Here is a 57671-nt window from a genome sequence, read left to right as displayed (position 1 = left end):
CCATTGACGTTGCACGAGAAATCTTCGAAACGAATTACTTTGGCGTCGTGCATGTATCGCAAGCGTTTGCGCCCGTTTTGTTGCGCAATGGCGGCGGAGCGATTATCAACGTTCTATCCAGCGTAACGTGGTTCAGCATTCCACTTCTGGCGGCCTACGCCGCGTCAAAGTCGGCAGCGTGGAGCTTCACCAATGCGCTCAGGCTTTCGGTGAGTGGCAATGGTACGCAGGTCATTGGATTGCATGTGGGCTTCATGGACACGGACCTGACCAAAGGTCTGGATGTGCCGAAGTCCGATCCGTTACAAGTCGCGCATCTGGCGTTCGACGGTGTTGAAGCCGAAGTCAGCGAAGTATTGGCGGACGACGAGTCGCGAGAGGTAAAGCAGAGTTTGAGCACCGCGCATCCCGCATATTTTCATCCACCTTTACCGCAGTAAGCGTTAGCAGCTGGCGCATAGGGCGAGTGGTCAGCCTGCCGCCTTCTCGCTGGTCCATGTCTGTTTTGCACCAGCGAATCAAGCATTCAGCCGTGGCAGATCGGATTAAAGGAGTCAAAGATGTCGGGTGGTGACGTAAATAAGGGCATAGACGTAGCGCTGTTTGCACCGCGTCCGGGAACCCCGAATCAAGTTCTGGCGATCGTGTGTGCGGGGATGATTCTTGCAAACCTAGATTTGTTCATTGTAAATGTAGGATTGCCAAGTATATCGCAGGAACTTCACGAAGAAAAATTGGACAACCTGTCGTGGATCTTGAATGCTTATACGGTCACATATGCATCGCTCCTGGTGTTCTTCGGCCGTGCGGCTGAGCGATACCGACGAGATGTGACTTTCCTCTTAGGCGTTGGGCTCTTCACCGTTGCGTCCGCGGCGTGTGCGGCTGCGGGATCTGTCGAGACGCTGGCTGGTTTCAGAATCATCCAGGCGGCGGCCGCGGCCCTGATGACGCCAACGTCGTTGGGGCTCTTGCTGGCGACGTTTCCCCCGGAGAAGCGTGGCGCCGCCGTGCGGACATGGACCGCGATCGGTGGGGTTGCCGCTGCCTTGGGGCCGCTCGTTGGCGGACTTCTTGTTGTGATCAGCTGGCGTTGGATATTCCTGGTCAATGTCCCGATCGGCATAGTAGCGCTGGCGTTAGGATGGTGGAGATTGCCCCCTATACCAGGACATCATGCACGCAAGCCCGATGCGCTTTCTGCTTTCTTGGTGACGGTTGGAATCGCGTGCCTGACTTTCGCGATTGTCAAAGTCAACGACTGGGGATGGCGCGCTGTCTCGGTGCAAATCAACTTCTACTTATCCGTCCTGCTGTTAGGGGGATTCGTTTTCCGTTGTTTCACAACGAGCAACCCTTTGATCGAACCGGGTCTTTTCAAAAATCGCGCGTTCGCTGGCGCGTCTCTTGTCATGGCGCCTTTCTCAGCCGCTTTCGGCGCGCTTCTGCTGTCTGTCGTTTTATGGGAGCAACTGACGTGGAAGTGGTCTGCCTTGATGATCGGTGCGACCATGGCCCCGGGGCCGCTACTCGTCCCGGTGGTGTCATTGCTGTTTTCCAAGCACCTTATCCAGCGGTTTGGCGCTTCCAACGTCATCATCGCAGGAACGACAAGCTTCGCATTGGGGCTTATTTGGTGGTCGTGCGTACCTGGCACTCAGCCCGAGATATGGATCGCCGTTGCTGGAATGATTCCAATCGGCGTTGGCGTTGGGCTCACATTGCCGACACTGATGGGCGTGGGTACTTCCTCTTTGCCTGCAACGGCCTTCTCCACGGGTTCTGCGGCGATCAACATGATAAGGCAGGCAGCCATTGCCATCGGCGTTGCCGTGCTCGTCGCCTTGGTAGGCGCCCACGCGAACCCGATCGATTCGTTCAAGTTTGCTTGGCGAGTCATGGCTGTGATTACCATGATGGGTGTCATTCCCACGCTGCTGCTGATTCGCCGTAGTCGCACTCCTTGAGTGCGTAGGCCTCCGTCACGACGGCGCTCGCGTGTCACTATCGCCGACGCTATCTACGTTTTTGCAACGCAACGCAAGTCTCTTGATACGCATGGACGTCTAGTAAAATCCCTATCGGAACATAAGATGTTGATGAGCGGATGGTTCGGATATTGCGGAAAGCCGACAGCGTACCGATAGCCGAGCTGGCCGAGCGGCACAGGGTGCGCGAGGCGTCGATATACCGCTTGATGTAAGCGTTCTGGCGAGATGGTCAAGCGACGACCACGTGGTGCGCCGGCTTTCCGGCGAATATTTTCGATTTGGCTTGCGCCGAATTCGAACCATGCTTGGCCGCAAAGGTATTGTCGTGCGTAAGGAGCGCCGCGGTCGACTGCGACCGCAGACAGTACTGCATATTCCGCGACGGGTGTGTTGCGATGCAATAGTTCCGAAACCGTGTCGAAGTCGATACCGTGATTGACGACTGTTGCCAACATCACAACGAAGTTCGATCTTGCAGCACGTCACACGCGTATTGCCAGCCGTGCGAAGGCAATCCCAGCACCGCTGAGTGCCGCAGCGGCGGCGTGGCCTCAGGAAGCCGGGCAGAGGTCGGTCAGCGGATTAGCTGGTATCGCTTCTAGCCATGACCCTGCGCAGAGTTGCAGAAAACGCGAGATTACTACGTGGCGAGGCCGATTTATCAGGGTAAAAATCTATCGTCGGAACTATAAAGTTTGTGTCAATCGTGACGTTAGGTAAATATCATCGAATGTACTTAGGCCATTGTGTATCACTTGAAAGCCACTGCCGGGCTTGGGAATCATTTTGGTCGCATTCGTATGCGCGCGATGAACGTATCGGAATGTTTTTCCGGAATATCCTTTTTCTCCGGCAATCAGGCGACTACATCTCGTACCATCCGTGGTAAATCGGAATTTCCTACCGAAATAAAAATCGCCGATGTGGCACGGGCAATGCGCGATCTTAGATTGCTGGTGAACCTCACCGCATTGCATCCGAATGCCTTGCTTCTGAAGAATCCGCCAAGAGCAGACGATAATGTCAGTGGTGCAGTCGGCAAAATTGTTGCTTACTGGCCCGGCGCGATTGCATTCCTGGACCTGCTTTACGCTCACATCAATGGTGATGTTGCCACCGCGACATTTTCCTTGATTCAGACTCCCACCGTGCTCCTGCAGAGCATTTTCAGGAAAGCTATAACAATATCAAAAGGCGAGATGCGGCCTAAATGGATGGGGTCGCTGAAGCTTTGAAGCCGACTATCCCAAGGGATGGGAGATATATGATGCATCACCATAAAATGTCCAATACGCGTTCAAAGGCATCGATTTCTCAAGAGCAACTCTTGGTAGATCCCGAGATTCATGGGTTGATAATCCGTGATTCGCCTAGTGCACTCGTCATCGCCACCGAAGAGCGAAGAATCGTCTTTGCCAACCCTGCATGCTATGAAATGCTGGGATATTTTCAAGGCGAGTTATTGGAAAAATCCACCCTGGATATCACGCACCCCGATGATCAAAATATAAGTGATGGTGCTGTCAAAAAATTGCTGAATGGTGAAGTAAATAATATTTGTTACGAGAAGCGCTATCTGAGAAAAAATGGTACTGCTGTCTGGGTTCAAATGAGTTTGAGCCTGTTAAGAACATCCAGGCGATTCTCGGCCTACTTCATAGGGCAATGTATCGATATTTCAGAAAACAAAGCCCGGGAGAACATGCTCTTTGAAGAAAAGGAATTGGCTCAGGTAACGCTGAACTCGATAGCTGATGGTGTCATTCGCACCAATGCAGAAGGAACCATCACGTTGTGCAACAAAGCGGCACTTCAGGTTCTGCATGAGCAGGAAGAGTCAATCGTAGGAAAGAAGTTTAATGAAATTGTTTCTGTAACCACGCAGGTGGAAGATCCTACTTTTAAAGAAAAGAGATATATCAAAAAAATACCGAATCTTCATTATATAAGAGTTAATAAGAAAAAAACCTTGCCTGCTTTTCTTTCCATGTCCTCCATCCGTAATATGGATCAGGAGATAGTGGGTAATGTTCTGGTCTTTCAGGATGCACGCGGCATCGTATCGCTTTCGGAAGAACTTGCCATTCAGGCCACCCATGATCATTTGACGGGTTTACCAAATCGATTGGCGCTTGAAAGTGAAGTAAAAAAGATTCTGAAAACACTGGATTTTGAGAAAAACGGCAAAAGATATTTTGCCCTTTACATTGATCTTGATCGTTTCAAAAAAATAAATGATAGCTGCGGTCATTTGGCTGGAGATCGATTGTTAAAAAATATCAGTTTAATTCTTTTAAAGCTGGCGGAGCCGCAAGATTTCTTTTCTCGTATTGGTGGCGATGAGTTCTTGTTGATCACAAGTGGCATGGGGATTGATGAAATCAACGTGAAGGCGGAGAAAATATTGGCCGCTATTCGTTTATATAAATTCCATTATGAGGGCGGCATTTATTCGGTTGGTGCTAGTATCGGCATCACGGAGTTTTTTCAGTTCAAATCGATGCAAGATATATTTTTCGAATCTGATTCCGCGTGCTACATTGCAAAAAAGACTGGGCGTTCGAATTTCAAATATTTTAACCCGAATAATAATGTTATTCTGGAATATAAAAATGATTTACATTGGCGTGAACGCGTAACCTCGGCACTTTACGATTTTGAGTCAAAGCAAAAAGATGAGTTTGAGCTATTTTTTCAGCCCATTGTCGATGCTCATAAGTCGATCGTAGGATCCGAGGCATTGATACGGCTACGATCGGTAAATGGTGATGTTATTCCTCCACATGATTTTCTACCAACAGCCGCGCGCATGGGGATGATGCCAAGCATCGATCGTTGGGTCTTGATGAATGCAATTTCGATCATCAAGAAATTGAGAGATAAAGATATATTGAAAGATGTTCTCGGTGAGTTCGTGGCTGTAAATATAAGTGCTGACTCGGTTGCTTCGTCCTATTTCCGCGATACCTTTTTGGCATATATCTCTTCCTGTCCCGATGGATTGCACCGAATTCGTATTGAAATAACGGAAACAGAGCACGGTTCGTGGGGCGAGGATGAGATTTCTTTTTTGAGACTTCTGCGTGATAAAGGTGTGCAGATAATTTTGGATGATTTCGGAGTTGCGTATAACTCTTTTGGCTTATTAAAGCGGTTGCCCCTTGATGGAATCAAGCTTGATCGAATTTTTATTTCTAATTTAGGTGACGATGTAATCAATTACAATCTTGTCGTTGCGATTGTAAATATAGCGAACAATCTGGGCTTAAGTGTCGTGGCCGAAGGTATCGAAGATGAAGCAACCTTCGATGATCTTAAAAAAATAGGATTGAAGATGTTTCAAGGTTTTGTTTTTCAAGAACCACGCCCGTTGCGAATGTAATCAAGACGTTGGCTCGCGCTTTTACTTGCACTGGACTGTGAAAGGCGCCAACAAGCGCCTGCATGCGATTTGGTCATGATTGTCATTGATGCGGGTGGCACCGCGCCCGTGACGAGCGCGCGTGAGTCATGGCTGGCCGTCAGCAGGACTTTCCGACGTTGCTGCAGATAAGAGGACGGATGGTTTTTTGCGCGCCGTGTGTCCGGCCGCCACACGACGAAATCCTGGTGAATCTTACGCCGTCAAACGCACGGAGACGCTGGTGGCGGTATAGGTCGGTGTCGCCTGGAAACCGTCCACGGTTACCGATGTGAAATGGTTCAACGCACTTCCGGGGCCCGTGATCAGTGTGATGGTGTCACCCACTTTTGGCATATAGCCATTGACAAAAGTAACGTGCAACGCGCCGCCCACTACCGTCAACTGACCGCCCACTTGCAATTGACCACCACCGCTGCCGTCGATATCAAGTTCCAGCGTTGTATCTTGGAGTTGCGTATATTTCCCAGGAACAAGTACGGGCGTTTGAGATGCCGTAATTTTTACACCGCCGCCGCCGACATATACGTCGCCCGACCCAAACGCATTGGCAGCACTGGCGCCGAGAATGCCCCCCGTGACTTCCGCGCCGCCGGAAAACGTGTTGTTGCCGGCGAGCGTAAGCGAGCCTGTACCCGACAGCGTCAATTTGCCCGCTCCTGTAATATCATTTCGCCATGTATCGGCGGCGTTGAACCCTCCCGCGGTCGCGTCCATGGTCACCCCGACATCCCCATTGAAGGCACCGTAGCCATCCGCGGCCGCAAACATATTCAAACGTCCCCAGCCCTCGTCATCATCCATGACAGGGTAGCCGGACATGATCTCGGTTGTTTTCAAGACGACACGGCGCTGGTCCGCGCTTAGATAAGGAAAGCGTGTCTGCAAAAGGATTTCCGCGCCTTTGGGGACAATTGGTGCCCCATTCGTGGCGCCGATGGTCGCCAGGCCGTACGTCATCCTGCGTGCGGATACCGCTTTATTGGTCGCGTAATCGGCAAAGCGATCGTTGGCGGATGTTCCGGAGTGCGCGTACGCAGCGAAGGTTGTCGTTGTCGTATTCGTCAAACTCTCCAGGGTGGCATGCGCTTGTGCATACGCGGCCTGCTCGGCGGCACTATTGGTGGAGTCGTAAAGGTTCGCCGCGGCGGCCGCAAGGCCAAACATGCGCCCACCGATGACGTCAAGTGGCGAGTGCATCCCTGCAAAAATACGATTCTCACCGAGTTCCAGGCCTCGCGTGACCATTTCCTGGTAGCGTTCGGGAATGAGCCACGCCATCGTGATGGCATCACGCATCGCTTCTGCTTGGTGTCCGCTGAAAAACCCGCCGTCTGTCGCTGGTGTCGTACTCTCCGCCGGCACCAGGGTGGGTGCCACGATGACGCTGGAACTCCAACGGTAAGGCCGCGCGTATTTATAGAAACGTTTCGCTGGTTCGGTCGACGCGTTGTTCCCCATGGTATTGATCAAGTCCACCACCTTGCCGAAGCTCGCGTTCGTCGTGCTGCCCACACCGGTGTTATTGCCCGTATCATTGTAGAGAACGGTGGTGGCATCCGCGGGAATCGACGTAATGCTCGTGACTTGCTGCGCCGCTCGCCGCCATGCACTGGTCAGTGGGCCCATGCCGTCGGTTACGCTGAAGCCTTTGCCGCGACGGTCATCGTAGTACGCCGCATCCGCCTCGGCCTGTGTGCGATTAGTTGTTTCATCTACTACGAATTGAATGCTCGCCGCCAACACGGTGCTGTTTACGATGGTTCCGCAGAGCGTGCCGGAGGAAGGCAAACCACTGCAAGTCGAAGCAACTACGGCAGGAAAGCTGCCGTTCGCCGCCGCCGTTACTCCGGCATCCACTATCTCCGTGGTAGGTGTCCACAAATCGAGAAACCGCTCGCCAATCCGAACCCCGGCGTTCGTCGAGAAGGTGGCATAGCGTGCATCCCCACGCTGGTTGGTCGCGATATTGTCAACAAACGCAGCTACCGCAGGTATCGCCGCGCTGTCCGTGAAACCCACGCCGGTCGGGGCGGCGGGGACACGCTGGGTAATCGTCCCGATGCTCCCGTCGCCACACGCACTGAGTAATCCGGCAATAAAAAAAGGCGATGCAAATGTCGTTAGTGCACCAAAAACATTGTTGCGAAGCAACATACTGTATTTCCCTTGGGTAAATGAACGCTAAAAGAAGAAAGGGCGGGTTGAATTGATACGGATTACGTAACAATTTGTGTATGGAGACGCTTTGCTCTTATAGAGCGCGTGCAGGCGGCTGATCCGACAACGGGGAAATAGGAAGAGGCAGGTATAGCCGCACCGTTTCAAACGGATGGACGAAGTGTAGAGAAGACTAATTACACTTTTATTACAGTCTGCGTGGGTGCTGTGAATCAGTGCTTCATCTTTGCCAATCAAGCTTCTAAGCGGCACGACAACCGCGGTCGCTTAGAAATCAGGCATGCAAACCGATCTTGCCTTGCAATCAAGTTGCCTTTATCAAGATATGATTGCGCAGTCTGACGTTGCTGCGGCAGACGTGCATTCCATGTCATATCGTGCTAATCGAGATCGATGCGATCCCCTCGGGTGGTTGGACTGGACGTGACGAGAAAATGTACGTCTTCGGCGCTTTCATTTCGGGCCTGGTGGCGTGCGCCCGGGGGAATTTCAATTCCAGACATGGCGGTGATGGTGTGAAGTTCACCTTCTAGTTCCATCAAGAGCTCGCCAACGAGCACATAAAAAAACTGCCGCGCCCGCATATGGACATGTCTCTGCTCAGCGGTTCCGGCCGGCATCCTTTCCTGGATAACCATCATGTCCGGTGACGGTGAAAGTATCCATCCGTCGCAGCCTTCTCCCCAGCAATAATGGTCGGCATTATCAACGCTGCGCTTCATCTATTGCTCCTATTGACATTGTCCTCTTGTCCGGTTTAGCGGCATTGCCGATGCCTGCGTCGCCCCTACCAAGATTCGATGCAAACGATTGTGCTGCATTTTCTCGAAGTGCTCGAAAAACAGGCTGCCACCTCGCCTTCCTCGAGGCCCCGACCTGGATTCTGTCGGTGATCAACACAACAGCTCACGGTGCGCTTCTCCATTCTGAAGACCAGTGCAATTCACGCCTCCCCTTGCTGCCAAGCAGCGTGCCGTCCTCCTCTGCGATGTTATAAATGCCGGCGGCACCGTGCACGCATGCTAGCGCCGCCGCCTTTGCCGCGGCATCCACGTGCAGCGGTGCCGGACCTGCCGGGGCGTCGAAACCTGTTCCAGGACCGTAGAGGCGGCCATAACGGAGCACGATGCCGGTGAAGGGTGCAGTCAAGACCTGACGTTCCAGGCTTGCCACGCCGCGTGCTGAGATGCCGGCACGGCCATCCGCCTCCACGGCCAGCGGATCCTCTTCCCCGTGCGGTACCGGTCCTGCCGCGTAAGCGAAAGCGACGCTCTGTGCGACGAAGCGATCAACGCCGGCATGGACAGCCGCCGCGACAAGATTTCGCGTCCCTTCATCCCGGATTCTCGCATTCCGGGTCGTGGCCTCGGCCATCCGTGCGGGATCGAGTCCTGGCGGTAGATCGGTTAATTGATGAATGACCACCTGCGGTTTGGCTGCAACCACGGCGGCAATAAGCGCTTGCGCGTCGAATACGTCGACGATTACCGCTTCCACGCCATCGCGCTCCAGGCCGACGCCTTTGTCCCGCGAGCGGGTCGTGCCGACAATGCGCCACCCTTCACTGATGAGCAGCGGCGCCAGCCTTTTGCCGATGACGCCACCTGCACCCGCAAGAAAAAGTGTTTTGCTCATTATGTGGTCTCCCGTGCAAATGCAATAGCGCAATATAAGCAAGTGACATAATATCAGAGGACTGACAACATATCAGAGTGCTGATAATATGCGGAAACCGTCAAATATCATGGAAATCCCCAAGCAAGGCGAGGGCAAACGTGGTGAGGACGGGTATCTTGGATATCTTCTCCGTCAGGCCGCGGGTGCTTATCGGAACCGTATGGATCGCGGATTGGTGGATCTCGATATTACCCCGCCGCAATTCGCTGTCATGACGATGGTGAACAGTTACCCCGGTATCTCTAATGCCGATATAGCGAGGCTTGCGTTGCTCACGCCGCAGACGGTTAGCGTGATCGTCATGAATTTGGAACGTGGCGGGATTGTTCGGCGGCTACCGCATGATGTCCATGGCCGCATCCTGCAAATCGAACTCAGCAAGCGCGGCAAGGCCCTTTTGCAGCGATGCCGTGAACGCGTGCTGGCCTTGGAGCACCAACTTTCCGATAGCATCTCGACAGCGGAGTTGGCCGTGGTTCGCAAATGGCTCGTGGCCGTTGCGCGCGCCGATGCTCAAAATTTGTAGGACACGGTCACCTGTGCGGACAAGGGTGGGCTCGGCATGAGTGTGTAGTTGAAGGTTGCGGCCGAGCCTCCGGTGTAGTACTTGCGATTGAACACATTGAAGATGTTCAACTGCGTCTTCCATCGACCGTGCTGGTAGGATGCCATGGCGTCGGTGCGTACATAACCGGCAAGCTTGAAGGAATTCGGCAAGGTGGCCTCTCGCGAGCCTACGTAGTAAAGCCCGGCCCCAACCTGCATTCCCGGAATCGATTGCAGTCGGTAGGTCGTCCATACACTTGCGCTGTGTCGTGGGACATTGCTCAAGGTATCGCCCACGGGATACGTCGTATCGCTCATGACCTTGGCGACCGTGTACGCATACGTGACGATGGTTTTCCACCGAGGGGAGAGGTTGCCTGCTATGTCCAGTTCCACGCCCTGGCTTCGTTGCTTGCCCGTCAGTACTTGCAGCAACGGGTTGTCCGGGTCGGTGGTCAAGATGTGGTTGCGGTCCAGGTTGAACACCGCCAGGCTGGCATTGAGTCGGTCCTTGATCAGATCGTGTTTGACGCCTACCTCGAATTGCTCCGCGACTTCGGCATCGTAGGTAACGTTACTGCCGCTGTGACCGACGTTCGGCGAATAACTGCGGCTCCAGTCCGTGAAGAAGGATGTCCTGTCGGTGGGTTGCCAGACCAGGCCGATACGCGGCGAGAAAGCTGTTTGTTGACCATTGCCGGTGACTTCACCGCTTTCGATTGCGCGGTTGACGAACCGGTCCGCTCGCAATCCAACGAAGACCTTTATCTGATGCGTCAGCGTGATAAAGTCCTGCAGATACGCGCCATAATCCTTGCCTTGCCCCTGGTGGGATGACAAGGGATCGCTGGAAGTTAGTCCCGACACGTAACCAGGGTTGAAGAGGTCGAGTGTCATGGTGTACACCTTCGACCCATTGCTCCCTACTTCCTGATAGCCGTAATCGATCCCCGCAAGTACGGCATGCTTCACATTGCCGGTGAAAACATTGCCCACCAATTCCGCCCGCGCCGAGTACTGGCGCGATACCTCGTCGGCCCCGCTATAGACGGAGTATTCGAGCAAATTGTCCGTGGCGGTCGTGCTGTTGGGAAAGCTCTGCGTCGAGCGCTGATGTGCCTCTGTGAACTGCCCGGCTAACCGCAATTTCCAATTCGCTGAAAGGGCATGCTCGAATAGCAACGTTTCCGATTGGGTGTCGTTCTTGCCGTAGTCGCCTGCAACGCCCGGGTACACGCCATTGAGAAGCCCGTAGTATCGTGTCCGGGAAAGGGCCTGATAGTTGGCGACCGCTGGAACGCCGAAGTCGAAACCATCCCGGCGCAAGTGGTTGAACTCGGTCAAAAGCGTCAACGTCGTGCCGTGATGGTTATCCCACGTGATTGCTGGCGCGATGGACCAGGAGTGATACGCCGCGTTGTCGCGGAACGTCCCGTTGTTCTCGACCGCGGCATTGAGTCGAATGCTCAGGTTGTCGTTCAGCACGCGGTTCATGTCCATGGTCGTGCGCACCAGGCCATCGGTTCCCGCGGTCACGGCGACTTCGCCGAAGTTCTCCTGTCCAGGATGCTTGGATACGGTGTTGATGTAGCCACCGACTGCCCCGATGCCGCCGTATAGCGCACCAGCGGGACCTTTGAATACCTCGACACTTTCGATGTTCTGCACGTCGCGGAAAGCGTAATAGCCATAGTTGCGGAAGCCGTCGCGCAAACCATTGCTCTCACTGAATCCGCGAATGTTGAAGAAGGTCGCTTCGTTACCGCCATAGTTAGCCTCGGCATGTACGCCACTTACGTTATCGACCAGTTGGTCTGTACGGGTCACGCCGCGGTCTTGCAAGACCGCGGCCGGCACGACCTGGATGGACGCCGGATAGTCCTTGAGAGGCGCATCGTTCCTGGTGACGCTGCTCGCGGCGGTGGCCGCATAGCTGGAGCCGGGCTGACCGATGACTGTAACGGCAGGCAGGGTGTCGTCCGCGGTGACCTGATCGTGCGAGACAACGGCCTTATCACGTTCTTTCGGCGTAGCTCTGCCGCCTTTCGAAGTGGATGCCGGGGCGGATGAATGGGTCGTCTCGGCTTGGTCGATTCCAGGTGCGTCCGGTTTGTCATCGGCGGCGGTGGCTGCACGCGCATATTGCGTCGTGGCGATCGACAGGATTGCCACCGCGAGGGCTGTACGACGACGCCCGGTGCGGTGCGCGTCCGAGTTGTACGTTTCACGCAAGCGAGGGCGGCTCCCACACAGGCGAGATGGATGTTCTTTCATGACGACGTCAGTCAGAATCGCACTGATTCCAGGCGGCGACAACGCACCTCCCGCTCATCGGCGAAATTGTTTTTTTGGAAAAGCTGAAAAGTGACAAGCGTGGATGTCGCGGCTATCGCCGAGGCGAAATGCTCTGGCGAAGGCAGCGTCATTCAGTGGGTGGGAGCGAGGGGCGGTGCGCGGGTGCGGGCAAGACGGTACGGCGTGGCGTTCGCGACAAGGACGCTGCGACATTGCCGGAAGGACCTCAGACATGCGGTTGGAACGGAGATGAGCAGGAATATGATCAGCGAGACCACCGCAGCGAACAACATGGCGCTGAAGGAACATATCGTGTCGCCGCCATGTGCCGACCCGTCCATGTCCTTGGAGCCCTGATCACCGTTCGTGACCTGATCTGCGGCATTCAGGCCTGATGCCGAGGTGCCCGATGGTATGGCGGAAGGCATCGACATGCCATCCATCGGCATTTCCTCCATCATCCTGAGTGGGGTCTGCGCAGGCGCGACAGCAGAGGGACGGTTCGCCATCGACATGTTCGAAGCGGTCGTGTCGGAAAACATCGGACCACGGCCGGAACAGATGACGAGCGCAAAATTTTCGCCAGGTGCGTGTGTGTCGAACATCACGACGTTCGAAAGCAGCCCCCGAATCAGCAGGATTGCCAGGGCCATCCAGCGCAGCATTGGCGATGCCGACCGGCGACCACGGAAATATGAGAAAGGGTTATGCATGGCGCGAACATCATACCATTACCCCTATTACCGTAGGCTGAAAGTAAGGATCAGGTCGAACTTTCTCCCACGGTAATTTTTTGCTAGATTTTCGCCACGATGTATCTCCATGAGATGTCATTGCCCAAGATGTGACTTATTATTACCGGCACTCAACCGAGCTGACATGTCAGCTTATTATTGCTATTTATCTCAGGACCCTGGTAAGCATGAAGCGTTCGATATGGATAACACCGCTCCTCACTTGCGGCGCGACGGTCGCGCTCTTCGGTTGTAACGGCGGCACGTTCGAGGAATTGCAAAAGGCGCCGGTGTCCTTCCAGCAAAGCACGGCGAAGCCTCGCTCGCAGGTAGCGGATTGCGTGGTGGCGTCGCTCTCGCGGTTCGGCAGCGATTTGGGAAACTTCCCGGATATCGAGCAGGGCCTCACGCGGCTGACTCTGGGAGGCAATGATGGCTATGCCTATCGTAACTATTACCAGATCGATATCACGGATCAGGCGCGCGGTGCGCGGATAGCCGTTCGCCATTCCAAGGCCAAGGACGGCCAATTGTCTGAAACGGACCTGCACGACATCGTCATCGGTTGCGCGAAGTAACGCGTCTGACCACCTTTACGCCATACCGCTCTTCCCGCAGCCGCGATCCACCGCCATGACGGCGGTTCCTTGATCGATTTCTACATGCTGTGTGTTTCCTCTTTGCGCTCACTTTTGTCCGTACGCCTTCACGTCGCGGCGAGGCCCGCCGCGACCGCGTGATAGCGGCCGTTATATCGCGGGATGACACTATCTAGTGTCCTTGCGCGGCGACTGGGCAGCCGCTTTAACCACCTTCGGCAGGCATCAGCGTTCTCGCCGCCGGCAGACGCCGTCGGCGCGATAGTGATTTCTATCGGGATATGCAAACTTTCCGGTCTGAGCACCTCGTGTTAAAAATGAAAGAGTCGTTTTCTCCATATGAAAAAATGCTCGGAATATCCACGTCCGACCTGCTCAAAAAATTAACGGTAGTATTAGAGAGCAGCCATCAAAACATACGATCGTCCAACATCACCGCTTGAACATAAAGGCTTTTGGAAATCCCGTATGCGCGGCATGAGGCGGCAGAAGCCGCCTCATGAAAATGGTTTTCATGAAAAAGGCATTACACACGACGGCAATCAACCGCGAGCCCATCACGTTTCGTCGGTAACGAATTACGATTATTTTGGAGGGCGGTATTAATTGCCGTATCTCAATAAGAAAAATTGAGAAAAATGTACGTGAGCGACGTGGTGGTTTCGGTATTGTCGGCGTGTAACTTTCCGCCAATTTTGTAAATCTTATTCGGGGAAATTATCTTGGTGGAAAATACGCTACGCGGCATTTTGTTGGAAGTGGGTAATTTGAGCGTGCCAGTGACAGCGATCGGGTCTTCGGATGACCTGTTTGCCGTGGGATTGACGTCGTTCGCGACGGTCGGGGTAATGCTGGCGATTGAATCGGCATTCGACGTGGAATTCCCTGATAGCCTGCTCGTGCGCTCAACGTTCACTAGCATCGACGCACTGGCCTCGGTCGTTCTCGGCCTGAAGAGCACTGCAACGTGAGCACCGTCTACAGTGAGCGCTTGTCCCCTGACACAACATTGGATCTGGCGGCCGTGGTCCGTGTCGCGGCCGCCCATGCGGATCAGGTGGACCTAGAGGGCCGCTTTCCCGTGGAGGCGATTGCCGCGCTGCGCGCATCTGGCCTGCTTGGCTGCATGTTGCCGCATGATCTTGGCGGCCGCGGCGCGTCGCTTCTCGATATCGCCCGACAGTGTCAGCAAATAGCGCGCGGCTGTGCTTCCACGGCGATGATTTACGCAATGCACCAGAGCCAGGTGGCCTGCATTGTAGGTCATGCGCTCACACAGCCGTGGCACCGTGCATTGGCCCGCCGGATTGCCGAAGAGGGGTTGTTGCTCGGGTCGGTAACCTCCGAAGTGGGCGTAGGCGGCGATATGGGGTCGAGTCGCTGCGCGATGGTCGTCGCGGATGGTCGCTTTACATTGGAAAAGCACGCGCCTACTGTGTCCTACGGTGCCTACGCCGATGTTTTGTTGGTCACCTGCCGGGCACACGCGGATGCGCCGCCATCCGATCAAGCGCTGGTCACGTTGTTGCGGTCGGACTGCGATTTGACGCCGACTGGCGGTTGGGATGCCTTGGGCATGCGTGGAACGTGCAGCGGTGCTTTCCGGTTATCCGCGACGGGGCGGGCCGATCAGATCGTGCCCGCGGCATTTGCCGAGATCAGCGAAAATTCGATGGTGCCGGTTTCGCATCTCCTCTGGGGCGCGGCGTGGACCGGGATTGCCGCGGAGGCGGTTACCCGCGCGCGCGCGTTTCTGCGAGCGCAGGCGCGGCGTCAGATTGGGACCATGCCTCCGGGTGCCGTCCGACTCGTGCACGCAGTGGCATCCCTCGATACCATCCAGGCCGCATTATCGCGCGCATTGACGCAGTTCGATGTCGCTCATCCGCTGGGGCGCGCGCGTTTCGCACGGGACGCGGCAATCGACGGCGCCGCGGGGGCCTGGCCGACTGGAATGGCCCGCGCTTCGCTATTGAACGCCTTGAAAATCGAGATATCGACGCAATGCCATGACGTGGTCATGGAAGCACTGCGCATTTGCGGCATGTCCGGCTACAAGAATGGCGGGGAGTTCAGTGTCGGTAGGCATCTGCGAGACATCTTGAGCGCGCAGATCATGATATCAAATGACCGCATTGCCACTACCACCGGCGCGTTATTGCTGGCGCAGCGCCATGACCTGGGCACACTTTGACCATGACGATCGAACCGACTTTTCGTGATCAACTCGTTGATGCGGGCATTCTGATTCCAACCGGCGTGGATGGCGTGTGGGGTCGCAATGCCGTGTTTGAAGCCATCTGTAGCGGACTCGACCATGCCATCACGCAAGCGGGCCTGGACGATTCGCCGGAGTTGATGCGGTTCCCGCCGGCAATGTCGCAGGATATGTTTGAGAAAAGTGGCTACATGAAGAGCTTCCCGCATTTCGCGGGAACGATTCATAGCTTCGATGGCGATGATCGCGGCCATTACAAACTACTCGGGCAGATCGAGCGCGGTGAGGCATGGATGGAACAACAGGCCCCCGCGGGACTGGTGCTGACACCGGCCGCATGCTATTCGGTATATCCCATACTGGCGCGACGCGGTCCATTGGCAAACGTCGGTGCACTGATCGATGTGTGCTGCTGGTGTTTCCGTCACGAACCGTCCCTGGAGCCGACTCGTTTCCAGTTCTTCCGCATGCGTGAGTACGTTCGCATTGGGACGCCGGAACAAGTCATGGCGTTTCGCGAGGATTGGATTACGCGCGGCAAGACGTTTGCGTCATCGCTTGGCCTGCCTTTCGAGGTCGATATCGCGAACGACCCGTTTTTTGGCAGAGGTGGAAAACTGATGGCCGACAGTCAGCGTGCGCAGAGCCTCAAGTTTGAATTGCTCGTACCCGTCAATGATGGTGCCGGACCAACCGCTTGTTTGAGCTTCAACTATCACATGACCCACTTCGGCGACACGTGGGACTTGCGCACGGCAGACGGGGAGGTGGCGCATACCGCATGTTGTGGCTTCGGTATCGAACGTCTCGCACTGGCATTGTTGCGACATCACGGTTTCGATCTCGATCGCTGGTCGGCCGACGTACGCGCCACACTGGGCTTTGGCGCCCTGGCGAACAATGGGATCGGGTCCGTTGGCATTGTGGAGACCTGAGCGATGAGCATGCAGCCTACCTATTTCGATCGTCGGTTCGGATGGATTCACCAGCCGGACCCGACCCTGGGCGATCCGATCGCCCTGTCATCGGTCGGTGTGGTGATTTGTTCGGCGCTTGCGCAAGAAGAGATCTGCACCCACTACGGTGTCGTGCATCTTTGCGAATCGCTGGCGAAAGTGGGCATGTCCACGTTGCGCTTCGACTACAACGGCACCGGCAACAGCGATGCCGTACCGCGTTCGCTCGATGGGTTTGTAGATGACGTATTGCTCGGGGCCGAGCATCTACGTGTGCGTACCGGTGTTCGACATATCGTATTACTTGGCGTCCGGCTTGGCGGCATGATTGCTGCGTTGGCCGCGCAGCAAATGCCGAGCGCGGCGCTGGTGCTCCTGGCGCCCGTGGTACTCGGCAAGGCATTCCTGCGTGAAACGCGCATGGCGGCCAAGGTATCGAGTTTGTCGACTTACAATCCCGTTCCGGATGTCGGGAGTGACGAGCCGCTGAACACCAACGGTTTCTGGTGGACCTCGGCATTACAGTCGCAGATCGGCATTGTCGATCTGATGCAGTGCAACGTGCCGGTGCAGCCGGTTCTCGTTTTTGCGACGCGCGGGGATCGCCGTTGTGACAATTTTGTCGAATCCTGGCGGCAGGCCGGCATTCCGGTCACGGCGAGCCCGTTCACGGACTATGCCGCATGGATGCAGGACCCGACAACGAGTACCGTGCCCAGTAATACGATCATCGCGGTGCGTGGTTGGCTGGAGGAGCACGCGATGGGTCGTCATCCATCGCAGGCCTTGCCGGTACGAATCGCCCCGCGCAGGGTCGACCGGTTGACGAGTGCTGACTTTATCGAAGAGCCGCATTGCTTCGGTCCGAATCAAGCGCTCTTCGGCATACTGTGCCGTCCATCGCATTCGCCCGGTAATCCGATCGCGGCATTGCTGATTCACGAGGGCTCGAGTCACCATATCGGCAATGGTGGCGCGTATGTGTCGCTCGCCCGCCGTTTGGCACGTGCTGGCATTGCGTCGCTTCGATTGGACTTGAGCGGGATGGGCGATAGTCTGGCCGACATCGACAGACGCCATATCCATACGGACCCGCGATGTGTCGAGGAGGCGATGGCCGGCATGCAGTTTCTTGCCGACCAGGGATTTCAGAAGGCGATTGTATCGGGCCTCTGTTCGGGTGCGTATATCGGTCTACACGTGTCGGCGAAAGATCCGCGTATCGTCGGCAGCGTGTTGGTTAATCTGCAAAAGTTCATCGTTGCAGAAGGCGAGGAAGTGAAGATGGCCGTGCGCACGCATAAGCGTAGCCTCAAGGCCTATCTGCGTGCACTACGTAACGGCGGCGAATGGCAACGCGTGTTGCGCGGCGATGCCGATCTGCTCGGCACCGCACGCGTGTTGATCGTGCGCATCCTACGGCGCTCATTGGACGTGATGACGCATCTCCTGCCACCATCGCCAGACTCGGATACAGCAAAGGCCTATGCGTTGATGAGGGATTTGGCAAAACGCAAAGTGCATTCGCATCTGATCTATAGCGATGATGATCCGGGACTCGAGGATTTGACGCGCCATTTCGGTCGCGCAGCCCGTCGGATGAGTCATTTTTCACCGGCGCGCGTCACATTTCTGACACATGCCGACCATCATTTCAATGCCACCAAAACGCGGTTTGCATATTACGACCTCGTACTGCAAGCGTTCCGTGATACCACGTCATCGCACGCGCCCCCGCACGGATTGAAAGACGTCGCGTCGTCGGGGAACGGCGGTCCGCGTGCTTCTTACTCGAGGCCCGGCGCATCGACGGGCTGATGTTTCTTTTCTTTGCGTGACGTCCCCTATTCCGTGAAGGCCGGACGGCCTTCACGGCTGCCGCGCAGCGTCACATACGCTCGTTTGATACGTTTGCGCGTACGACATGAAACCGACATATCGGCTGGCTAAGCTGCGGACGCGGGAAGGTTCAGAAAGAACCAACAATACCAGTGAACCAGGCATTGCCACAGTTGATTGTTGCGACGCAACGGTGGCGCCAGTGCGAACCGCCGCGCCGGGACCGTTCACACGATCACCCACGCTCGCCACATCAACGCAAGCACTGGAGAACCGTTCCCATGAAAAGCTACACTCGGCGCGACTTTATTCGCATGACCATGCAGGCTGGCGGCGTTGCCGGGGCCCTTGGCGCCTTTCCGCCAGGGCTGCGCCAGGCGTTGGCACTTCCGGCAAACAATCGCACCGGCACCCTGCGCGATGTCGAACATATCGTGGTGCTGATGCAGGAGAACCGTTCGTTCGATCACTACTTCGGCACTTTGCGTGGCGTTCGGGGATATGGTGATCCGCGGGCGATCACGCTGCCAAACGGCAAGAAAGTCTGGCACCAACCAGGGCTGGCGGGGGCGGGAGAGGTCCTGCCGTTTCGTCCAGACGTGCCGGATGTCGGCTTGACCTTCCTTCAAGATCTGCCGCACGATTGGACGACCACGCACAACGCCTGGAACAATGGGCGCTATGACCAGTGGGTCGCCAACAAAGGCACCACGACCATGGCGTATATGCGTCGTGATGACATTCCGTATCACTACGCGCTCGCCGATGCATTCACGATTTGTGACGCCTATCATTGCTCGATCATGGCGGCTACGGATCCCAATCGCTACTATATGTGGACGGGGTATGTGGGAAACGACGGTGTCGGCGGTGGTCCCGTGGTGGATAACAGCGAAGCGGGCTACAACTGGTCCACCTTCCCGGAGATGTTGGAATCAGCCGGTGTGAGCTGGAAGATTTACCAGGACGTGGGCACCGGCTTGGACAAGGCAGGCTCCTGGGGGTGGACCAAGGATGCGTTTATCGGCAATTACGGCGACAATTCGCTGCTGTATTTCACGCAATATCAAAATGCACAGCCGGGAACTCCCCTCTATCAGAAAGCGCGAACCGGAACGAATGCCACGAAAGGCGACGGCTATTTCGACATTCTGAAGCGTGATGTCGAAAACGGTGGCCTGCCGCAGGTTTCCTGGATCGTTGCGCCAGAAGCGTTTTCCGAGCATCCGAATTGGCCCGCGAACTATGGTGCCTGGTTCATCGATCAGGTTCTGCAGGTGCTTACCGCCAATCCGGACGTCTGGAGCAAGACGGTCTTGCTGATCAACTACGACGAGAACGACGGGTTCTTCGACCATGTGGCGCCACCGTCGCCGCCGACGGATAGTGTTCACGGCGCGTCCACGGTGTCACTGGATAACGAACTGTTTGCGGGCAATGGTACCTATGCCGCTGGTCCCTATGGACTGGGCCCACGCGTGCCAATGCTGGTGGTGTCGCCTTGGTCGAAGGGCGGCTATGTCTGTTCTCAACTGTTTGATCATACATCGGTGATTCGCTTTATCGCCAAACGCTTCGGTGAGAGCGGCAATCTGCATTCCCCGAACATCTCTGCGTGGCGGCGCGCGATCTGTGGCGATCTGACCAGTGCATTCGATTTCCGTACGCCGAATCTGGCACGCGCGCCGTTGCCCAGCACAGCCGCTTATGTTCCGGCCGACAAGCAACGCCACGCGGATTTCGTACCCGTTGTGCCGTTGGACCAACATGTGCCGAAACAAGAGGAAGGCGTACGCCGTGCCCGTGCGTTGCCTTACGAACTGACCGCACACGTTCGTGGCGAAGGGGGCCGGGCGAGTACGCTGGGAATCGCACTGCACAACACCGGAGGTCAGGGAGCCGTTCTGCAATGCTATCTGAACGATGGTGTTAGCGCGCCATCGAGCTATACCGTGGGCGCAGGGCAAAAATTGCAGGCAGACATCGCACTGAACGCCGCCGGCGAATACGACGCGAGCTTCGTTGGCCCGAATGGTTTTTGGCGCCATTTCAGGGGGAGCGTGCCGAACGGTGCGGGGGTCACCGCCACTCATGCTGGTCACGCCACGGCCGTGCCGGAAGTGCACGAGCACTTTGAAGGCGACGCCATCGTGCTGAAGTTGGACAACGCAGGCAAGGGGTCGTGCAGCTTCATCATTGTCTCCCGACGCGTACAGCACGGACGGGCGATCGAGGACACCCAGACGCAAAGGTTGAATGGAGGCGACAGCACGCGACTTCGTATCGACCTTAGCGACCAGCATGGCTGGTATGACGTGATCGTTACCGTCGCTGATGACAAGGCGTTCATCCGGCATTTGGCCGGTCACCTGGAAAACGGACAAGAAAGCTGGAGTGACCCTGCGCTAGGGGTGTAACGACATCATCGATGTCTGGAGCGGGCCACGCGGAGCGTGGCGTGGCCCGTTATCCGTCAAGTCAACCGGGCGCGCATCGCACCTTCTACATGCCAGTCATTCGTTCTATATTTTGTTAGCTATCCTAATAAAATACAATATAGTTAAGTAGAACAAACGTTTGAACAATGATAGTTTTTTATTATATGAAAAGTAAGTGCAGTGGCTGGCATTATTTTCTTTGCTTTGCCATTTCTCAAAATTAATCAAAGAATTTTCCTGATGTTAAGTCATCGGTCGGGAATGCAACGAATTTCCAAGATTGGTTACTTATACATTTAAAAAAAGAGAACGTTCAGTCTGAGCGGCTTACGGTCAATGTGCGTTCACCTTTCAGGGAACGAGGATGCACGGGTTCGAACGGTTCTAAACTGTCGACATCAGCGACAATTGGCGATCGGGCACATATTTTGCTAAATGGTACCGCCTCGGTTGACGTTTTGTTCCGTGGATACAGATACTTTCACCGTGATTCAAGCTGGTTACCCGATGGTGGTTTGCAATGATTACGGGTCCGGCAACAGAGCGGCGGCCATGCTACATTTGAAGAAAGCTTTTCCCAGGAAGATGAATTTGTATCCAAAAAAATAATATTTTCCCGTTGCCTAGAACTGAAGTCGTGAGGGATACTTTGAAGATCAAAAACTAAAATTCGGAAAAAAATGCTAGTAAATGTCGTAGCAAATGCTAGTAAATGTCGTAGCGATTTTGGGGTGCGACATTATTACTGAGCGTCTGCATCGATCGAATAAGAAAGACATCGATCATTGCGCGAATCGAGAACGAAGGGCGATTCGGTAAATTCTGCAACATTTCAATGCAAGCGTCCGCAAAGGGCGTATGGGTATGCCATGAATCACATGTCTGTACCGCAATGGCGCCCGTTTCTGTCGCTCTTCGCGCAGGAACTGACGCAAACATTGACGCCCGGATTGCTTGGGCGGCTAATGCATGACACAGGTGTGCGCTTCGCTCGCCAATATGTACTCGCGCCTGCCGGAACGGTTGCGGAAATGCAGGACGTGATGAACCACGTCTGGCGTGAATTGCAGTGGGGCGAAGTCGAGATCGACGAGTCCGAGATCCGGTTGGTGCTGACGCACCGATACGCACCACTGAGGGCGGTTTTCGGTGCGGAAAACGACCGTTGGGCGGGCGCTTTTTTAGAGGGCGTCTATGAAGGCTGGATGCAGCAGTTAGGTGCCGATCCGCGCCTGCGAACCACGATGGCTGGCGCCGCGGATGCGTCGGGAACAATGATTTTCTCATTCGGTGCTTAGAAGAGCGGTAGCTCGTACCTGCGTGCCGGTTACGCGGGCGCGAAAGCATAACAAATTCAGCGAGGACGACACATGAGTAGTGCATCGGACATTTCGAATCTTTTTAAGATGGCGGGCGCCAGCCCGGCCCAATATCACGAAGTGGAAGGGGCGGAGCAATTGCACGGTAAACGCGGTCGCTGGTCCGTGGCGCGTGCCGAGCCGATCGATGAGTCCTGGGTCGCTGTCGCCCGGCCGACGCCGTCTGTCCCGTTGCATACGCTTGAACCGGTGCACGCCGAGCCGGAGCAACAGAGGATGTTGACACGTCCGATTGCGGCATCCGAGTCGCCGCCAGCCATGTCGTCCGCACCCAGGAAGGCGGCCGTGCAGGCCAAGCGCGAGCCGGTATTCGCTCAGAAGCAATCGGCCCCTCTCAGCAGCGTTTTTGCGCGTTTGGCCGAGCGGAGCGTTGCGCGGACGGACACCTCACCCCATCGGCTTTCTTGAACGCTCTCGCGGGTTATTGCACGGAACATGACTCGGCAGGGAGCGATGATGTACGGACGCCAGATCGATGCGCGGCGTCTGCTGCGACGCGCGGTCATCTGCCGCATGCCGCAGGACGGCCTGAAGTAGTGAGGGCTGCAAATGAATGACATGCATCGGGTAAGCGGTGCGACGAGGAAATGTGGGACGTTGAAAGCAAGTGGCATACACATATGACAGCGGGTCAGATGTGGCACTTCTCAGACGTCATTCCAGGCAATGACGATATGCGATCGACCGCGCAAGCGACTTCGTCGCGAATAGTGCGCGTGTACGGTCGATGGGCTTGCCGCCGTTCGTGGTGCTGGTGATCGCGTTTTGGGTACGGACCCGGTAGGGGAGATTTCGATGGCACAGGCCAAACAGCGACGGTTCAATACGACCGCGCAACGACAACAAAACGGTGCAGGCCAAAGCGACGACGAGGGGCACTGGGACGACAAGCTCGTGGCGGCGGGCACATCGTTGCTCAGACCGCGTTGGGTGCGCCTGATTGCAACCATCGCGGCAGTGCTGCTGTTCACCTCGGCTTTGACCGTCAATCTGGCGCTTTCCACGCAATGGATGTTTGGCATCCTCTGTATGTTCATGGCTTTTGCCCTGAGTCGCATTCCAGGTCGCTTTCTGACGGTGTCCCTGGTGGCACTGTCGGTGTTCGTATCGATGCGCTATTTCTATTGGCGCGTGACCCAGACGCTCTTTTTCACCAACCCGCTCGATGTCACGTTCGGCGCGCTGCTGTTGCTGGCCGAAGGTTATGCCGTGTTGATGCTGCTGTGCAGTTACTTCCAGACACTGTGGCCGTTGCACCGCCGACCTTTCCCGCTGCCGGCCGATACGTCGGCGTGGCCAACGGTGGATGTATATATTCCCACGTTCAATGAGCCGCTCGATGTCGTACGGCAGTCGGTGCTGGCCGCGACATTGCTTGATTGGCCGGCTGACAAGTTGCGTGTTTACCTCCTCGATGACGGGCGTCGTGAAGCATTCCGCGCTTTCTGCGAGGAGGCGGGCGTCGACTATCTGACGCGACCTGACAATGTGAACGCGAAAGCGGGCAACTTGAATGCCGCACTGAGCAAGACGAGTGGCGAATACATCGCGGTGTTCGATTGCGACCACGTGACGACGCGTTCTTTCCTCCAGATCTGCATGGGCTGGTTTTTGAAGGATCCGAAGATGGCGATGGTGCAAACGCCCCACGTTTTCTATTCGCCGGACCCTTTCGAGCGTAATCTCGAAACGTTTCGGAAGGTGCCGAACGAGGGCGACTTGTTCTATGGCGTGTTGCAAAACGGGAATGACCTCTGGGATGCGACCTTTTTCTGCGGATCGTGCGCGATATTGCGACGCTCCGCGTTGCTGGATGTGGGGGGCGTCGCGACGGAGAGCGTGACCGAGGACGCCCTGACCGCGCTCAAGATGAGCATGCGCGGTTACAGCACTGCTTATCTCGCCATTCCGCAGGCCGCCGGTCTTGCTACCGAAAGTCTGAGCCGGCATGTGGGCCAGCGTATCCGGTGGGCGCGCGGCATGGCGGAGATTTTCCGCAGGTTCAATCCGCTGTTGGTCAGGGGGCTCACGTTGCCGCAACGGTTTTGCTACTTGAGCGCGATGATGCACTTTTTCTTCGGCTTACCGCGCATCGTGTTCCTGATCACGCCAATGGCCTACCTGTTCTTCGGCGCCCACGTATTTCATGCGTCGGCGTTGATGGTCCTGGCCTATGCGATTCCACACTTGGTCATTTCGAGTATCGGGGCATCGCGGATTCAGGGCCGTTTCCGCCACTCGTTCTGGAGCGAGGTGTACGAAACCGTTCTTGCCTGGTACGTGGTTTTGCCTGCGCTTCAGGCGGTCTTCTTCCCCGGCAGAAAGGGTTTCAACGTGACGGCGAAGGGCGGCGTCATTCGGCGCTCCTTTCTGGATTGGGCGATGGCCCGGCCTTACATCCTGTTGCTGCTGATTAACTTGGCCGGACTTGCCGTTGGGGTGTTCGGTTTAAGTCGCGGTCCTGGCTGGCCGGAAGCCATGAGTATTCTGTTCAATCTCGGCTGGGTGCTCTACAACGTCATGAACCTCAGTGCGGCAGCGGGCGTGGCCAGCGAGTCGCGGCAGCTGCGCCAGGCACCACGTGTGCAGATTTCGCTGCCGGCGGTAATTCGCACCGCCAATGGTGATCGTATCGATTGCCACACCACTGACTACTCACATGGCGGGCTCGGGATCGCGCTGCCCGAGAACGTGACATTGCCGCAACCCGGCGATCGAATCATGGTGTCCGTTTTTCGAGATAACTACGAGGGCAAGTTTCCCGCCGAGGTCCAGGTGTGCCGTGGCCGGACGCTCGGCGTCAGTTTCCCGGCGCTCACGATCGATCAGGAGCGCGACCTGATGCGCGTTACGTTTTCACGCGCCGATGCGTGGCTGTCGTCGTGGGGACAGTATCGTCCCGACCGGCCATTGCGTAGCCTGCTGGAGGTACTCAGTGTCGGCGTCCACGGTTTTGGCGAGTTGTTCAAGTACCTGTTCATGGGATGGCGTGCGCGCCCCGGCCGCCCGGCCGGGGCTTCGGAAAGCGAGCTGGGAACCAAGCAATCGTGAGCATCGGTTATTTGTCGTCTTTCCGCTCCTCGATGAGCAAGCGCCTGTGGGCGGCGGTGTGTTATTCGGTCCTGCTGCTGGGCGGTGCCACGACGTTGACCGCCGTGGCGGCGGCGTCCGACGGCTTGCCATCGGACGCCTATTCCTATCGGATTCCGCTGCTGCGCCAATACCCGGAGCAGGGCGTGACGTTGCTCGGCCAAGATGCCTATGCCGGAATGGACTTTGGCTTGCGCAAGGATGAGCGCGTTGTCGGTGCTCGACTCGAACTTGATGTTCGATACTCGGATACGCTGCTGCCCGGTCTGTCACATCTGAATGTTCTGGTGAATAGTGTCGTCGCCACGACCATCCCGCTCCCGCAACTGGCCCCGCTGAAGTCGGCGCATGTATCGGTGGATTTGCCAGTGGCATTGCTGTCCGACTTCAACCATCTGAATCTTGAGTTGATCGCGCACAGCAAGGCCAGCGACCAGGGAAATAATCCGGACAGCCCGGATCTGTGGTTGAAGGCGGCTCCCAACAGCGCGCTTGTCGTGACAGTCGTACCGGCCCCGCTGCCGAGCGATCTGGCGCGACTGCCTGCGCCGTTCGTCGACAAGCGCGATGTGCGCCGAGTGAACCTGCCAGTCGTGCTATCGCAAGCGCCGACGATGAATCGGCTTGAATCCGCCGGGGTCGTCACATCGTGGCTCGGCGCCCAGGCCGGTTATCGCGGCGCGCGCTTTTCCGCCTATCCCGGTGCGATTCCCCCTCGGGGCAACGGTGTGGTGCTGGCGCTGGCCGGTGAGGTGCCGGGCCTGACCCTGCCGGTTATCAATGGTCCGACGCTGGCGATTATCCCTAATCCCCTGGACGCCAACGGCAAGCTGTTGCTGGTCACCGGTCGCAACGAGGCGGAACTCCGGCAGGCGGCCACCGCGTTGGTACTGGGCTCGCAGACGCTGACGGGGTCGCAGGTCCGGATTGATTCTCCGATACACGTCCTGCCGCGCAAGCCATTCGATGCGCCCAACTGGCTGCCCTCGGACCGCCCGGTCCGGCTGGGCGAGCTAGCCTCTGCCGATGCCTTTACCGTATCGGGTTTCAGCCCTGGCTCGATCAGTGTTGGCCTGCGGTTGCCGCCGGGTCTGTTCGGCTTCGATAGCGCGGGCGCAGAGCTGGATCTGCACTACCGCTACACGGCGCGTCCGGAATCGCTGCATTCCGAGTTGCATGTGCTGGTTGGGAACTCGCCGATTCAGACGCTGCCGTTGGCGGGTGACACGTCGGATGGTCATGCGGTGATGCGCATTCCGACCTATCTGCTGCCGCCCCTGACGACGTTGCAATTCGACTATCGATATGACGCCGTCAAGCCAAAGGAAAATTGGCAGGACGTGCCGGGCGGCCCCTTGCAGAGTGCTATCGACCCGGCATCGACAATCGACATCTCCAATTTGCCGCGTTATGCAGCCATGCCGGATTTGCGTGCTTTTGGCGATGCCGGCTTCCCGTTCACCCGGATGGCCGACCTTTCTGAGACGGCCGTGATTCTTCCCGTCGATGCAGTGGCCGACGATTATTCGGCATATTTGACACTGATGGGCAGCATGGGCCAGGCCAGTGGATATCCAGTGCTGGGCGTGACGGCGGTGGATCCCGGGCAGGTCAGCGCGGTGAAGAGCAAGGACCTGCTGGTGCTGGCATCTGGAAACAATCAGCCGCTGGTGAATGCATGGCACAAGAACCTGCCGGCCGGTTTCTTCGGCCCGGTTGCGTCGTCGGACGGTGCGATACGGGATTTTTGGGAAAACCTGACCAACGGGCGGACGGCCAAACAACGTGCGGACGATCTCGCGGTTTTGTACAGCGGCGGTGATCACGACGGCATGGTGGCCGGGCTGGAGTCGCCGTTGACGCGTGGCCGCAGCGCGGTGGTGGTATCAGGCAAATCGCCGGCCGCGCTTGATGCGGTGGTGGACCTGCTGCAGGCGCACCGGTATCTGATCGGCGCTAGCCGAACGGAAACGGTTGGTGGCAGCCTGGTCATCGCGCATGACGGTGTGCTTACCACGTTGGAAGACAAGCAAAACTATTTCCTGGGCACGCTGCCGTTCCGCCTGGCTGTCCAGTGGTTCCTCGCGAGCCACATCGTGCTGCTCCTCATTTCGACGCTTGTCAGCGTCGTACTTATTGGCTTGCTCGGCGGCGTGTTCCTGCACCTGCGTGCCCTTAAACGACTGGACCTGGACATTCCCCAGGCATCGCAACCCGAAGAAGGACGAAGAGGTTCCCATGTTTAAAAGACGGCCTGACATTTCGCGGGCACGCCTTGCGCCGCGCATGACCGCCCGGCCCGCGTGGGCAGCACTGCTGCTCGGTGGTATCTTCGTCATATCATCGACAACGTACGCCGCGCCGCAACCGGCGCATGCCGGCGGGCACGCGACTGCATCGACGAAGCACGCCGCGCTAAAAACCGCGGTCGCGAAGCCCGCGGCGTCGCCCACCTCGCCCGCGTCCAGCACGCCGATCGTCGATGCACGCCCGACGGCCGCGCCAACGACGACCACAACCTATACCTTGCAGCAGCTGGGTGCGCAATATGCACTCAACCTGCGTGGCGTCGACGGCAGCAATACCGTCCCGGTGGGCGTGCGGGACGATCAGGTGGTGACCGGTGCGCGGCTGAATCTACGCTATGCGTATTCCCCGGCGTTGTTGCCGGACCTGTCGCATATCAATGTTCTGATCAACGATCAGGTGGCAGCGTCGATCGCGGTGCCCAAGGACACGGCCGGCACGAGTCTCGAGCGCACCATTACGTTACCGCCCTACTTGTTCACGTCGAACACCAAGCTGCGGCTACAGTTGATTGGTCACTACACGATGCAGTGCGAAGATCCCCTGCATTCGAGCCTGTGGGCCAATATCAGTAATGGCAGCACGCTGAGCATCGATACCCAGCCGCTGACGCCGGCTGCCGACCTGGCGCGCTTGCCCGAGCCCTTCCTGGACGCGCATGATATCCGTCGCTTGAATCTGCCTTTCGTGTTCGCGGGTAATCCGGATAGCGCCGCATTGGAAGCGGCGGGCGCGGTGTCGTCCTGGTTTGGCGCCATGGCGAATTTCCGTAGCGCCAACTTCCCGGTGTCCCTATCCACGATCCCGGCTACAGGCAACGCGGTGGTCCTGATCGAAGGCACCGCGCAAGCCGCGCTGGCGCCTGCGCCGCTGCAAGGGTCAACGCTGGCAGTGGTGCGGAATCCTAACGATCCAAATGGCACGTTGTTGCTGGTCATGGGGCGCGATGGTAAGGAACTGAAGCAGGCAGCCGACGCGCTGGTCATGGGTAGTCAGACACTGGTCGGCCCGACGGCACTGATCACCAAGTTCCCGGACCCCGCATCGCGTCAGCCTGATGATGCGCCGCGCTGGTTGCGCACCGATCGTCCGGTATCGTTTGGCGAATTGATCGACGCCAGTCAGTTGCGTGTATCGGGTTACAGCCCGGATCTGATCCGGATCAATACGCGCATCCCGCCGGACTTGTTCGGATGGCATGCACCAAACGTGCCGATCGATTTGCACTACCGTTATACGCCGCAGCCGTACATGGTCAACTCGTCACTTCTGTTCAGTGTCAGTGACCAGTTCATCAAATCGGTTCCACTATTGCCGCTTGAAAAACTCGAAGACGGCGACAAGCTGAAGGCGGCGGTGCTGCCGGACAGCAGCTTGCCCAGCCGGGCGCGGCTCGACGTACCGCTGGAGACGTTGCTGCAGCCGAATACGCAGTTGCAGTTCCGTTACATGTACGACTACATCAAGCAGGGCGAGTGCCGGGACATCATCATCGACAATGTGCGGGGTGACATTGACCCGGAGTCGACGATCGACCTGACGCAGTATCCGCACTACATCGCGATGCCGAATCTGGCCGCGTTTGCGCAGGCCGGCTTCCCGTTCACGCGCATGGCGGACTTGTCGTCGACCGATGTCGTACTGGGGGCCAACGCCGGCCCGGAGGAATACAGCACCTATTTGGCGGTCATGGGCCGCATGGGTGACTCGACCGGTTACCCGGCACGTGGGGTGACCGTGCTTCGCGGCCAGAACATCGATGCCGTACCGTCCGGTAAGGATATGCTGGTCATCGCCTCCGGTGCCGATCAAGCCTGGTTGAAGGACTGGGCGAAGTACATGCCTGCCACGTATGACAAGGCATCGCAGTTCTCCGTGTCCGACGTTCCGGGCCGGGTGCTGGGCTGGTTCCATTCCAACCCGCGCCTGGATAACCAACCCAGCCGGCTGTCGCTTGCTTACACGGGATCTGGTGTAAGCGCCGTGATGGCTGGCTTCGAGTCGCCGAAAGAGAAAGGGCGCAGCGTGGTCATGCTGATCAGCAACCAGAGCGACGGCTTGAAGGATGCGGTGTCCGCTTTGCTGGATGTGCGCAACGACGATAAGTTGCCGATTCAGGGCAGTCTGGTGTCCATCCGCGGCAAGGAGGTCGACTCGCTCGTAGGCGAACACACCTACTACCTCGGGCACCTGGGACTCTGGCGCGGCCTGGATTGGTGGCTTGCCTCGATCGGTGTTTCCCTGGCCTGGGTGCTCCGCGCCTTGGGTGTCGTGTTGCTCGTGCTGATCGCGCTGGCCCTGCTCGCCTACATGCGGCGCCGTCAGGCGCGACGTGATGCCGAGAGCCGGGCGCGGCTCCAGGCAGAGCATCTGCAACAACCAAAATAATCAGAGAACGCTCATGCAAGTCAGCCGCAGTCAGGCCGCCATTCTCGGAATGCTGATCGGTTCGGTCAGCCATCCGGGGTGGGCGCAGGAAGCAACATCGAATATGTTGCTTGAACAGGGCCGTTATTGGCAGGCGCACGATAAGCCGGACTTGGCCGCGCAGTCCTGGTCGAAGCTGCTGCTGACCGACCCGGACCAGCCGGAAGGGTTATATGGGCTGGGTGTGATCGCCGTCAACAAAAAGCAGTTTCCGGCCGCAAAAGACTATCTGGCAAAGCTGCGTGCAGCCGCGCCGAACAGCCGCTTCGTGCCGCTGCTGGAGCAGGACCTGCGTCTGGCGGTCGAGCCGGGCAAGTCACTGCTTGCCAAGGCTCGCCAGCATGCGCAGGACGCCGTCAACCAGAACGACCTGAAAGCGCTGGCGGCGGCGATTGGCGAGTACGATCAGGCGTTGGGTGGAAAGACCCCGCAAGGCGTCGTCGCGCGTGAGTACTATACCTATCTGGGTTATACGGACGGCGGTACGGACAAGGCGATCCAAGGCCTCAAGCGCCTGAATGGGGAGACGCCGAACGATCCGTACGTGCTCTTGCCGCTTGCCCAGCACATGGTGCGGGATGAGAGGGATCGCCCGACCGGCGTCGCGCTACTGGAAAAACTGGCGAAGCGCCAGGACATCGGTGGCGCCGCTACGGAAGCATGGCGCTCCGTGCTGACCTGGGTGCCGCCTACGCCGCAAAATCGATCGTGGTTCGAGGACTATCTGAAGCTGCATCCGGAGGATGAGGACATTCGCCGTCAGATGATATCGCCGCGCCCGGGGTTGGCCAATACACCGCCGGTTCCCGTCATGGACCCTCGACTCACCCGTGGTTTCGCGGCGTTCAAGGCCGGCGACATTACCACGGCGGAACAGTTGTTTTCCGAGGTGCTGCGCGACAAACCGAATAACACCGACGCGCTTGGTGGCCTGGGCCTCGTGCGTATGCAACAAGGCGATCTGGTGCAGGCACAGGCGCTTTTATCCCGTGCCGCCTCGCATCCTGGCGCCGGTGGCAATTGGGACAAGCCGCTGACCTCGGCGCGGTACTGGTTGCTCGTGAACCAGGCCGAAGGCGCGCAAAACCTGGGCGACTATGCAACCGCGCGCCGCGAGATCGACCAGGCGCTTCGTCTCGACCCCACCGAGCCGGGCGGCTTGAATGCATCCGGCCGCCTGTATGCCGGGCAGGGAAATATGAAGCAGGCCGAAACGGTGTTCCGTGGTGTACTGGCTGCGCACCCGGACAATCGCGAGGCGGTGACTGGGTTGATCGATATTCTGGCGCAGACCGGACGCGCCGACGAGGCACAGAAGCTGGTCGACGGCATGACGCCGGCGCAGCAAGCCGGTATCGGCGGTCTTGATCGTCTGCGCTCCGCCGTGGCCTCCGGTCGGGCGGACGCGGCCGCGCGGCGTGGCGATCTGGCGGGTGCCCAGAAAATTCTGGAAGACGCGCAGCGCGCCGATCCCGATAATCCTTGGCTGCGCCTGGAACTGGCCCGTTATGACTTGAAACAGGGTCATCCCGACGCGGCAAGGCAACTGGTGGATAGTCTCGTGGCCGCCAACCCCGACAATCCCGATGCGCTGTATGCGAGCGCGCTGCTGGCCATGCAGATGGCGGACTGGACGCGTGCTCAGGACACGATGGCACGTATCCCGGCATCGGCTCGCACCCCGAACATGGTTGCGACAGCGCAGTTGATCGACTTTCAGGCGGTGGTTGCCCGTGCCTCGCAGGCGGCGCGGGACGGTGATCTGGAGGGCGCGCGCAATATGCTGTCACGACTCGAGCCTGCCGCGGGGAAGGACCCGGCACGCGTGGGGGCGTTGGCGGAAGCGTATATCGATGCGGGGAATGTGCCGCGCGCCATGAGCCTGATGCGTGGCGTGATGCCGAACGGCTTGGAGGATAGTGGTCCCGACGTCCAGTTGGCGTATGCAAGTCTGATGTTGAAGGCAGGACAAAATGTTCAGGCCAAGGATGCCCTGGGCACGCTGGCCGGGGAGACGCTGACAGCCGATCAACGGCAACGGCTGGACGACCTGAATTATCTATATGCCGTACGGCTTGCCGATCAGCAACGCCAGCAAGGCGATCTCGCGGACGCCTACGATACACTGGCGCCCATTCTCGCGAAGCGACCCAACGATGCCTTGGCACTGGCCGCGCTGGCGCGGATGTATGCCGCTGACGGTCAATACGGCCAGGCGTTGTCCCTTTATCAGAAGGCTGCGGCGAACGATCCCGAGAATCCCGGCTTGCAACTGGGTGTCGCGATGGCGGCGGTTCAGGCGGGAAAAAACAATATAGCCGATGAGGCCCTGCGAAGCGCTCTCGCGAAAGCGCCCAACGATCCTGATGTGTTGGCAGGTGCCGCGCGCGTCTATGTGATGCAGGGGAATTTCCGCCAGGGAGAGACCTTGCTGGAATCCGCTATCTCGATAAAGGAAAAGCGCCTTGGTGCGTCGGCGCAACCGACTCAACTGGCCGACAACCACGTGGCTGGCAATCCCTTTCTCCATGTCAGGGATCGGCATCGACTTGCGCCGCGAGATGACAGCCAACCGGCCGCCACCGCGTTTGCCGCACAGCCTGCCACGCGTGACGGTGGTTACGCGGGTAGCGATACCGTCTCCGCCGCGTCGTCGGGCGACCCGTCCGCGGTGGCACGTGGCTGGTCATCGTCACGTCCGTCGGCACTGCCGTCCGTGGCGGGTACGCCGATCGGTACGCAGGCGCCGCTCGACACAGTGGCGGCGAATGCGTCGCAGGATGATGCCTCGTCGTTAGACGGCATGCGTCGCGATCTTGCCGACCTCAAATCGGACAACGCTCCCGAAATTCGCGCCGGGGTGTTCGTGACGTCGAACAACGGTACGCCCGGCACGAGCAAGATGACGAATGTCCAGGAGCCGCTGGAAGGCATCGTGCCGTTCGGCAATGGCAAGCTGTCCGTGCGTGTGACGCCGGTGCAATTGACGGGTTCGACGCTGGGTACCGACATATACAGCAGCAGTCAGTTCGGCGGCGGACCGGCAGCGGCTCAGGCGCAGCAGGCCGGCACCGTTGCCGCCCCTGGCGCGCAGACGGCGTATGGCGTGGGCCTGGGCGTGGGTTACGAGACACGGAACTGGACGGCAGACATCGGCACGACGCCGATCGGTTTCCGCTACAGCAACGTGGTTGGGGGTGCCACGTACCGTAACGCCATCGATCCGGGGCAGGGCGGCTGGTACAACGTGGGCCTGTCGCGCCGCGCCGTGACCGAAACCATTACCTCTTTCGCCGGCTCCCACGATACGCGGACGGGCTTGAGCTGGGGTGGGGTCACGTCTACCGCGCTGCATGGGTCGATTGGCCTCGATGTCGACGATTACGGGCTGTATGGCTATGGTTCGTTGAAATATCTGGACGGGCACAATGTCCAGTCGAATACCGGGGCGGAAGTGGGCGGTGGTGCTTACTGGTATTTCTATCGCACCCCGAATGCGATGCTGACCGCCGGTGTCAACCTGAGCGGCGAGTTCTACGATCACAACGAGAACAACTTCACGTTCGGCAATGGCGGCTATTTCAGTCCGCAGCGCTACTATGCCTTCAGCATCCCGGTCACGTGGGCGCAGCGCTCCGATCGCTGGACGTACAAGTTGCAAGGGTCGGCCGGGTTGCAGACCTTCCATCAGGACAGCGCACCGTATTTCCCGACCAATGCCGCCTTGCAATCCTCGGCGGTCACGGCGGCGTCTGCGATCGGCCTGACCGACGGCGCGGTTCATCCTGCACAGTCTTCGAGCGGATTCGCCTACAACCTGCTGGCGACGGCGGAATACCGCTTTACACACCGGTTGACCGGCGGCGCCAGTGTGGGAGCGAACAACTCGTCAAGCTATAAGCAGTGGGTGGCGGGCATTTACGTCCGATACAACTTCGCGCCGCAGACCAAGGCCTTGGCCATGCCGCTCGTTCCCTACCAATCGCATTACAACGATCAATAGCACGACCGAACGGATATCGGTCGTTTTTGAGGAGTAGAGGTTCCATGCTTGCTTCCGTACTCGCCGGTCTTAGCATCGTGATGATAGGCGATAGCCATTTGAGCGAACCCGGCTATCTTATTGACACGCTGCAAGACCAATTGATCGCCGCGGGTGCGCAGGTGCACACCTATGGCGTCTGCGGCAGCACACCCGGCGATTGGGTCAAGTCCGTCCAAGGCACGTGCGGTGGTGCCGAGCGTAACGGCAAGGGACCGATCGTCATCCATCACAACGCTAAGACCCAGCCGGTCGACCAATTGGTTGCCACAAACAAGGCCGACCTCGTCATCATCGTCGAAGGCGATACGATCGGCGGCTATGGCAAGGACGACTTTGCAAAGGCCTGGGCCTGGCAACAGGTCACGGCGCTGACGCAGAACCTTGCCGCGCACAAGACGGCGTGTGTCTGGGTCGGTCCCGTCTGGGGGACTGAAGGCGGCAAATACCAGAAGACGTTCGGCCGTGTGAAGTTGTTGTCGTCGTTTCTGGCCTCCAATGTGGCGCCTTGTTCGTATATCGATTCGCTGACATTCTCCAGACCTGGCGAGTGGGCGACCGTGGATGGCCAGCATCTGACCACCACCGGCTACAAGTATTGGGGCAACGACATCATGAAAGCGCTGGTGAAGCTGCCGGTTGTTCAGCAAGGTAAGGCGTCGCGTTAAACGCGCACCGTGCCGATGTATCGGTTTGACCGGTTGAGTGTGCGTCGTGACCGGTATTCGCAACGTGCTGTGTGAAAGGACCTGGGGCCTGCCCCGATTAATTTGATTTTCCGGGCTTTCCGGATGTGGAGTGTTTCGTGCCTGCTGCAGCGTCCGCCTTGTTAGGCCTTTCCGTGTTGGTCATTGGTGAAAGCCATCTGACGTTGAACAATCATTTGCGCGAGCCTTTGATACAGGCTTTGCAGGCGCATGGCGCCGCGCATGTGCATGTGATCGGTGCCTGTGGGGCGAGTCCGGCCCGCTGGTTGAAGACCACGCAAGTGGATTGCGGTGCCGATCAGGTCGACAAACGTCCTGCCACGGTGTTGGGCAAGGAAGCGCATACCACGCCGATCACGGATCTGATCAAGGCTGACAAGCCTGATGTGGTCGTCGTGATCGAAGGCGACACGATGGGCTCGTACGACAAACCGGTCTTCCCGAAGGCGTGGGCGTGGCAGGAAGTGACAGGTCTGACGAAAGCCATTGCTGACACGCATACCGCTTGCGTCTGGGTTGGACCGGGCTGGGGCGGTAATGCGGGACAATTCGCCAAGTCCGACGCTAGGGTCAAGGAACTGTCCGCCTTCCTGGCGAACAATGTCGCGCCTTGCTCGTATATCGATTCGACAACCTTCGCGCGACCTGGTCAATGGCAGACATTGGACGGCGAACATTACACCCAACTGGGTTACGTTTCCTGGGGCAAGGCCATCGTCAATGCCATGGGCTCCGCTCCCGCGATTACCAGCCTGAAAAAGAAATGACACCGATATTCTCCCGCTTCTTCCTGTCCGCCCTGGCTTTGACCTTGCCGGGTCTGTTCGTGGGGTCAGCCTTTGCAGCCGATATCCCTTTATACCCAACCGGTCCTGCTGAAGATTCGTCGTTCGTGCGGTTCGTCTCCGGTGCATCGCAGCCGGTGGAGGTGACCGCCTCGGGATCGAAGGCCCGGTTGACGCTCGATGAAAAGGGTCCGACCAGTCCGTTCTTCGCCATTGCCGCCGGCAAGCCGATCAAGGGGACGTTGCGCGGCGATGGCGCGCACCAGGACGTGTCGGCCACGGTGCAGCCTGGCGAATTTGTCAGCATTGTCGCGCTCGACGGTACAGCCAAAGGCGCGCTGCGAGTGGTGACGGTGCGGGAGAAACCGGATGACTTTAACGCGTTGAAAGCGTCGGTCGCTTTTTACAACCTTGACGCGCACTGCACCAAGCCCGCGTTGAAGGTGGCCGGTCGTGACATCGTGCTGCTCGATGGCGTGCCGGTAGGCCAGAGCAAGCGGCGCCAGGTGAATCCGGTGGCGTTGACGGTGCAATTGGCGTGTGGTGGTCAATCGGTGGGCCAGCCCCTGAGTTTGGGCACGCTTGTCGCCGGACAGCGGTACACGGTGTTTCTCGTACCATCCGGGACGCATTCACGCGTCTTTTTCGCGAATGACGCGGTTGCGCACTAAATGCGGTTATCGCGTCTTTCCTTGCACTGACGCGATTCGCCGCCCACGCCACACCACGCGCCCCTCACGGCCGTGACGACCATGAGAGGGGAGCGCGTGGTGTGAGCGGTAAGGACACATCGGTTCAGCTCCACCTTGCTCTGAGAACCCTGCATGGTTTTTGCGTCCCTGGAATTCCTGACGCTCTTTCTGCCGGCCTTCCTCGCGATCTATGTCGCGTCGCCGGCGCGTTGGCGTAATGGCGTGCTGCTGTTTTGCAGCTGGTTCTTCTATGCTTGGTGGAGCCCGGTGTTCCTGCTGCTGTTCATTGCACTGACGTTCTGGGGCTGGCTCGGCGGCATGGTGATCGACAGGGCGTCTACCCCGCGTGCCCGCAGCCGCTGGCTGGCCTTCTTCATCGCCGTGAACGTCTTGCTGCTGTGCTGGTACAAGTACGCCAATATCGTGGTCACAAGCCTAGACAGCGTGCTGTTCCGGGGCCATGACGGCGCGCTCCCCTGGACGCATGTGGCGCTGCCTATCGGGCTGTCGTTCATCGTTCTGCAATCGATCTCCTATTTGATCGACGTGCAGCGCGGAACGGTGCCTGCGGATCGCAGTGTGATCCGATATGGTGCCTATCAAGGAATGTTCGTGCATCTGATTGCCGGACCAATCATCCGGTATGCATGGGTCAAGCGCGAATTGGCCTCGCGTACCGTCGACTGGGATGGGTTTACTGCCGGCGCACGCCGATTGATGATCGGCATAAGCATGAAGGTACTCGTGGCCGACACGTTGTCACCGATTGTCGACGTGGTCTTTTCAATGCACACGCCAACGATGGCCGATGCCTGGATCGGCGGTGGTTTCTACACGTTGCAGTTGTTCTTTGACTTCGCCGGCTATAGTGCGATGGCAATCGGCCTCGGGCAGATGTTGGGCTTTCGCTTTCCCGAAAACTTCAATCATCCCTACCTCGCCAGCAGTATCCAGGACTTCTGGCGTCGCTGGCATTTGTCGTTGTCGAGCTGGATTCGGGACTATCTGTATATACCCCTGGGCGGCAGTCGTCACGGGGAATGGCAGGCGTGCCGAAATCTCTTGCTGACAATGGCGATCGCCGGTCTGTGGCACGGCGGAGATAGCTGGAATTTCCTCATGTGGGGCGTGGCCCACGGCGTGGCATTGATCGTGGCACGCCTTTGGCGTGGTAACGACATGCCGACCTTGCCCGACTGGCTCTCCCATGGGCTGACGATGCTGTTCGTGATGCTGGCGTGGACCTTGTTCCGAGCTGTAGGTTTTGACGCCGCGCTTGCCATGTACCGCGGTCAGTTCGGTCTGAATGGTATCGGTTTGAGCGATGCGCTGCGTGTGCAATTGCGGCCCGCGCACTTCCTCGCGGCGGCCCTCGGCATTGTCTGTGTGCTTTTCCCGCTGTGGCAACGCCGATGGGATGCATTCGGCAGCAGTACCACCACGCAGCGTGTGTGGCGAGAGGTATGGCCGCTTGCCGGTTTTCTTCTTTCGTTCGGGCTGATCGTCGCGCGCGGCGCGGTGCCCTTCCTCTACTTTCAGTTCTGAGCCGACGCCATGGCAGATCCTCAGCCGCTCCCGCAACGTCCTGCCACCGCTGCCGGCAAGGTCGTGGCCGTGATCCTGATGGGCTTCCTGTTTGTCGGCCTGGTGAGCAATATCTGGTTCGCGTCGACAACCGGATCACTGTTGCCGCAAGCGGTGACCCGGACGGGTATCCTCGATGGCACCGTTTCGAAGGAACTCGCGAGCCGCATGGCAGATACGCCCATCGGCGCCAATGCCGCGCGGATACAACGCGCGCTCGGTTGGCTGACGATCCACGACCTGGGTCCACGCGTACGACAAGGTTGCCCAGGTTGGTTGTTCCTGCGAGACGAGTTGACCGTTCATGCCGACGCCGACAGTCACCTTATCCGCCGCGCCATGACGGTCGCAGCTGTCGAGCATGCATTGGCAAGTCGCGGGATTGGATTGCTCGTTGTCGTGGTGCCCGATAAATCACGTATCGAATCGCGACATCTGTGCACGCTGGTTCGTCCGGCTTCCCTGGCGCCGCGTCTGGGTGAATGGACGTCCCGGCTGAAGGTGGCCGGAGTTCCCGTCGTCGACCTGGACACAACGTTGCGCCGCGTGCCCGGTGACGCTTTTTTCCGGACCGACACGCACTGGACACAAAACGGTGCGGGTGCCGCGGCCCGGGACGTCGCGGCGCGTATCAAGGCCCTGGGCGTGACGCTGGGTGCAAGCAAGCCCGGCTATCGGATCGTGGACCAGCCCCCCGCGCGACGGCCGGGCGATCTGGTGCGCCTGGCCGGGCTGGACGATTTGCCCCTGTCCTGGCAACCCGCCCCGGAGACGGTATCCCGCCGCGACTATGTATATGAAGCGCGAGCCGCATCAACGGCCGATGACTTGTTTGGTGACGCGGACTTGCCTGACATCGCCGTCGTCGGCACGTCGTATTCGACGACATCCGACTTCATACCGCAGTTGGCCCTGGCTCTCGGGAGTGGCGTTGGCAATTTCGCCCACGAGGGCGCAAAATTCGGCGGTGCGGCGCGGGCCTATTTCGCGAGCCCGGCGTTTGCCCAGACACCGCCGAAACTCGTTGTCTGGGAGTTGGATGAAAGGGATCTACAGTCGCCACTCGAGGCGGACGATGCCGTTGTCGTACCGCGTTTCGGCGCGAATGGAACAGGGATGCCGCATGCCAAATCGACCGCGCCGTAAACCACGACCGTTATGGATGGCGTTGCTCGCGACGTGCGTGACGGCGTCGGTGCCCGCAGTGCCCGCTGCCCCGCTACCGGTCATCATCACCATTGATGCAGCAGCCAATCGTCGTCCCATCAGCCCGTTGATCTATGGCTTGAGTTTTGCTACCCCGGACGTGCTGCGGGACTTACGGGCGCCGATCAATCGCTCGGGCGGCAATAGTGCGTCGACGTACAATTGGCGGATCGACGCGCGCAACACCGGGCTGGATTGGTTTTTCGAAAGCGTGCCAATCGATTCGAACGAGGCGCATCAGTACGACGCGCGGTTTATTAGCGACACCCGTGCGGGTCGTGCGATACCGATGTTGACCATCCCAATGGTCGGCAGGGTGGCCAAACTCGATAAGGACGGCAAGCCGCTGGCGAGTTTCTCGGTGGCGAAATACGGCGCGCAGAAAGCGGCCGACGTCAATGGTTTCGCCGATGCAGGCAACGGTATCGCGCCTGACGGCACGCTGATCAAAAACGATCCAGATGATGCATCGGTCGTCGATGCCCCGGAAAACGAGCAGCAGCGCGTCACACATCTCGTGCAGACGTTCGGACGTGCTGGTGCGGCCAACGCCCGGTATTACGTGATGGACAACGAGCCCAGTCTCTGGCACATGAATCACCGTGATATGCATCCAGACGGTGCGCACGCGAGTGAGGTAGCGAAGAAGGTCGTTGCGTATTCCCGCGCGGTGAAGGCGGCCGACGCCGGTGCGCGCGTCGTGGCGCCAGAGGAGTGGGGGTGGACCGGATTTCACCTCAGCGGCTTCGATCAGCAATATGCGGCCGCGCACGGCTTCAGTCATCTTCCGGACCGCGAACAAGAAACTGCTGGCATAGACTACGTTCCGTGGCTGCTGATGCAATGGAAGCAGGCCGGGCACCCGGTGGACGTGTTCAGCCTGCACTTCTATCCGCAGGAAGGCGAGTTCAACGAGAACAAGGGCGCCGCGGATGCCGATACGCCCACGGTCGAATTGGCGCGAAACCGGTCCACGCGTGATTTATGGGATAGCAATTACAAGGACCCATCCTGGATCAACAGCGTGGTGGCCCTGATTCCGCTGATGCGGCAATGGGTCGACACGTATTACTATCCCGGCACGCCGATCGCGCTGACCGAGTACAACTGGGGCGGCGCCACGACGATGAACGGCGCGACGGCGCAGGCCGACGTGTTGGGGATCTTTGGTCGTGAGGGGTTGGACATCGCCGTTCACTGGGGCGCGTTGACGCCGGACATGCCGGTCTACAAAGCGTTTAAACTATACCGGAACTATGACGGACAGGGATCGGGATTCGGCGATATCAGCATTGCCGATGTGCAGCACAACCCGGATCAGGTATCGTCATTCGCGGCGTTGCGCGATCACGATCGGGTGATGACCGTGATGGTCATCAACAAACAGCGCGGCATGGTGGCCGATGTCCTTATGCCCGTCAGCCACTTCGCGATCAGGGGAAAAGTGGCGGTGTGGCAACTCGCGAACAATGCTATCTCCCGCCTGGACGACATCAATGCGGTCGATGGTCAACTGCAACTGACGCTGCATGCCCAGACTGTAACCCTGTTGGTATTACAGGGGGCGGTAACGCGATGACGGCACGACGCGTTGCCGCATCGTGCCATTTTGCCGGCAGCACGCCATACCTGAGGTCGTCTTCCGTTTCATCATCAAGGCAGCGGTATCCACGACCCGGCGCATTTGTTTAGACTAGACCGCCGCCTTACGCAGCTTGCTCTCTGAGACGACTTTCTCGCGCTCACGATCGTAGAGACCTTTCTCGAGCGGTTCCGCGTCAGGCTCACCCAACTGCTGCAGCGGAATGCGATACGTTTCGCGCGCACTCCAGGCAGCAATCGCCGAGAGGATCGTGACCGCCAAGGTAATGCCGCCGATCGTCATGGGAATATTGGCCGATCCGGGGGGCGCCACCATGGCAAACAGCGCAGGCAACAAAGCCGTGATCATGGTGCCGATGTTCTGGCCGATGGCCATCGCGGATACGCGCGAGCGGGCGGGGAACAGTTCCGGATAAAAACTGGGAAATACCGCGTTATAGCCTTGGTAGACGACGCCCCACATCAGGATCGACATGACGAACGCCAGCGGCACGTTGTGAATGCTGATGGCGTACAGATAGGCAAACGACAAAAGACCCGAGCCTACCGCACCGACGGCCACGGGCAATCGCCGCCCTATGCGGTCCGACAGGTTTCCAACAAACGGAATCAGCAGCACGGCGACGATATTCCCGATGACCGGAATCCACAGATAAACGCTTTTATGGAAGCCGATGCCATACGACGCCTGTACCGCGTAGGCCGCGCCGAAAATGGTTGCCACCACGGGTACGACGTTCATTAGCGCCATGAACACCACGCGAACCATGTCCGCGAAGTTATGTTTAAACGCTTCCTTGACCGGTGATGCGTGCACTTGATTCGATTCGACCTGCTTGGCAAACACCGGCGTTTCCTCTACTTCCCTGCGAATGAAATAGCCCGCAACCAGTACCGCCGCCGACAGGAGAAACGGAATGCGCCATCCCCAGCTGTTGAACGATGCATCGTCCATGAAATAGGCGAGGGGAAGAAACACTGCCGCAGCCATGATCTGACCGGCTTGGACGCCTTGCAGCGTAAAGCTGGAATAGTAGCCTCTGCGTCCGAAAGGCGCGTGTTCGAGAATCATCGAGCTGGCCCCGGATATCTCTCCCGCCACCGCGAACCCCTGCGCCAGACGCACGATCACCAACAGGATGGGTGCGATGACGCCGACTTGGTGATAAGTCGGCAACAGGCCGACCGCCATCGTGGATACGCCCATGATGAACATACATATGAGCAGGACATTCTTGCGGCCGTACCGGTCACCCCAATGCCCGAGAATGAAGGCGCCGATCGGCCGCGCCACATAGCCCACGCCGTATGTCGCGAGCGATGCGACAATGGCCGCCTTCGGGTCGCTGGAGGGAAAAAATAGCTGTGGAAAAACCAATGCCGCGGCTTGCGCGTAGATGAAGAAATCGTAGTATTCGAGGGCCGAGCCGATCCATCCACTGGCTGTTGCGCGCTTTGTCTGATTTCGACTGTGAGCGTCCTGGTCTGCGCCTTGAAGCGGGACGTGTACGGGCTCGTGTGACATGCTGGCTCCTGACGAGGAAGTTGTTTAACGCTGGCATTCTCCGGCCAGCCTCGCTACTTTATTGGGATGATAGTAAGGCGTCAGTAAGGCTCTTCCCGAACGGATGTTTCGCGTTGGATATTGGCATCGTTTCGCGTCTTGTGAAATGGTAATGCATGTATTTAAGATAAAGGATGATCAGTATTTACCCTGATAACGTACCTCACCAAGGAGACGCCATGCGCGGGGTTTCAAATCAATACCGTGCGTCGTCTTCGGCCAAAAAAGAAGAACGGGCATGACGACAAATACCATACGGCCTTTATCGCTTGCCGCTTTGACGGTGCTGTCGTTATTGCCGCCCAAGATGGTGGAATGCGCGGCGCTGGCGGGCTATGACTATGTCGGGTTGCGATTGGTGCCGGCGACGGACACCGAGGTACACCACGCTTTTATTGCCGATACGCCGTTGCGCCGTGAAACGCTGGCCTGTATTCGCGATACCGGCGTGCGCGTGCTGGATATCGAGATACTGCGGTTGAAGCCTGACACCCGCGTTACCGACTTCGAATCGTTTTTCGCGGCGGGCGCATTGTTCGGCGCCCAATTCGCGCTGATTGCCGGTAACGATCCCGATGCATCGCGCACGGCGGACAATATCGCCAAAATAGGCGAGTTAGCGGCGAAATATGGCATCAGGCCGTGCATCGAACCGATGCCATGGACCGATATCAAAAGTGTGGTGCAAGGAGGTCGGATCATCGCTGCGAGTAAAAGTACCAACGCCGGCTTGATCGTCGATCCGATCCATTTCGATAGAGCGGCATCGACCCTTGCTGAGCTACGGGCGCTGCCGGTTGACTATTTCCACTACCTGCAACTGTGCGATGCACCGCGCGAACGCCCGGTCGATATGGAAACGATCCTGTTTCAGGCGCGTGCCGCACGCCTGATACCAGGCCAGGGCGGGCTGGATTTGTCAGGCATCCTGCGGGCGCTGCCCGATGGTATTCCGATCAGCCTCAAAGTGCCCATGCTGGAATGGGCGAAGACCGCCAGTGCGCTGGAACGTGCGACCCGGCTACGCGAAGCTACCCGTGCACTGCTCTCGCGGGTCTATAAGGCATGATCGATATATGCCGCGTTGCCATTCAGGTGGGCATGCCGACAGCACCTGTGATTCATCCACGCGAAATAGACCAGTAATGCGCGTTTAATTGCGATGGATTATCGAGGCCCCATAATCCGTCCATTCGCCTTGTCCAGCAATCCTGTTCGCTCCGCTGACGGAGACTTTTTTTGGGGGACGTTTACATGGCCGGTGATACCGCGCAATCGCACCCGCAATACCCTGAGACGCCGTTACTGGCAAAGCCTGGCGGCCATTATAGCCATGTGAGTATCGCAAATGGCTTCGTGTTTGTTTCCGGCCAGTTACCGATTACGACCGCGGGGGAAAAATTGATCGAAGCGCCCTTCGACGTGCAGGCGGAGCAGGTACTGGCCAATGTCGGCAATGCGCTGGCGGCGGCGGGCGTGGGTATGGCGCAACTGGTGCAAGTACGCGTATATCTGGACGACATCGAAAATTGGCCGCGCTTCAACGAAATCTACGCGCGGTGGGCGGGCAATGCGCGGCCGGCACGCGCGATCGTACCCACCGGCCCGCTGCACTTCGGGTTCAAGATTGAAGTCGAAGTGACGGCAGTCAGTCGATAGCCCACGGCCCGGCGATGTGAGTGGATCACGTCAATAGTCACGCGTCCAGCATGCGCCATGGCGCGACGAGGAGAAGCACGCAGCAACGCGGTTACTTGACCGATACGGTCGTACCGGCTGGCAAAGCTACGGCAGTCACGGCATTCTTGGCGCTCCCACTCACGATTCGATCGCTATAGGTCAGGTAGACCAAGGTATTGCGCTTCTCATCGACGATGCGGACTACATGCAGGGTTTTAAAGATAAGGGAGAGACGATCCGAGAAGATCGTGTCCTTCTGCTTGAGGGGACCGGCAATACTGATCGGTCCGACTTGACGGCAAGCAATGGAGGCCTCGGTCGGGTCCTCGGCGATCCCCAGCGTTCCCTTGACCCCCCCTTTTCTTGCGCGGGAGACGTAGCATGTCACGCCTTTGACATCGGGGTCATCGTAGGCCTCTACAGTGACGCGATCCGATCCGGTCAAATGGAAATTGGTATTGACGCTGGCAATTTCCTCGGCGCCTGCCGTGTGCGTCCAACTGAACGCTGCAAAAAGGATGCCGGCGAGCGTCATGCAACGTGCGTTCATATTCGTGTTCCGGTGCGGTTTGGGTGGTCATGCAACGCGTTAGCGTAGCATTGGACGGTGGCGTGTGTACGACGGCACCGTCGAGCATATCGCGGCGACGGTAAGTCGTTCTTTACAGATACGAATGCTTCGCATTACATTATTGTTTTCTGGCATGTGCGACACGCTTGTGTCAGCGACCGGAGTAGACACGACATTGCCGCACCAAACACGCGCAGCGCGCCGGGTAGGTTCGTATTCCACGTGACGCCGCGTGATACCTTTATGTCGATCGCCCCATCGCTCGATGCCCGTACGAGTCTCCCCGGCCTGAATTTGGAGTCTTGAACAATGCGCACTGATAGCAACAAGGTCACCGATAGGTACGGGGCGTCTGATAAAGGGCGTCGATGCTATCTGGCGACCCTTGCTGTTGGCAAGGGCATCCGACCGGCGCGTGTTGTGGCGATTGGTGACGCAGTTTGCGAATGCGTTCACGTGCTGACCGCGCGCTCCGATGCGCAATGGCGGCAAACTCAACATGTGGTGCAAGATGGATTGCCGCGTGTCGGGGCGCGCCTTGTCCGTGCATCGTTCGTCATGGCGAATCGTGGCGGTGTGCAGACACCCGCAGGTTGCGGTCAACGCGTGTCGGTCTTCGATATGTTGTTCCCGCTCGGTTTCGGTCCACGGTTGCCGCAGGCAGCCAGATTATTGGCTGAGGGTTTGTATCGTGAATAGTCTGCCAGGGGCGGACCGGATGCGTCGCTTGCTCTGTTCGCGCGGGCGTCATACCCGTGGCGGGCCTGATGGCACACGGTCTGTTGCTGTACGGCATCGTCCCGGATGGCCATTGCCGGTTCTGGCGTTTCTGCTATTTGGCGTGGTGGTGTGCGCACTCTGCGTCGGAGCATATCCGATACCGCTTCACACGCTTGCGGCCATCGCGTTTGGGCGTGATACCGGTGACATGATGGCGCGTGCGGTGGCATGGGATATTCGGCTGCCACGGGTGCTCGCCGGGATTGTTGGCGGCGCGACGCTCGGGGCCGCTGGATGCGCGATGCAGGCCTTGTTCCGCAACCCGTTGGCGGACCCTGGCCTGATCGGGGTGTCCAGCGGTGCGGCGTTGGGGGCCTCGGCCGCGATCGTGCTATTTCCTGCCTCCGGTACGGTTCTCGTCATGGCATGGCAAGTCGCGGTGTTGCCATTGGGGGCGTTTGCCGGCGCATTGGTCGTGGTGGCGCTCGTATATCGGCTAGGCGCCGTCGGGGGCGCCTTGGTCGTTCAGTGGCTACTGCTGGCAGGGATTGCGGTGAATGCAATGGTAGGCGCGGTGATCGGGCTACTTGGCTACGTTGCCACCGATGCACAATTGCGTTCGCTGACTTTCTGGAGCCTTGGTAGTCTGGCTTCGGGAGGCTGGTCGATGCTAGGCGCAATGCTTGTGCCGGCATTTTTAGGCTGGGGCCTGCTATTGCGTCATCGGCACGCGTTGACGGTATTTCAGCTTGGCGAAGCGGATGCGCAGGCGGTGGGTATCGACGTGCGGCGCGTAAAACGGGATGCGCTGCTCGCCACGGCGTTGTGCGTGGGTGGGGTGGTATGTCAGACAGGCGTGATTGGCTTTATCGGCTTGGTCGCGCCACATTGCTTGCGCTTGCTGTGCGGCCCGGATCTACGTCGCGTACTGCCCGGTGCGATGTTGTTGGGCGCCTTGCTCGTGGTGTCCGCCGATTTGCTCGCTCGTACCATCGCCGCGCCGGCCGATATCCCCATCGGAATATTGACGGCATTGATTGGCGCGCCATTTTTCATGAGCTTGCTGTTGCGTCGAAAGCGGATGGCGGGTTTCTAGCCGCGATCGAGGAGGGGGGATGTTGACTGTGGAAATGCTGTCACTGACTGTGGCGGGGCGCGCGTCGGATTCACCGAGAATGCTCTTGAACGCGATTGATCTTCAGATTCGTCCGGGCGAGATGTTGATGCTGATGGGCGAGAACGGCAGCGGGAAGTCGACGTTGCTGGCCTGCCTTGCGGGACAGCAAGTCGGGTTGACCGCATCGTCTGGAGCGTGGCAGCAGCGCGGGGCGGTTTGCCTCGATGGCGTGCCCGTCCTGGACATCCCGCCGATGGCCCTGGCACGGCGCCGTGCCTGGATGCGCCAGTCGACTTCCATCAGCTTTGGCTTCTCAACGGACGAGGTGGTCGAGCTGGGCCGCTTCGGCCAAGGCACGCATGCGCGCAATCGGACAATTGCACTCGAAGCGCTCGCGTTGTCTGGTGCGTCGGATCTTGTTGGACGCGACGTGATGACCTTGTCCGGCGGAGAACTGGCGCGTGTGCAATTTGCCCGCGCCTTGGCACAGCTATGGCCTGATTCACCCGATGGCGAGCTTTTTCACGAGCACGTTAATAAGGGGAGGTCGCGGCACTTCCATGACGCAATGGCTCGAGAGACTGTATCCAGCACGGCATTGCCGCCGCATGGAGAGGCGCGTTATCTATTGTTGGACGAACCAACAGCCGCCATGGATTTACGGCACCAGCAGCATGTCCTGGGTGCCGTTCGGCGCTTGTCGCGCGAATGGGGCATCGGGGTGGTCGCGATCGTGCATGATCCCAACCTCGCCCTGGCCTACGCGGACCGCGTGGTCATGCTGAAAATGGGGCAACTTCTGGCCGACGTTCCGATTGATGCACTAGACGCAGCGCTTTTGCAACGCTGCTTCGATGTTCCTATGTCTTTTGTCGATGGCCCTTTCGGGCGACGTGCATTGATGGCGTAGTGAAGCGATCAACGCACGTAAGGTGGCCACCGTTCATATTACCGGTGACATCGTGCGATCAGCGGCAACGGCGGACCCAATGGTGGTGCACGATAAAGCGTTTGCAGACCAAGTGATGCGGATGGTGGTGCGGCGGCGGTGCGGCGAAGGCCGCGCTGACGGTTGCCATCCCGCCCAAGGCGAGCAGCGTGGAGCAGATGATCTTCTTCATGGTGTGTTTGTTTTTGTAGATGAAATGTCGTTGTCGATGAATCACGCCGGTAGCACAAAACCGAAGTGATGAAGGGAAAGGACATCATCGAAATGATGCCTGTCACCACCACGATCACGCCGTGTGTAGCGGTGCCTGGTGAACATCCTATCAGCATGCGGCCGCTTGCGCGGGGCCCGCATCAATCAGAACCACGCGAAGAAACGGCGATCGTTACAAAAGCCGCTTTCCCTCACCTTTTGTTTCATAAAAGGCGCCCTTGAAATAATCGACAGTTTTGAAAGTTTCACGGTGACGAGTGTCGGCAATTCGCACGCTCACGCCGAAAGAGCCTTTTTTCCGGTGTCATTTCACCGCACGTTGCACTACCATGGGCGTTCCAGTTTGCCGCGGCGCCCGGGCGACCGCATGTTCTCGCTGTGTGTCGTGCGGGGATGGAAATGTCGCGGCGGGCATTGTGTTTACTTGATCGGTCGCCGTCGCGGCATTTGTCCATGTCTGGTTTGCGTCCCCCTGTCCAACCGCCTTATCCGGCGACACCCTCGCATGATCCCTCTCGCGGTAGCGGTCCGCCATCGTCGCGTCCTCCACGTTCGGAGCCGCCTACCCTGCTGGGGCTATTTCTCATATTTAGCCGGATTGGTTTGACCAGCTTCGGTGGCGGGCTGAGCGGTTGGTTGTTGCGTGAATTCGTCCAGGATCGCGATTGGATCACCGAAGAAGACTTTCTCAATGGGCTGTCCATTTCGCAAGCGCTGCCCGGTGTCAACGTCAAGAACATGGCGATCTGGATTGGTCATCGCTTGCTGGGCTGGCGTGGGGCGGTGCTGGCCGTTTCCGGCATCATCGTGCCGCCCGCGATTTTCATTATCGTTCTGGCCTCCTTCTTGACGGCGTTTATTCATTACACGCCTGTCCATGTATTGCTGGCTGGCGCGGCGGCCGCCGCTACGGGACTGTCGCTCTCGATCGGCATCACGACAGCGCGGCGCGTGCGCCGGAAGCCTGTGCCGTTGGCTTTTCTTGCGGTAACGTTTATCGCCGTCGGTATCTTGCGGCTGCCGCTGTTCTGTGTGGTGGTGGTGGCAGGTGGCTTGAGTGTCTGCTTTGAATATGGCATGCTGCGTCGCGCTGCGCCAAAGGAGGAGCGCGAATGAGCCTGTCTTCCAAAACATTGTGGCAACTCGCCGCGGTGTTCGCACCGTTGTCCCTTGCGACCATCGGCGGCGGACAAGCGATCATCGCGGATATTCAACGTCAGGTCGTGGACGTTCACGGTTGGCTGACGCATGCGCAATTCGCCGTCGATTTCGCCATCTCGCGTATGGCGCCCGGTCCAGGTTCATTGCTTGCGACGCTGATCGGTTGGCAAATCGCGGGCTTCTGGGGCGCGGTGGTCGCGACGATGGCGTTGCTGGCGCCGACGGGTCTGCTTGTCTATGGTCTGACCCATGTCTGGGCGCGTTATCGCGGTGCGCTGTTTCTCAGCGCGTTGGAGCGCGGTTTGCGGCCCGTGGCGGCTGGCATGATCCTGGCGGCCGGTTGGGTTTTGCTGACAACGTTGGATGGCGGCGCGGCAGCCAAGGTCATCGCGCTCTGTGCTACCGTCATGTTGCTCCTGTCGCGTATCAATCCCCTGCTATTGCTTTTGATGGGTGCGGTGCTGCTATTGGGCGTCCATACGCTAGGTGGCGTCGTCTCACTGCCGGCCTTATGGCAGGTGCGGTTGAGCTAGCGGGAGGGGCTCGGCGGATCACCACCGAACGTCGTATTTATGAGACTTTGGTAATAGACTAATCCGTCTCGTGATCAAAGCATTTCGTCGGACGGGGCAATGGGCTAAGATGAGCGTCGCTTCTGGATGGACGGGGGGATGGATGACGACAACGAAGCGGATCGTGCAGACGCAGCAGGACTTCTTGTTGGCCGCAATGGCGACGCTGGGGATGACGCAAACCGAATTTGCAAAACGGCTGAGCGTGGCTGACAAGACTCTGGAGAAATGGCTCGCGCCCACGGGCGGGGCAGATTTTACGGCGCTACCGGACGTCGTCTGGACCTTCGTGCGCGAGATTCTGGCCTGGTCTGAGAAAAAGGGGTGATCGCTCGAACCCGGGCGTGCTCACGCCACATGACTTGCCAGGATGGCAAGGTGCCTGCATAGCCTTCCCCTGTCTGTTACTACGCATCCTTGCGATAGCGCACCTTTCGTAGTGCGCTACCATTGCTTGCGGCATCGCTCCCCTAGAATGAGGTCTCAGATGAAGTACTTGTCGGCAATCGGTGCCTATCCCGCGCTTGCGCTTGCTATTGCGGCGGAAGTCTTCGGCACATCGATGCTGAAGATGTCCGATAGTTTCACGCGCGTCGTGCCAACGGTGCTGACGTTCACCGGTTATGCGATCGCGTTCTATTTCATGTCGCTGTCGATGCGCACGGTGCCGATAGGGATCATCTATGCAATATGGTCGGGCGCCGGCATTGTGCTCATATCGCTGATCGGTTGGGTCGCCTTCGGGCAGCGACTGGACATCCCGGCCATAATCGGCATTGGTCTTATTGTCGCCGGCGTTGTTGTTCTCAATCTCTTCTCGAAGTCTGCCGCGCATTGACGGCGTTGTACTATCGCGGTGCCGTCAAATGACGCGCATGGTGACCATGCGGCAGCGCGCCGTCATCCAAGTGAAAATGGTCCGCCCTTATCGAGGGCCCGACGATACGCCTCGCGACTTTCGACGCGATTGACGAATGCGTCGATATGCGGCCACCGTGCCAAGCCGACGCGACCTTTCGCGGCTTGCAGCGGAAAACTCATCTGGAAGTCGGCGCCACTGAGCGTGTCTCCCAGGAACCAATCGCGCTCTTTCAAGTGCGCATCGACATAATCCAGTTGCCGCACGAGTTGCGGCTCGCCAAAATTGGCCTGTGCTTTATGCGCGATACCTTTGATAAGCGGCTTGACAAAGAACGGCGCAGGCGACTGCGCGATCCGTGTGAAGACCAGCTTCAGCAGCAACAGCGGCATCAATGACCCCTCTGCGTAATACAGCCAATACGATTGATCGAGGCGCGCATCGGTGCCCGGGACGGGACCGAAGCGACCGTCACCGTAGTGATCGATCATATACTCGATGATCACGGCAGACTCCGCGAGCAGCCGATCGCCATCCTCCAATACCGGTGATTTCCCCAGAGGGTGCACGGCTGCAAGTTCCGGCGGTGCCAACATGGTGCGCGGATCGCGAGTGTAAAGCTGGAGCCTGTACGGCACGCCCAGTTCTTCCAACAGCCATAAAACGCGTTGCGAGCGTGAATTGTTCAAATGATGCAAGGTCAGCATGGACATCTCCTTGACACTAGCGGGCGGTACGAGTGGTCTTTGATGTGTTGTTATTCAGCGGCCGTGGGGATCCCGTTGGCTTGCCGCCATGCGGTTCATCGCTAAAAATAGGGGTGCGCCGGACCCTCATCTCTTGTTGCTCGACTACTTTTCAATCCGGCGATCTCCTTCCGACAACGGAAAATAGGGCATAGGTCAGCCGATGTCGATTACATCGGCGGCATCTGCTGTAGGGGATAACCACAGTTTCCATGCGGCGGCCAATTGCGGACTCATGATGCTGGAGGCCTCCTGCTAATGGAAAAACTTGCGCCCTGCGATCGAGAAACGATTTCCGAGTGGCATGGGCATGCAAAGAAAGCAGTGTCCTCGGGACCTACAAGGTGACGCAGGATGTATCACGATACAGCAATAAAACGCTTTTCGACACGCGCGGCAAGTAGTGAGAGGTCATTCCGTGTTTCCCGACGGTGGTGTTCGAGGCATGAAACCGGGGCGATTGCTTGTTGCCATAGCGAATATTCGGTGCGACAGATTGTCCAGTGCCTCCGTCGTCGAGTATATGCGACAAGGCGCGCGCACCTCTGCGAAACGTGCATTCAATGCTCGGCCAACCATGCGAAATCGCCGAATGTGATGCGTTACGACCCGTGTTTTACGCTTCTGAAACGAAATTTAATGAAATATCGCTGCCAGAATGCATCAAACACGCTATAAAGGCATCACAAACACGTCACAAACGCGTTTGGTATCGATACAATAGGCGATCGCCGCAAGGGTCGGCGACACAATAACGGTCGACAACTGGAGAGTCGAATGGCAACAGCAAAGAAGGCAGCGGCAAAGAAGGTCGCAGCTAAGAAGGCGCCGGCAGCTAAGAAGGCCGTAGCGACGAAGAAGGTTGCAGCAAAGACGTCGGGCGCTGCGCCGATCAAGGACACCTTCACCAAGGTGACGTTGGCAACGCATCTGGCTGAGGTTTCCCAAGTGGAGCCGAAGCAGGTCAAGGCAGTCTTGGCAGCACTGGAAGCCACCATCCTCGGCGCTGTCCACAAGAAAGGCGTGCGTGAATTCACGCAGCCCGGCCTGCTGAAGCTGACGGTGCAAGACGTTCCGGCCAAGAAGAAGCGCGTTGGCAAGGACCCGTTCACCGGCGAAATGCGCGAGTTCGCGGCCAAGCCGGCATCGGTGCGTATCAAGGTTCGTGCACTGAAGAAGCTGAAGGACGCCGCGCTGTAACCCAGCCGCGTTGACAACCTTCGGGCAGGCTCGAGCCGTCAGGGCAGGTCTGCTGAAAAAAGCGCTGCATCGAGAGAGGTGGCGCTTTTTTATTGCCAGCGAGGCCGCTACGAAGCCGACCGACCGCGCGGATCATTCGCTTGTTTTTTCCAGGGCCAATTCAGTGACCGGATCGGCTTGTGCCGCCAGTTGCTTCGCGCGCTGGTAATCCGTTTTGCCAGTGCCGAGCGTCGGTAGCTTGTGCAGATGAATAATGCGTCGCGGTAGTGCCAGCTCGCTGACCTGACGTTGCTGGAACCACTGCAGCAGCGCGTCGCGCCTGGCATCCTCGCGTGTGGTCAATAACACGATTTGTTCGCCCTTCCGTGAATCCGGCAGACTGACCGCGGCATGTTGCTGGTCGGGCCAGAGCGCCGATATCGCCGACTCAACGGCCGTCAGCGAGACCATTTCTCCGGCAATCTTCGCGAAGCGCTTCTGCCGCCCTTGAATTGTCACGTAACCATGCTCGTCGATCGAGACGATATCGCCGGTGTCATACCATCCATCGGGCGGTGCTTGCAGCACGCCGGGCGCATCGGCCTTCATATAGCCCTTCATCACGTTCGGGCCTTTCACAAACAGCAAGCCGGCGTTATCAATACCCGGGACTGTCTCGAGACGGCTGGCAATACCCGGCAGCAAGCGGCCGACGGTGCCCGGTCGATTCTGCATCGGAGTATTGAGGCTGATGACCGGGGACATTTCCGTGGCGCCGTACCCTTCGAAAATCCGCACACCATATTTGTCCGCATAAACCCGACGCGTGTCTTCACGCAATTTCTCCGCGCCCGCAAAGATATAGCGGACGCTGTGCAGGTCGTATGGATGAGCGGCACGCGCGTACGCGGACAGGAATGTATCGGTGCCAAACATGATCGTCGCATTTGTGTCATAAATCAGTTCCGGCACGATCCGGTAATGCAGTGGCGATGGGTAGTAGAACGCCTTGATACCCGACAGAATTGGCAGCAGGGTGCCACCGGTGAGGCCGAAGGAATGAAACATCGGCAAGACGTTCAGCACGATATCCTGGGGCCCGAAGTCGACGCGGCTGGCAATTTGGCCGCAATTTGCCAGAATATTGTGGTGGCTCAGGACGACGCCCTTCGGGCTGCCCTCGGAGCCAGACGTGTACAGGATGACCGCGGTGGTGTCGGCCAACGCATGGTTGCTGGGCGCATCGTCATCGGTGGTCGGTTTTGCCACGTATCCCGCGCCGCGTAGATTGCGTGCATACGCCCAATGGGGGAAGCGCGACGCCAGCAGGCCATACGCCTTGTCATGCCAGCGCACGGTGGTCGGCAAATCTTCGAGATAGACGATCTTCACGCCAGCGGCGACAAGCGCATCGATTATCGCTTCGAGCTTCGCCATGGTTACGAAACGGCGCGATGTGAGCACGGTCTCCAGCTTCGCCGTGTTGCAGGCTTGCGCGGTTTGCGCCGCCCCGTTGGTGAAGTTCAACATGGCCGGCGCGCGACCGATCGACTGTAGCGCGAAGAAGACGACGCTGGCGGCCACCGTATTTGGCAGCATGACGCCGACCGGTTCGAGGGACACGGTGTGCTCCCCGGTTTGCGCCGCATCGGCAGGTTCAAGATGACCACGCAAAAGCACGCGCCCCAGGGTGAATACGCGAAGCAGGAAAGCGCCATAGCGGAGCGGCTTGCGTTCGATATCCTCGACAATGGGGCGGTGACGGCCATGCACCTCGCTGGCGCTGAGCAGTGCCTGGAACAGTGTCTTGTGCGTGCCCGCGCTCCGAAACATCATTTCCGACATTACGTCATATAGTTGCGCGCTGGCCATCTGGCGCCGCGCGCGCCCCTTGATGTCGTCAGGTATCGCGAACCGTTGTGGTGGCAGTACCGTCATCGTAATGCGTGGGAACCACCGGATGCGCACCTTGCCGCGGAGCCGCGAGAACGGTGAATATTGCGCCCCATCGATTCGGATCGGCAACAGTTGCGCATCCGAGCGATCGGCGATCATGCCTGGTCCTTCGTAAATCTTCATCAGCGCACCGGTCACCGTCAAACGACCCTCGGGGAAGATCATGCACTTCTCGTCGCGCTTGAGCAGGTCGATCAAGGACTTGGCGGCCAACGGATTTGTCGGATCGAGCGGGAAGGCATTGACAAGTGCCATCACCGGCTTCATCCACCATTGACGCGCGACATGCGTGTTGACGGCAAAGTGCAGTTTTTCAGGCAGGAACGCGGCAATCAGTACCGCGTCGAGGAACGACGTGTGATTGGCGACGATCAGCACGCGGCTGCCGGCGTCCGTGTAGCGCTCCGGATGACGCAATTCGACGTGATACAGCAGCGTCAGTACGGAACGGAGCACCGAGCGCACCAATGCGTCCGGTAGCAGGCGGCAGATATAAAGTGCCACCGCGCCATTCGCCACCGCTACACTCAGGAAGATTTCCGGGATAGTGAAGTGCAGCGCCAGCATGACGATGGTCAGGAGAGCGGATACCACCATGAACAGCGCATTCATCACGTTGTTTGAGGCGATCACCCGCGCACGGTGCGCGGGCGGGCTGCGATGCTGCATGATCGCGTACAACGGCACGATATAGATGCCGCCGCATATGGCCATGCCGCCGAGATCGAACAGCACGCGCCAGTTGGCGGGCACGCTCAGGAACGTTCGCAGCGATTGCAGCGACTCCGTCGTGGCCGCAGTCGCGACGACAGCCGTTGCGTGTTGGCTGGCAAAGTAGAGGTCGATGCCGAACAGCGTCAGACCGAGCGCCGCCAGGGGTACATACGTTGCCTGCACCTCGCCGCGCAACAACCTATCGCAGGCGTACGAGCCCAGACCGACGCCTACCGAGAACACCGTCAGCAACAAGGTGACCACGGCTGGGTCTGCATGCAATACGTCTTTTACGTAGGGAGCGAATTGAGCCAGCAGCGTTGCACCTACGAACCAGAACCACGAACTGCCCAGAATGCATCGCTTGATCGCTTTGTCCTGGAAGCTTTGCGAGACGATCAGGATCGTTTCTCTGAACAGGTTGCGATTGATCCGTAGCGAGGGGTCACTCGGTGTCGCGGCGGCGATGTGCCGGCTGCTCAGATAGCCAATGACGGCCACCGCGACCAAGGCGATGCAGACAAGGGTTTCGCCGTTCGCACGCAAGACCAATGCGCCTCCGGCAATCGTGCCCATCAAAATGGCAAGGAATGTTCCGGCTTCAACGAGCGCGTTGCCTTCGAGTAATTCCTCGGGCTTCAGTTGCTGTGGCAGTAGCGCATATTTAATCGGCCCGAAGAAGGTCGAATGCACGCCCATGCCCGCGAGGGCCGCCAGCAGGATGCCGATGCTATGCAGATAGAAGCCGGCGACAGCCACCGCCATAATCCCGATTTCGACCAGCTTGATCACCCGGGTCATCGCCGCGCGATCGTATTTGTCGGCCATCTGGCCCGCCATCGCGGAAAACAGGAAAAAGGGCAGAACGAACAGGCCGCCCGCGACGGTTACAAGCCATTGCGCGTCATGCGCACCGGTTGCCATCCGGTACGTAATCAGCATGATCATTGCATTTTTCAGCAAATTATCATTCAGCGCGCCGCAGAACTGCGTAACGAACAGCGGCAAAAAGCGCTTGGTGCGAAACAATGACATTGCAATGCCTCTTATTAATAGTTTGCCGCGCGGGCAGACTGACTAGTCGATGCTGCGCAGTATGCCTTCACCACTTTGGGATTGGTTAAGAATAATGAATGGCGTGCTTGATGGTGACGCGCGTGGCAAGAAACCGGCGCTGTCGCCGGGGAGCGCGCGGGCCTTTATGTCGACTTGCCGAATGGGGGGAGCCGACGGTGTGTCGCGCGCCGCGGCGTTGAGCGTCAATTCAAGGCAGCGTAGACGGCGTCCCGTATGTCGATGGTCAAACGCCCGTTCATTCCTTCATAGGCCGTATTGGTCATCACCAGCACGATCAAGTCATGCACCGGATCGATAAACCAGTGGTGTCCGTAGACGCCGCCCCAGGAAAGCGTGCCCGGACTTTGCGGCGTTTCAGCCAGGATCGGGTCGACGAGAACGCCCGCGCCAAAGCCAAAGCCCCAGCCGGGGCCGCGCGATGCAACGTCGATGCCGCAAAGATCGCCACAACGCATGGGTGCGATAGGCGGCGATAACCAGCCGGGATCGGCGGCTCGCAGCGATTCCAGCAACGTCAGCACGTCGGCTGCGCTGCCGGACATGCCGGCGCCCGCCGATGGATAAGCATGGGGATTCGTGATGCGTGATGGCGCGAAGCGAACGCCTTGTTCTGGCGCATCGTCGAAGGGTAACCATAAACCATCCGGTATCGGGAACGTGCCGTCCGCTCCATTTGCGTAAGCGGTCGTCAAGCGGTGTTCTCGACCCGCGTCAACGCCGAAGCCGATGTCTTTCAATCGAAGGGGTTTACCCACCAGCTTGTCGATCGCCGCAGGCAACGGCATGTCCATTGCCCGTGCCAATACCGCGCCAAGGACATCAATCGCCAGCGAGTAGGCCCAGCCATGGCTAGGCGCATACGTCAGCGGTACCTGGGCCAGACGTTGAAGATTGGTTTCGAGATCACAGTCGGCCAGGTCCAGCCCATCGGAGACCCCGTGTTGCTGATACGAGCCGTTCTTTTCCTGTGACAGGCCGTACCCCAAGCCCGCGGTATGCGTCAACAAATGGTAGACATTGATTCGTGCCGGTGTGCCATCGGGTCGTAATGGCGTGAAGAAGGGCAACCACCGTGTGACCGGTGCGTCCATCGCCACGATACCTGCCGCGACAGCGCGCAACGCGGCGACGGTAACGAAGGGCTTCGACACGGAGGCGAGCCGGAATATGCTGTCCCACTGCATCCGACGTTGTGCCTCGCGATTTGCCCAGCCGGCGGCGCGACGATAGCGCGCAATGCCGTGTTGCGTCACGCAGACGACCGCGCCCACGACGCGATCGTCGTGCAACGCCGCGTCGATCGCGTCATCGAGTCGTTGCCGCAATGGCACTTCATGCAGGTCGGTCATCCCGGATGCTCCTAGTGAATCGCGCTTGCTCAGCGCTTCAGCAGTTTATCCAGCGCATGGATCTGCGCCGTGCAGGCTGCGTAAGCGGTCTCTTCGATACCGCGATATAGCGCGACGATCGATTCCCCCACGGGCGTCAGCACGCAGCCGCCACCACGTTGACCTCCCATTTCAGCATGGGTGGCCGGCATCTCCAGTGAGCGGTTCAACTCGTCGATCAACATCCATGCGCGACGATAGGACATATTGAGATGCCGTGCGGCGGCGGAGATCGATCCTCTTTCGCGAACGGCCTCGAGCAACGCGACCTTGCCAGGACCAATGGCGATACTGCCGTCGTGATGGATGCGCATGCGAAAGCGTACGTGCGGGTCGATTGCCTGCGATGGCATGGCGTCATCGGTGGCCCGGGCATCGCGGTCGTCCGCAGCGCGGCGGTGCTTACCCGAGGTCGCCGAATGATCAGCGCTCGCGTTGGCAGTGCGCGCATCGCCTTGCGGGCCGGCGCGTGGAGAGGGCGATGCGGAA

Annotated in this window: 45 protein-coding genes (1 of these 45 running past the window's edge); 33 read left to right on the top strand and 12 right to left on the bottom strand. The window is 58.5% G+C overall.

The features are described 5' to 3' along the window. The 4 genes from SJQ66_RS05485 to SJQ66_RS05470 all read left to right on the top strand — a co-directional run. A protein-coding gene (locus SJQ66_RS05485) for an SDR family oxidoreductase (RefSeq protein WP_046152125.1) crosses the window boundary here: on the top strand, positions 1-440 show its 3' portion. Its footprint begins 274 nt before the window's first position; 440 of the gene's 714 nt are visible here — the last part of the coding sequence; its start codon lies beyond the left edge, outside the window; the stop codon is at positions 438-440. A 120-nt stretch (positions 441-560) separates the two neighbouring features. Continuing rightward, positions 561-1967 (top strand): MFS transporter, encoded by a 1407-nt coding sequence (locus SJQ66_RS05480; protein ID WP_320534060.1) that lies wholly within the window; start codon positions 561-563, stop codon positions 1965-1967. Between the two features lie 779 nt (positions 1968-2746). Further along, positions 2747-3226 (top strand): hypothetical protein, encoded by a 480-nt coding sequence (locus SJQ66_RS05475; protein WP_320534059.1) that lies wholly within the window; start codon positions 2747-2749, stop codon positions 3224-3226. A 29-nt stretch (positions 3227-3255) separates the two neighbouring features. After that, complete coding sequence (locus SJQ66_RS05470) at positions 3256-5373, top strand: sensor domain-containing protein (protein WP_024904244.1); 2118 nt, start codon at positions 3256-3258, stop codon at positions 5371-5373. A gap of 234 nt (positions 5374-5607) precedes the next feature. Here SJQ66_RS05470 and SJQ66_RS05465 read toward each other — a convergent pair whose 3' ends face one another. The 3 genes from SJQ66_RS05465 to SJQ66_RS05455 form a co-directional block, all read right to left on the bottom strand. Continuing rightward, entirely contained in the window at positions 5608-7569 is a 1962-nt protein-coding gene (locus SJQ66_RS05465) for an acid phosphatase (RefSeq protein WP_320534058.1), read from the bottom strand. Between the two features lie 404 nt (positions 7570-7973). Then, the gene (locus tag SJQ66_RS05460; RefSeq protein WP_024904246.1) at positions 7974-8315 is read right to left on the bottom strand and encodes a cupin domain-containing protein; all 342 of its coding nucleotides are present in this window, start codon (positions 8313-8315) and stop codon (positions 7974-7976) included. 184 nt (positions 8316-8499) lie between these two features. Continuing rightward, positions 8500-9228, bottom strand: coding sequence for an NAD-dependent epimerase/dehydratase family protein (locus SJQ66_RS05455; RefSeq protein ID WP_024904247.1), 729 nt, complete (start codon positions 9226-9228; stop codon positions 8500-8502). A 109-nt stretch (positions 9229-9337) separates the two neighbouring features. Here SJQ66_RS05455 and SJQ66_RS05450 point away from each other — a divergent pair, with 109 nt between their 5' ends. Further along, a complete protein-coding gene (locus SJQ66_RS05450; RefSeq protein WP_236693368.1) occupies positions 9338-9796 on the top strand; it encodes a MarR family winged helix-turn-helix transcriptional regulator in 459 nt (152 codons plus the stop codon). Here SJQ66_RS05450 and SJQ66_RS05445 read toward each other — a convergent pair. Both SJQ66_RS05445 and SJQ66_RS05440 read right to left on the bottom strand, forming a co-directional pair. Then, positions 9784-12090 (bottom strand): TonB-dependent receptor, encoded by a 2307-nt coding sequence (locus SJQ66_RS05445; protein ID WP_320534057.1) that lies wholly within the window; start codon positions 12088-12090, stop codon positions 9784-9786. The genes SJQ66_RS05450 and SJQ66_RS05445 overlap by 13 nt on opposite strands. 152 nt (positions 12091-12242) lie before the next feature. Further along, a complete protein-coding gene (locus SJQ66_RS05440) occupies positions 12243-12824 on the bottom strand; it encodes a hypothetical protein (RefSeq protein WP_320534056.1) in 582 nt (193 codons plus the stop codon). A gap of 209 nt (positions 12825-13033) precedes the next feature. On the opposite strand from SJQ66_RS05440, the gene SJQ66_RS05435 reads away from it, so the two are divergent. The 18 genes from SJQ66_RS05435 to SJQ66_RS05350 all read left to right on the top strand — a co-directional run bounded on the left by SJQ66_RS05435 (position 13034) and on the right by SJQ66_RS05350 (position 40693). After that, the gene (locus SJQ66_RS05435) at positions 13034-13423 is read left to right on the top strand and encodes a hypothetical protein (RefSeq protein WP_024904251.1); all 390 of its coding nucleotides are present in this window, start codon (positions 13034-13036) and stop codon (positions 13421-13423) included. A 746-nt stretch (positions 13424-14169) separates the two neighbouring features. Beyond that, entirely contained in the window at positions 14170-14415 is a 246-nt protein-coding gene (locus SJQ66_RS05430; protein ID WP_024904253.1) for an acyl carrier protein, read from the top strand. Further along, positions 14412-15638, top strand: coding sequence for an acyl-CoA dehydrogenase family protein (locus tag SJQ66_RS05425; RefSeq protein WP_024904254.1), 1227 nt, complete (start codon positions 14412-14414; stop codon positions 15636-15638). The genes SJQ66_RS05430 and SJQ66_RS05425 overlap by 4 nt, the downstream gene beginning before the upstream one ends. A 2-nt stretch (positions 15639-15640) precedes the next feature. After that, the gene (locus SJQ66_RS05420) at positions 15641-16597 is read left to right on the top strand and encodes an amino acid--[acyl-carrier-protein] ligase (protein ID WP_046152132.1); all 957 of its coding nucleotides are present in this window, start codon (positions 15641-15643) and stop codon (positions 16595-16597) included. A 3-nt stretch (positions 16598-16600) separates the two neighbouring features. Next, on the top strand, positions 16601-18436 hold the full coding sequence (locus tag SJQ66_RS05415) for an alpha/beta fold hydrolase (protein WP_320534055.1): 1836 nt from the start codon (positions 16601-16603) through the stop codon (positions 18434-18436). 302 nt (positions 18437-18738) lie between these two features. Beyond that, positions 18739-20874: a phosphocholine-specific phospholipase C gene (locus SJQ66_RS05410; RefSeq protein ID WP_320534054.1), complete on the top strand. Its 2136-nt coding sequence runs from the start codon at positions 18739-18741 to the stop codon at positions 20872-20874. 890 nt (positions 20875-21764) lie between these two features. Further along, on the top strand, positions 21765-22193 hold the full coding sequence (gene bcsD, locus SJQ66_RS05405; protein ID WP_024904258.1) for a cellulose biosynthesis protein BcsD: 429 nt from the start codon (positions 21765-21767) through the stop codon (positions 22191-22193). Positions 22194-22265: 72 nt separating this feature from the next. Continuing rightward, positions 22266-22682 carry a hypothetical protein gene (locus tag SJQ66_RS05400; protein ID WP_036011013.1) on the top strand — a complete coding sequence of 139 codons (417 nt, stop codon included), beginning with the start codon at positions 22266-22268 and terminating at the stop codon, positions 22680-22682. Positions 22683-23069: 387 nt separating this feature from the next. Beyond that, positions 23070-25325 carry a UDP-forming cellulose synthase catalytic subunit gene (gene bcsA / locus SJQ66_RS05395; RefSeq protein ID WP_320534053.1) on the top strand — a complete coding sequence of 752 codons (2256 nt, stop codon included), beginning with the start codon at positions 23070-23072 and terminating at the stop codon, positions 25323-25325. A gap of 32 nt (positions 25326-25357) precedes the next feature. Further along, positions 25358-27610, top strand: a complete 2253-nt coding sequence (gene bcsB / locus SJQ66_RS05390) for a cellulose biosynthesis cyclic di-GMP-binding regulatory protein BcsB (RefSeq protein WP_320534052.1) — start codon at positions 25358-25360, stop codon at positions 27608-27610. A gap of 40 nt (positions 27611-27650) precedes the next feature. Then, positions 27651-30059 carry a cellulose biosynthesis cyclic di-GMP-binding regulatory protein BcsB gene (gene bcsB / locus SJQ66_RS05385; protein ID WP_024904262.1) on the top strand — a complete coding sequence of 803 codons (2409 nt, stop codon included), beginning with the start codon at positions 27651-27653 and terminating at the stop codon, positions 30057-30059. A 13-nt stretch (positions 30060-30072) separates the two neighbouring features. After that, positions 30073-34101 carry a cellulose biosynthesis protein BcsC gene (locus SJQ66_RS05380; RefSeq protein ID WP_024904263.1) on the top strand — a complete coding sequence of 1343 codons (4029 nt, stop codon included), beginning with the start codon at positions 30073-30075 and terminating at the stop codon, positions 34099-34101. Positions 34102-34145: 44 nt separating this feature from the next. Beyond that, positions 34146-34808 carry an SGNH/GDSL hydrolase family protein gene (locus SJQ66_RS05375; RefSeq protein ID WP_024904264.1) on the top strand — a complete coding sequence of 221 codons (663 nt, stop codon included), beginning with the start codon at positions 34146-34148 and terminating at the stop codon, positions 34806-34808. Between the two features lie 137 nt (positions 34809-34945). Beyond that, entirely contained in the window at positions 34946-35614 is a 669-nt protein-coding gene (locus SJQ66_RS05370; RefSeq protein ID WP_024904265.1) for an SGNH/GDSL hydrolase family protein, read from the top strand. Next, the gene (locus tag SJQ66_RS05365) at positions 35611-36303 is read left to right on the top strand and encodes an alginate O-acetyltransferase AlgF (protein WP_024904266.1); all 693 of its coding nucleotides are present in this window, start codon (positions 35611-35613) and stop codon (positions 36301-36303) included. Before SJQ66_RS05370 ends, SJQ66_RS05365 begins: the two co-directional genes overlap by 4 nt. A gap of 153 nt (positions 36304-36456) precedes the next feature. Further along, positions 36457-37869 (top strand): MBOAT family O-acyltransferase, encoded by a 1413-nt coding sequence (locus tag SJQ66_RS05360; protein WP_024904267.1) that lies wholly within the window; start codon positions 36457-36459, stop codon positions 37867-37869. 9 nt (positions 37870-37878) lie between these two features. After that, positions 37879-39054: an alginate O-acetyltransferase AlgX-related protein gene (locus SJQ66_RS05355; protein WP_024904268.1), complete on the top strand. Its 1176-nt coding sequence runs from the start codon at positions 37879-37881 to the stop codon at positions 39052-39054. After that, on the top strand, positions 39032-40693 hold the full coding sequence (locus SJQ66_RS05350) for a glycoside hydrolase family 44 protein (RefSeq protein WP_320534051.1): 1662 nt from the start codon (positions 39032-39034) through the stop codon (positions 40691-40693). The genes SJQ66_RS05355 and SJQ66_RS05350 overlap by 23 nt, the downstream gene beginning before the upstream one ends. Before the next feature lie 114 nt (positions 40694-40807). Here the strand turns inward: SJQ66_RS05350 and SJQ66_RS05345 are convergent, their stop codons facing one another. Continuing rightward, entirely contained in the window at positions 40808-42241 is a 1434-nt protein-coding gene (locus SJQ66_RS05345) for an MFS transporter (RefSeq protein WP_320534050.1), read from the bottom strand. A gap of 277 nt (positions 42242-42518) precedes the next feature. Here SJQ66_RS05345 and SJQ66_RS05340 point away from each other — a divergent pair, with 277 nt between their 5' ends. Both SJQ66_RS05340 and SJQ66_RS05335 read left to right on the top strand, forming a co-directional pair. Further along, positions 42519-43349, top strand: coding sequence for a sugar phosphate isomerase/epimerase family protein (locus tag SJQ66_RS05340; protein WP_320534049.1), 831 nt, complete (start codon positions 42519-42521; stop codon positions 43347-43349). 185 nt (positions 43350-43534) lie between these two features. Then, positions 43535-43939, top strand: coding sequence for a RidA family protein (locus tag SJQ66_RS05335; RefSeq protein WP_024904272.1), 405 nt, complete (start codon positions 43535-43537; stop codon positions 43937-43939). A gap of 91 nt (positions 43940-44030) precedes the next feature. Here the strand turns inward: SJQ66_RS05335 and SJQ66_RS05330 are convergent, their stop codons facing one another. Then, positions 44031-44495 (bottom strand): CreA family protein, encoded by a 465-nt coding sequence (locus tag SJQ66_RS05330; protein WP_236693375.1) that lies wholly within the window; start codon positions 44493-44495, stop codon positions 44031-44033. Between the two features lie 345 nt (positions 44496-44840). Here SJQ66_RS05330 and SJQ66_RS05325 point away from each other — a divergent pair, with 345 nt between their 5' ends. From SJQ66_RS05325 to SJQ66_RS05315, 3 genes are read left to right on the top strand one after another with little or no spacing between them, the layout of a single operon-like run. After that, entirely contained in the window at positions 44841-45230 is a 390-nt protein-coding gene (locus tag SJQ66_RS05325) for a hypothetical protein (RefSeq protein ID WP_024904274.1), read from the top strand. A 19-nt stretch (positions 45231-45249) separates the two neighbouring features. Beyond that, positions 45250-46347: a FecCD family ABC transporter permease gene (locus SJQ66_RS05320; RefSeq protein ID WP_046152139.1), complete on the top strand. Its 1098-nt coding sequence runs from the start codon at positions 45250-45252 to the stop codon at positions 46345-46347. 19 nt (positions 46348-46366) lie between these two features. Further along, entirely contained in the window at positions 46367-47278 is a 912-nt protein-coding gene (locus SJQ66_RS05315) for an ATP-binding cassette domain-containing protein (RefSeq protein ID WP_024904276.1), read from the top strand. A 58-nt stretch (positions 47279-47336) separates the two neighbouring features. Here the strand turns inward: SJQ66_RS05315 and SJQ66_RS05310 are convergent, their stop codons facing one another. Next, a complete protein-coding gene (locus SJQ66_RS05310; RefSeq protein WP_157685693.1) occupies positions 47337-47489 on the bottom strand; it encodes a hypothetical protein in 153 nt (50 codons plus the stop codon). A 494-nt stretch (positions 47490-47983) separates the two neighbouring features. On the opposite strand from SJQ66_RS05310, the gene SJQ66_RS05305 reads away from it, so the two are divergent. The 4 genes from SJQ66_RS05305 (at position 47984) to SJQ66_RS05290 (ending at position 50101) form a co-directional block, all read left to right on the top strand. Then, positions 47984-48646 carry a chromate transporter gene (locus tag SJQ66_RS05305; RefSeq protein WP_082102415.1) on the top strand — a complete coding sequence of 221 codons (663 nt, stop codon included), beginning with the start codon at positions 47984-47986 and terminating at the stop codon, positions 48644-48646. Further along, positions 48643-49224, top strand: coding sequence for a chromate transporter (locus SJQ66_RS05300; RefSeq protein ID WP_024904281.1), 582 nt, complete (start codon positions 48643-48645; stop codon positions 49222-49224). The genes SJQ66_RS05305 and SJQ66_RS05300 overlap by 4 nt, the downstream gene beginning before the upstream one ends. Before the next feature lie 109 nt (positions 49225-49333). After that, positions 49334-49591 (top strand): transcriptional regulator, encoded by a 258-nt coding sequence (locus SJQ66_RS05295; RefSeq protein WP_244141690.1) that lies wholly within the window; start codon positions 49334-49336, stop codon positions 49589-49591. A 159-nt stretch (positions 49592-49750) separates the two neighbouring features. Further along, positions 49751-50101: an SMR family transporter gene (locus SJQ66_RS05290; protein ID WP_046152141.1), complete on the top strand. Its 351-nt coding sequence runs from the start codon at positions 49751-49753 to the stop codon at positions 50099-50101. Positions 50102-50163: 62 nt separating this feature from the next. Here SJQ66_RS05290 and SJQ66_RS05285 read toward each other — a convergent pair whose 3' ends face one another. After that, entirely contained in the window at positions 50164-50829 is a 666-nt protein-coding gene (locus tag SJQ66_RS05285) for a glutathione S-transferase family protein (RefSeq protein WP_320534048.1), read from the bottom strand. 816 nt (positions 50830-51645) lie between these two features. On the opposite strand from SJQ66_RS05285, the gene SJQ66_RS05280 reads away from it, so the two are divergent. Further along, entirely contained in the window at positions 51646-52068 is a 423-nt protein-coding gene (locus SJQ66_RS05280; RefSeq protein ID WP_024904285.1) for an HU family DNA-binding protein, read from the top strand. A 132-nt stretch (positions 52069-52200) separates the two neighbouring features. On the opposite strand, the gene SJQ66_RS05275 is transcribed toward SJQ66_RS05280, so the two are convergent. The 3 genes from SJQ66_RS05275 to SJQ66_RS05265 all read right to left on the bottom strand — a co-directional run bounded on the left by SJQ66_RS05275 (position 52201) and on the right by SJQ66_RS05265 (position 57496). Next, on the bottom strand, positions 52201-55752 hold the full coding sequence (locus tag SJQ66_RS05275; RefSeq protein ID WP_320534047.1) for an acyl-[ACP]--phospholipid O-acyltransferase: 3552 nt from the start codon (positions 55750-55752) through the stop codon (positions 52201-52203). A gap of 224 nt (positions 55753-55976) precedes the next feature. Then, entirely contained in the window at positions 55977-57143 is a 1167-nt protein-coding gene (locus SJQ66_RS05270; RefSeq protein ID WP_320534046.1) for a serine hydrolase domain-containing protein, read from the bottom strand. Between the two features lie 29 nt (positions 57144-57172). Continuing rightward, positions 57173-57496, bottom strand: a complete 324-nt coding sequence (locus tag SJQ66_RS05265) for a winged helix-turn-helix domain-containing protein (RefSeq protein WP_390174014.1) — start codon at positions 57494-57496, stop codon at positions 57173-57175. Positions 57497-57671: the final 175 nt, after the last annotated feature.

Source organism: Robbsia andropogonis (assembly GCF_034047095.1).
Lineage (GTDB): Bacteria > Pseudomonadota > Gammaproteobacteria > Burkholderiales > Burkholderiaceae > Robbsia > Robbsia andropogonis.
Note: the sequence above shows the minus strand (reverse complement) of the source record. Positions and strands in the feature narration are given on the sequence as shown.

Coding starts and splice junctions, on each gene's coding strand:
- SJQ66_RS05380 (WP_024904263.1), top strand. CDS start 30,073: ATGCAAGTCAGCCGCAGTCAGGCCGCCATTCTCGGAATGCTGATCGGT.
- SJQ66_RS05415 (WP_320534055.1), top strand. CDS start 16,601: ATGAGCATGCAGCCTACCTATTTCGATCGTCGGTTCGGATGGATTCAC.
- SJQ66_RS05335 (WP_024904272.1), top strand. CDS start 43,535: ATGGCCGGTGATACCGCGCAATCGCACCCGCAATACCCTGAGACGCCG.
- bcsB (WP_320534052.1), top strand. CDS start 25,358: ATGAGCAAGCGCCTGTGGGCGGCGGTGTGTTATTCGGTCCTGCTGCTG.
- SJQ66_RS05320 (WP_046152139.1), top strand. CDS start 45,250: ATGCGTCGCTTGCTCTGTTCGCGCGGGCGTCATACCCGTGGCGGGCCT.
- SJQ66_RS05330 (WP_236693375.1), bottom strand. CDS start 44,495: ATGACGCTCGCCGGCATCCTTTTTGCAGCGTTCAGTTGGACGCACACG.
- SJQ66_RS05440 (WP_320534056.1), bottom strand. CDS start 12,824: ATGCATAACCCTTTCTCATATTTCCGTGGTCGCCGGTCGGCATCGCCA.
- SJQ66_RS05340 (WP_320534049.1), top strand. CDS start 42,519: ATGACGACAAATACCATACGGCCTTTATCGCTTGCCGCTTTGACGGTG.
- SJQ66_RS05310 (WP_157685693.1), bottom strand. CDS start 47,489: ATGAAGAAGATCATCTGCTCCACGCTGCTCGCCTTGGGCGGGATGGCA.
- bcsB (WP_024904262.1), top strand. CDS start 27,651: ATGACCGCCCGGCCCGCGTGGGCAGCACTGCTGCTCGGTGGTATCTTC.
- SJQ66_RS05285 (WP_320534048.1), bottom strand. CDS start 50,829: ATGCTGACCTTGCATCATTTGAACAATTCACGCTCGCAACGCGTTTTA.
- SJQ66_RS05315 (WP_024904276.1), top strand. CDS start 46,367: ATGTTGACTGTGGAAATGCTGTCACTGACTGTGGCGGGGCGCGCGTCG.
- SJQ66_RS05435 (WP_024904251.1), top strand. CDS start 13,034: ATGAAGCGTTCGATATGGATAACACCGCTCCTCACTTGCGGCGCGACG.
- SJQ66_RS05480 (WP_320534060.1), top strand. CDS start 561: ATGTCGGGTGGTGACGTAAATAAGGGCATAGACGTAGCGCTGTTTGCA.
- SJQ66_RS05305 (WP_082102415.1), top strand. CDS start 47,984: ATGTCTGGTTTGCGTCCCCCTGTCCAACCGCCTTATCCGGCGACACCC.
- SJQ66_RS05295 (WP_244141690.1), top strand. CDS start 49,334: ATGAGCGTCGCTTCTGGATGGACGGGGGGATGGATGACGACAACGAAG.
- SJQ66_RS05365 (WP_024904266.1), top strand. CDS start 35,611: ATGACACCGATATTCTCCCGCTTCTTCCTGTCCGCCCTGGCTTTGACC.
- SJQ66_RS05280 (WP_024904285.1), top strand. CDS start 51,646: ATGGCAACAGCAAAGAAGGCAGCGGCAAAGAAGGTCGCAGCTAAGAAG.
- bcsD (WP_024904258.1), top strand. CDS start 21,765: ATGAATCACATGTCTGTACCGCAATGGCGCCCGTTTCTGTCGCTCTTC.
- SJQ66_RS05350 (WP_320534051.1), top strand. CDS start 39,032: ATGCCAAATCGACCGCGCCGTAAACCACGACCGTTATGGATGGCGTTG.
- SJQ66_RS05450 (WP_236693368.1), top strand. CDS start 9,338: ATGGAAATCCCCAAGCAAGGCGAGGGCAAACGTGGTGAGGACGGGTAT.
- SJQ66_RS05445 (WP_320534057.1), bottom strand. CDS start 12,090: ATGAAAGAACATCCATCTCGCCTGTGTGGGAGCCGCCCTCGCTTGCGT.
- SJQ66_RS05275 (WP_320534047.1), bottom strand. CDS start 55,752: ATGTCATTGTTTCGCACCAAGCGCTTTTTGCCGCTGTTCGTTACGCAG.
- SJQ66_RS05470 (WP_024904244.1), top strand. CDS start 3,256: ATGATGCATCACCATAAAATGTCCAATACGCGTTCAAAGGCATCGATT.
- SJQ66_RS05300 (WP_024904281.1), top strand. CDS start 48,643: ATGAGCCTGTCTTCCAAAACATTGTGGCAACTCGCCGCGGTGTTCGCA.
- SJQ66_RS05400 (WP_036011013.1), top strand. CDS start 22,266: ATGAGTAGTGCATCGGACATTTCGAATCTTTTTAAGATGGCGGGCGCC.
- SJQ66_RS05455 (WP_024904247.1), bottom strand. CDS start 9,228: ATGAGCAAAACACTTTTTCTTGCGGGTGCAGGTGGCGTCATCGGCAAA.
- SJQ66_RS05410 (WP_320534054.1), top strand. CDS start 18,739: ATGAAAAGCTACACTCGGCGCGACTTTATTCGCATGACCATGCAGGCT.
- SJQ66_RS05270 (WP_320534046.1), bottom strand. CDS start 57,143: ATGACCGACCTGCATGAAGTGCCATTGCGGCAACGACTCGATGACGCG.
- SJQ66_RS05375 (WP_024904264.1), top strand. CDS start 34,146: ATGCTTGCTTCCGTACTCGCCGGTCTTAGCATCGTGATGATAGGCGAT.
- SJQ66_RS05355 (WP_024904268.1), top strand. CDS start 37,879: ATGGCAGATCCTCAGCCGCTCCCGCAACGTCCTGCCACCGCTGCCGGC.
- bcsA (WP_320534053.1), top strand. CDS start 23,070: ATGGCACAGGCCAAACAGCGACGGTTCAATACGACCGCGCAACGACAA.
- SJQ66_RS05265 (WP_390174014.1), bottom strand. CDS start 57,496: ATGCGCATCCATCACGACGGCAGTATCGCCATTGGTCCTGGCAAGGTC.
- SJQ66_RS05290 (WP_046152141.1), top strand. CDS start 49,751: ATGAAGTACTTGTCGGCAATCGGTGCCTATCCCGCGCTTGCGCTTGCT.
- SJQ66_RS05460 (WP_024904246.1), bottom strand. CDS start 8,315: ATGAAGCGCAGCGTTGATAATGCCGACCATTATTGCTGGGGAGAAGGC.
- SJQ66_RS05360 (WP_024904267.1), top strand. CDS start 36,457: ATGGTTTTTGCGTCCCTGGAATTCCTGACGCTCTTTCTGCCGGCCTTC.
- SJQ66_RS05325 (WP_024904274.1), top strand. CDS start 44,841: ATGCGCACTGATAGCAACAAGGTCACCGATAGGTACGGGGCGTCTGAT.
- SJQ66_RS05420 (WP_046152132.1), top strand. CDS start 15,641: ATGACGATCGAACCGACTTTTCGTGATCAACTCGTTGATGCGGGCATT.
- SJQ66_RS05345 (WP_320534050.1), bottom strand. CDS start 42,241: ATGTCACACGAGCCCGTACACGTCCCGCTTCAAGGCGCAGACCAGGAC.
- SJQ66_RS05465 (WP_320534058.1), bottom strand. CDS start 7,569: ATGTTGCTTCGCAACAATGTTTTTGGTGCACTAACGACATTTGCATCG.